We start from the raw sequence: 57671 nt of genomic DNA, 5'->3' as shown, positions 1-57671 counted from the left end.
ATCAAATAAACTATCTAAAGCTGAGGTTTCGCTATATTCGAACAATATTTTGTCCATTAGTGCGCGCTGATCACTGCGATTATCCAAAGACACAAACTGCTCTAGCAGTTCAGCTAAGCGACTATTTTGTGAAGCAGCTTCACGCAGCGACCTTACACCTCCAAAACCCTGCGCATCAGGTAACTTTGCCGCCCGCTCTGAAATAGGGAATTTTTCAACAAATACGGAATTAAAGGAGTTACTGGCAAAGAATAGCGCCGAAACATCACCCCGTTGACCATCAGACCAAGTAAAGGAGCTCTCATATTCGATTCTATTACCGGACTGAGAATTTGAGACCCTAACATAATCATATGAGATGGAGTCTATCCCCCACTCAGTCAGGTATTTGAGCTCCCCCTCTTGGCTAATACCATCTTGGTTAAGATCTTGCCAAATTTGTAAACTAAAGTAGACGTCATCTTGAGCATCAATTTTGCCGTCTCCATTGGTGTCATAACTTTTCAACGCACTAAAGCCATGCTCTGCAATTTGATCAGGTTGCCCAGCCAATCGAGTATTATCTCCAAACAACTCTAAGCCGTTATCTATCTGACCATTATTGTTCAGATCAAGGACTAAAAACCCATCCTCCTTTGATATCCAGCCAGTACCCTGCTTTAATCCACTCCCATCATGGTCAAACAGTACACCAGCGTCTACGTGAATGGTTTGAACACCGTCACCGTTTAAATCTAAAATCAACGGATCTCTCAGCCGCAAGTTGTCATTGATTTCTTCAAATTCAGTTTTTATTTCTGCAAGACATTGCTCAAGGTTTTCGCTAAAGAGCATTCTAAAATCCGGATCGAATGTCGCCGCCTCTAGCCCCAATGAATCACCGAGTCCACTTAATATATTATTTACGTAGTCAACACTTTGTAAATAACGCTCAAGTTGAGTTTTTTCAACTTTTACTATGCGATTACCGTCTTCGTCAGTCTCATACGTGAGATCATACAAGCTCTCATAAATAGCTTCAATATCCGAAAACTTATCTTTAAGTAAGTTAAATATGTTAAGTCGTTGAAAGAAATCGCCGTTTTTAGCACATCCTCGATAAACTCATGGGCCTCATCGGCTCTGCGCTTTTGCTCAGACCAAAGTCGCTCGGCTATAACCCCGTCGCCATTTAGGTCATTCGGTGCAAGGCTATTAAATGCAATCTCCCAAAATACGCCGGCTACATCGCCATCAACCAGCGCTGTAGAAATCCCCTTCCCAATCATGCCGTCCGCGCCACCATTGTATACCATGGAAAGAATTCCACCTTTTTGGCGCTCACTTAGTCCATTCCATACCTCTTGAATATCGTCAGTAGTCAGGTTGGTTTTATGCTTTGCGTTATATTCTCTTTGTATTTCATGAATCGTATTGGTTTCGTATTCGCGAATCAATCCCTCAAAAATAGGGGTCATTTCGGTTAAATTGTTAAATTCAAAGCTGTCTCTGAGGGAGTCTTTAATGGCCTGATCTTGTACTTGCCCTTTGTAAGTGGCGAGCTGACTTTCAATACTCTCTATTTTGGAGCTTAAATTCGCCTCCGTCCAGTTCTCTTCAGCAATGTCAACTATTTCATCTATAAGCTTTCTATGATTATCAATACCAATGCTATCTGGGGTATATCCCATTTGATTGATGATTTTTTTTACTATATCTTTTTCCTGAAGGTTAAAACCAACTCCCATAGTGGGGATACCTTTGTGATCTAAATATACTACATAGCTTTTGCCTTCCACATCCAACATAGATCTTAATAGTGCTTCATAATCTCGTTCCATCATTTATCACAATCCTTTTTTTAGTAGTTATACCAATAGTCGCAACGCTTTTTACTCTCAAAACGAGAGTTTGTTCCTGTTTTTCTATCAAATTCATACAAAAAAACTCGATTTTTTCCTGTCCAATCTTTATTTAAGTTTTTCCTGCGTAAACTAAACATATCAATTAAGTAAGATCCGTCATTAAATTGAACAAACTCACCTGAATCTAGTGAACGTGTGTTTAAGTTCATATCAGTAGAAACATGCCCTTTGAAAACGCCAGCAGACTTCGAAAAGTTCAGCTTTTTTTCATCGCTGAATGTTTTCCAGTCATCTTTAAATGCATTTGCAAGCGAAAAGTACTCGCCTTTGGGTGGTGTGTAACATCCTGAAGAGGGCTGCGTCACCTGAATCACAGGCTCTCTTTTGCCATCTATGGTCAACACCCCAGTATAGATGCGATAAAAACCTGACTGGTAGCGGCTTATTCGCTGCGCTTCGACTGTCTCGTAAGGCACTCTATAGTTAATAAGCTCATAATATTTTTTATCCATCTGTAGAGCTTTATCAGCGAGTACTTCGGTAAACTCCACTGGTTTAAACCCAGAACCTGTTAAATTAGGTAAGCCGCACGCTTTGAGCTCTTCTCTCGGAGTGCGGTTCAGTACTTTTAAAAATGCTTCGCATACGGTGTAACCTTGGCCTTTGGTGATCCTAAAGTTTGGTAACGGCGCTTTTTGGCCATTTATCTCCCAAATACGCGCTTGATAAACCTTTTTTAAACATGCCACTGCCTCACATTTATTCCGGACCTGTTTTAACCAGTTGCGCTGCTTTACCAAATACTGTTGCCTTTTCACACCATACAAGGACGCCCGCTTGTTGCGATATGCAATCCCCATATCTTCATCTAACTGAGACAGTGCACTGTCACTACAAATGAGCTTTTCAACCTTTGTGGCTGCTTTTTGGCAGTCAAACCCCGCAGCCATCCCGTGACTGCTAAGCAACAATAAGGTCACGCCATATATCACTTTATTCATTGTTTTCACTCCTTCATTGCATGTTTTATCTTTCTCTGGCACCTTCATCGACACTTTGAATAATTGGGGATAATAAAAACTCGATAATACGTCGATAACCTGTCTTCACTTCTGCGGTGGCAGCCATTCCAGATGACAACGCAACTGTGCGTCCATCAATCAACATTAATTGTTTTTCTATCGAAACTTTAATTGGAAAAACTAAGCCATGAACGTCATGCTCTATGGCATCCATTGACACATCAATAACTTTACCTTCTATAACGCCATATCGCGTAAATGGAAAACTCTCTATTTTAACTTCTACCACTTGCCCGTTGAAAACAAACCCGATGTCCTTATTTAACAATCCAGCATCAACTATAAGCGTGTCATTTTTAGGCACAATCCGCATCAGCTCTTGTGCAGGAGTCACAATTTGACCAATTGTAGTCACACTTAATGCCTCAACAGTGCCAGAAACAGGTGCCACCAATCGCGTTTTTTCCTCTAAAAATGTACTTTTTGCTAGCTGCTGCTTTAGCGTTGCTTGACGAGATAGAGCATCATTGAGTTCTATAAGAGATTGTTTTCTGAAGTCCGTTAACAATAGAGCATACTGCGCTTTTGCTTGGTTAACTTGAGATTTCAATTCACGAACTGTAGCTTGCTCAATCGGTAGCTGCCCAGCAAGATCAAGCGCTTCTTGTTTAAGAGCTAAATATTGCTCTCTAGCAACAAGTTTCTCATTTTCAAGTACTTTTAGTGATTGTGTTCGCTCTTCAATTAAAGGCAGCATAGTTTGAATTTTTTTGACACTTAACTGTGCTCCTATCAATTGAGCCTCCAGACCCCCTATCACAGACCAAGCTGCACGCCGGCTTTGCTGAAACTCCTTTATTTGGCTTAAAAGCAAGTTGTAATCTGTATCATTGTGTACACTTTTTTGAGTAACAGAACTTATTTGCCCCTCATCATTTTCAGAAACTTGTTGTGCAAATAGTAATAACTCTCTTAAGCGATCAACCTGAGCATTAACATGGTCAAGTTGAGCCGTTAAATCTTGCTTGTCCGCAAGTGTAATAGCGGGGTCTAACTCTAATAAAACTTGACCTGCTACCACTTGACTGCCCTCTTCAATATGAACTGCTAAAACAGCTCCAGTTTCGATAGGCTGGATCACTTGTACTTGTTGTTGTGGAACAAGCTTCCCTTGCGCTGACGCCACAATATCTATTCTGCCCCAGCATAACCAAACAATGGCTATAACAAGAAAAATGACCAGGGACCACATAATACTGCGTGCCCACCGAGGCGCTGGCGCGGCTTGAATTTCCAACGCAGCAGGCAAAAACTCAAAATTAACTTTATTCGATTTAGCCATTTTCACGTTCCTGACTTGATGTGGTACTTCGCCTTATCGGCACTTTTTGTGAAGGAGCACCTCCCTGCAAACGGCATAAATAAGCATAGTGTCCACCTTTTTTCAGTAAGGTCGAGTGATCTCCTTGCTCTATTAAACGGCCTTTGTCGAGTACCAAAATATTGCTAGCACCTCGCACTGCTGAAAGTCTGTGAGCAATAATGAATACAGTACGCCCTTTACATATCTTTGCCATATTACGTTGAATGATGTGCTCAGACTCGTAATCAAGTGCACTGGTCGCTTCGTCGAAAATTAAAACTGCGGGATTGCTCAACAGAGCTCTTGCAATAGCAATTCGCTGCCTTTGTCCCCCGGATAATAAACCACCTTGTTCACCTATCTGTGTGTCATAGGCATGAGGCATTTCCAATATAAATTCATGTGCACCTGCCAATTTTGCAACCTCAATGACGTGCTCAAGCGAGGCTGAAGGATCAGATAATGCGATGTTTTCTCGAATACTTGCGTTGAGTAAAAAGTTTTCTTGCAAAACCACGCCCACATTTTGTCTGAGCCAGTCTGGGTCAATAAGGCTGGTATCTACACCATCAACTAGTACTCTGCCCGATTGAGGTAAATACAAACGTTGGATGAGCTTAGTTAACGAGCTCTTACCAGAACCTGAACGTCCAACAATGCCAGTTACTTCACCAGAGTTTACCTTAAAACTAAGATTTTCTAGTACTTTTGGACGCTCTGGTGTATAGCCAAAGTTGACATGGTCAAAGCATATTTCGCCTTGAAGATCAGGCAAAGAGATCTTATTTCCGTTACTTTGCTCCGTTGGTGTATTGAGAATATCACCCAATCTTGCCACCGAAATTCTGGCTTGTTGAAAGTCTTGCCATAGATTTGCAAACCGCATGATTGGAGCTGATACTCGCTGAGCTAGAATATTAAACGCGATGAACTGCCCAATTGTCAGATCACCGTTGGTAACCGCGATTGCGCCAAAATAAAGTATTAGTAATCCAGTGACTTTAGTGATTAAACTGGCAAGCTGGCCATATATATTGTTTAGCTGTGTCGCTGAAAAAGAAACTGACACATAATTTGCCAATTTGTCATTCCACTGACTGCGCATTTGTGGCTCTACTGCCGAAGACTTAATCGTCTCAACGCCGTTGACCGATTCAACCAAAAAAGCATGATTTTCAGCACTACACTGAAACTTTTTCTCTAACGTAACTCGCAGCTTAGGACCAAGCAACATGGCAATAATGCAATAAAATGGCAAACTGCCCACTACAATCCATGCCAACAATGGCGCGTAATAAAACATGACGCTAAAAAATACAAGTGTAAAAAACAAATCCAAAACAACAGTTAAGGAGGAACCTGTCATAAATTCACGCACAGAATCTAGTTCTTTAAGCCTTGCAACAGTATCTCCTACCCGTCTTGACTTGAAATATGATATGGGTAATGCAAGCATGTGCTGATAGAGTTTACTTCCCAACTCTACATCAATACGATTTGTAGTATGGCTAAATAGATATGTTCGCAAACCACTTAGAATAACTTCGAATATAATGACTGCAAGAAACCCTACGGCAAGTACATCTAACGTAGTCATCCCCTTGTGTACCATTACTTTATCAATGGCCACTTGAAAAAAAATAGGTGAGGCGAGAGCAAGTAGTTGAATAAAAAACGAAGCAGATACCACATCACAAAAATATGTTTTATAACGTATTAGCGCAGGTACAAACCATTTAAATCCAAATGCTTCATTTTGAGCTAAAATGCCTTTTCTTGGAGTGAGCAAGATATATTCACATTCTGATATTTTATCAACGTCAGCAATACTCATAGTGCGTTGCTGCTCACTGCTGTAGCTATCGTGAACAAGAGCCTGTCCATTTTTAATACTTACAATAATAAAATAGTGTCCGCTCGTATGCTTAGCGAGTATTGGAAAAACTCCTTTTTCAAGTGTTTTGAGAGATACACGGTATTCTTTGGCTTTAAACCCACACGCCTTCGCAGCTCTTAACAATTGGATTGTTGCTAGTTCAGGGTGCGACTGCACCTCTGCAGTATATTCATGAATCAAATGTGCTGAATCAATGGGCTTTTGATGTAACCGGCCTATTATAGATAGTGCTTTTATCCCTGATTCAAATAGTCTATTTTTATTGCTATCTGTCATTAACTTTCTTAGAAAAGGAGTGTGACAATCTACAACTCACTTTCCATGTGTCTTTTGTCGATTCGCAGAAGATATACATAAAGCAGTTAAAATTCAAATAAATTCTAAACAATAAGCTAGATATAAAAGAATAATTTAACTTAAATAATATAAAAATATTTATAGACCAACTTAACCTACATGCAGGTCCCCACAACGAAAGTGTCCCTTCTAATTTCAAACCATAGAATACGCTTGTTATCGAGCGAATATATTAAGTAACAAAGAGGTCTTGTGGCGTCACTGACATACAAAAAAATTAAATTATTTATTATGTATCAAGCGAGCATATTTAGTCACTTTTAACTCCAGCATCATTACTCTCTTAAACCTGCTTTAGCTATGGTAAGCGTGATAACTCTAAGATATGGGTAACAGACTGCCTTGTTACTCAATTAACTGGAATTCTGACTCTTAATATGACAAGTATTAAAAATATCGCAGCCCTAGCTCCACGACTAAAAAATTAACAACTGATCTGCTGCCCAAACAAACATTGATATAACTCGGTAATGTGGCTCTGTGGGCACGCTATGAAAAATGGTAAATGCAGAACAATATGATGGATAAGGCCGTTGAGATAAACACGCCACCTTACTAATTAAAACTAACCTGACACTTCTTTCGGTATTTAATTTGCAACTTGGAGCACCAGAAGACTTTGCTAACTCACTCCTTAATTTAGTCACCTTACTAAATCTGCTTATGTTAGCGAGCTAAAGTATTGAATGTTCTATACCGAACCAACAATACGGTAGTTTATCAATACTGTTTTCGACAATATCGGCCTAAAAGCTAAGGTCAGGTACAAAGCAAACCCAAACTTAACGTAAGCTGCATTTAGCCATAGCAGCCGATTGTCACAATATTATTAGCACCAATAGATGCGTGAATGTATCTTATGTCACGAAATACTGGATAATTTGCTTCGCACATTAAGACGAAACGTTAGCCGAATGGTAGAAGGTTGTGCTTATGAATAGACTTGATTGCAATGATGAAATTGTTGCCAAAGACTCCTAGCGCTCTCCTCCAAGGGAAGTAACCAATGTGGGAGAAGAGAACTCGAAATTAAATAGCACTAAAAGTGCTATTTAATTTGAAAAGTTAAACAATAAATCTATGTGTTTAACTTAATTAAAATTGCTCTGAACTTGCGTTTAATTGCTCTTCAGTTACATCATGTGTGAACGGCGTGATCACAGGACCGCTGCCATACCAGAACATGCCGTATGCACAAGAGTTTAAGTTTTCCCATGTACCATCTTTGTAAAGAACACGTGTTGCACATGCTTCTGCACTGCCACTTGGCTCTCTTGTGCTATTGCTAAATACACAGTATTGTCCTTTTCTGCAATCCCAACGGCCAGAAGTACCACTATAATTCCACGTTACTTCTGCGATTGGCTTACTCGACGTGAGCCTAAATATGACCTCGGTCGCAGGTGAGCTAGCTTGGCTAGAGCAAAACTGAGGCGTAAACTCTTGAGGTGTAGGTGTACCACTTATCAAACATTCAACCACAGCGGCTTGTGCTGATACACTGGCCATACCCAAACCCAATGCTGCAAGTAAAGTAAGTTTTTTCATTTTACAAATCATCCTTTAATATTTTTTTAATTCATTGCTTTTTATTTAGCCACCAAGCCAATATCACAAAATGCAAATATAAATTTTAAAAAGTGAAATCTAATTAACTCCAAAAGTTAAAATCACGAACTTAAAAAACTGCAATTGCGCTATAAGGCTCAATTTTTATAGCCCCTCATTACTACTCACCATATTTTTTCCAGTGTGCAGAAACAGAGACCGAAATAAAATGACACCACCACTGCGAAAAAGTCAACCAAAGCAACAGTAAATTGAAAAATATAAGGTTTTAAAATATAAGATAATATGATATGCAATTGATTTATCAGAACATAAATCTCAAAACAAAAACCTACAGTAATTTAACAAGGTTCTCAATGAATAATCCCAATTTATGCAAAACAATATCTTCGAGTGAAACAGCATCACTATAAGATTACTCGTTATAAAAAAGTGACTTACGGGCGACTGTTTAGTGCCGCGAAATAACTGTGAATTACATGGCGAAAGGTGGCCTTCTAGGCGGCACTTAATGAGGTTGCAAATTGCTCGACTAAGATAGGCTCAATTTTGGCGAGAAGAGCAAAAGACAATTCAAGCCTATTACGAATAGCTTAATGACTTTTAATCGATAAGCTATTCAGTAGTTTAGGACAATGATTTAAAGCGTTTTTTGACTGACAAGTGTCGACAAAAGTAGCGACGATAATAAAACATTCTTCAAAATTTAAATCCCTATTTTAATTGAATACTGTTAGTTCTATCCACTACGGATATTAAATTAATCATTTTCAATAAGTTATGTAGAAAGCAACGATATAACCGCACAACCAGCCAAGCTCGACACCTGTAATGAGAACAGTTATCATTACCATGATATTCAATTGAATATCGGTTTCTGGAATTTATTAGAACATCGGAATTTTCATGATAAAAACAATGCACTTAAAAGCAGCTCTATTGCTAACTACTTCAACGTTGTTGATGCAAGGTTGCGTTACCACACACCAAGATAAAACGCACTCACACAGCATTGTTACGCTGCACGATTACACTTTATACGATGCAAATAACAAGCAGCAAATCGATATTAAAAAACTCGGATCACACCTAAACAACGCCGACGTGATCTTTGTGGGTGAATATCACACCCACAGTGCTTCTCACCGCCTTCAAGCCGATTTACTACCCTTGATATATCAACAAAATCCAAACTTAATACTGAGCTTTGAGCAATTTACACGTGATAAACAAGATGTGCTGGAGCAGTACATAAATAATGAAATTGGAGAGCAAACTCTAATAAAACAAGCCAATGCGTGGGATAACTACCAAAGTGACTATCGCCCCTTGGTTGAATTTGCCAAACAATACAAACTGACAACTGTCGCTGCCAATACGCCATTGAGCATTGTGCGTTGCGTCGCGCGCAAAGGGCCTGAATATATAAACACCTTTGATAAACAGCACCAAAACTGGGTTGCAAAAGATATCACCACCAGCTCACAGGCATATCAAGACAAGTTTATTGAAGCGATGAGTCACCATGGTCCAAAAGCTGATAAAAAGTCGGGTCCAGTGAAGTTAAGCAATAGTTTTTACGCCCAACTAGCTCGCGATAATACAATGGCAGAGTCTATTTACAATGCGCTCAAATCAAACCCAGCAAGCCGTGTTATTCACTTCAATGGTGCATTTCATAGCAACTATCATCTTGGTACTGTTGATGCGTTGAAGCGACTGGACCCGAAACTCAATATTGCTGTGGTCAGCCCGCAATTTCTCGATGATGCAATTGATTGGAGCACGGGTGATTTTATATACACCATAAAAGCACTTCCAGAACGTTATATAAAAAAAGAAAACTTAAATAAAGCTATCAAAGAAATGATGAAAAAGCGCAAAGAAACGCAATGTGAGCTGTGATCACAGGTATATGAGACTCAAGTGAATAGGCTTGAGTTTTTTTATTATTTTTAAATAGTCAGCATTTTGCCAATGGTTAGCTTTCTATCAAAAAGCGGATATTTGGATTGTCAGATATCTCACCCACACGAAACAAACCACAGTAACACCTCATAAAAACGGCTCAATTCTTCCTGCCCGTGCGCCTTGTTTATTGTATTCGATGCTGAACTGCAAGATTACTTTGTTAAGCACAGATTAATCTGTCATTAAGATAGCAACCGACATACTGTGAGAGGATAATAAATTAAACTCTAGGAAAACAATGAAATATATAGCTGTTGTTCTGGGCGTACTACTTGCGTCAGGCTGCTCAACATCTTCTACACACAGGCCATCAGACTATCAGATGGAAACCAATGCGCCGCAATCAGCCGTGAGCTTATTTTCGAATGACGGTCCTAGTATGAGCGATGCTCAAATCAAACAAGCGCTAGCTCATCGAATTTCACTGCCTCATGTAAATCGTATCGCCATTATCAATTTATCGACCCCAAAAAATTCACGAATGCGCTCACAAGAATTCGTGCAAATAGACAATGAGATGATTACGCACTTTATTGATAAGCTGAAAAGCTCACATAGGATATACGACGCTTCTTTCCTACCAACATTATTGTTACCAGAGCAAAAAACCGTTCCCTTTTTACGAGAAGCTGCGGCCCGTTATCAAGCGGACCTTATTTTAGTTTACAAAAATGGATGTGATAACTTTAAACAGCTTCGATTTTTTGAACAAGACCGAGTGCGTTCATATTGCTCTACTGAAGCTGTGTTGATAGACACAAGAACAGGAATTGTGCCATTTACACTCACCTCAACCAAACAATATACTGTAAATAGAAATGCTGAAGAGTTAAATTTTTACGAGACCTTGAGAAAAGCAGAACTAAAAGCAATTAACGCCGGTTTAAGTGAAGTTGCCACAAAACTAACATCACATATTGAAGCCACCCCAAAACTATAAGCAACAACCAATAGAGCCAATGGCACACTTACATTGTGCCATTAAAACATCTATTAAAAATCAGGCAAGTTGAGTAAACGGTTCACTATGACTCCCATACTTTTAGCACCCCACTGACGAAGCGAAACACATTTAGTTCTAGAGAGTTTAGGGCCGCAGTGATAACTGTAGATGCTCTGCTAGTTTTGTTACTTGAAATATAGTTACTTTTTAAACTTCAATGACCGAAAAGATATTTCCACTGTTGTCATACATATGAGTCATAATACCGCCCCAGCTTTGTTTTTCTGGTTTGTTCGAGAACAATACACCTCGCGCACAAGCCTCGCTATAGAAGGTATTTATGTCTTCGACGGCGAGACTAAAGCCAAGGTATCGTCCACATTCAAACTCGCCTTGCTCTTGTGGCTCCAAAATCAATTGAACGTTTTGCAGTTGCATGCCAACAAAACCTTCAGAAGGCGATCCGAATGCGGGATTTAATCCCAATTTATCTACATAAAAGGCTTGTGCATCTTTGAGGTTTTGACAGGGTATTCGAATTGCTGCAAGTTTCATTTGTGCTCCGACTGGCCAAGTTATATCAGTATCTAGTTCTGGCTAAATATAAGGTGCTATATACTATTAAGACGAAATAGTGTCAGATTCTTTAACCTGATTTGGTAACTCGATACGTGCAACAGCTCCGTCAGCATCGGTTCTGCTATTTAGAGTTAATTCTCCCCCTTGTGCACGAATAATTTCTCTGCTCAGTACCAAGCCAATTCCATTACCTTGCTCTTTTGTTGAATAAAAAGGCGTAAATAAATTGTCAGTATTGCTGACCCCTTCACCATTGTCTAAAACGTCAATTTGACAACCTTCGTTTTGTAAGCTCAGTGTCAACTCCACCCTTTGAGAGCCTATTACCTCATTGGCTTGTTGTGCATTTTTGACCAGATTCAACAGTGCTTGTTCCAATTGTTCAACGTCACAAAATAGAGATAAATTTTGCCCAGTAAGCAGCTTAACGGAAACTGTGGGAAATAAGGCCTGCAAACGCAGCAACAAACCAGAAGCAGTGATGTAGCTCTTTTGTGGAACGGGTAATTGAGACAACTTCGAATAGTTAGCAACAAAGCTTAGTAAATGTTCTGAGCGCTTTTCAATCACATTCAACATAGTATCTTTGAGCGCTTCGTTCGATTGATTTGGCAGCTCTTTTAATGACTGAGCCATTGAGTAAATAGGCGTCAATGAGTTTCTAACTTCATGGTTGAGGACTCGCACGAGTTTTTGCCAAGCTTGCTGCTCATTGCGTCGCAATGATTGCTCTATGGATACGTACACCATCAATTGGTACTTTCTTTGACCTCGATACAAACTGTGTTCAACAACTTTAAACCTTTGATTTTGCTTTAAAGTTTGCCATCTACCTTGCACTTGTTCCAGTTCCAACTGAGCGGTACTAAATCCTGTGATATTTTTACCATTGTAAAACGCCTCAGCCGCCCTATTGTGATGATAAACATGATAGTGGTGATCGAGCACCACTATCGGCAAGTCTAGTTCATTGATAAAATCAAAGATAAAAGTCTCATTCTGCAAATACTCTTGCCGTTTGTTTTTCATGCGCTCTGCTATCGTCTTGAGGTCGACTTTAATCTGTGCAACGCGTCCTTTTTTATACTTAGCTAGATGCCATACCGTAAACTCTTCATTTGCCAATCCGTCCAGTTGCACCGCGACGCCCTCTAAGCACCTAAATATTCGCTGGTAAGCTTTATACAGTGCAAACAAACTCGGTAACAAGACAGCCAATATCAAAGTGAAAGACGTTAGTGTATCCAACGCTAAGTTAATAGAAGTCCAAACGGCAAACAGAGTGATGGTGCAAAGAGGTACGAAAAACAACCAAATTAGGCTGCTCTCCAAAGAGGCTGGCTGGATTTTCATTTTTAGTCTTTTACCTGAATGTTAAACTTATCCACGCGACGATAAATTGCAGATTTACTCAAACCTAAAAACTCTCCCGCTCTAACAACATTACCATCAAAGTGATCTATCGCGTTGAGGATCAGTTTTTTTTCTGCTTGTTCTAATGTCATCAAAGGCAATGGCAATAATGTTTCGTCACTGGGTTGAATTTGCACATCTTGAGCTTGAATAACGTTAGTATCTGCCATGATCACTGCCCGCTCTAATACATGAGATAATTCCCTCATATTCCCTGGCCAATGATAAGATTTTAGCTTTTTGTGGGCTTGTTCACTCAACGCCACATCCGTACGACCATATTTATTCATGTGTTTTGCAATGAAATACTCAGCAAAAGCTGCTATTTCATCCAAACGCTCTCGCAACGGCGGCAGCTCTATCACCAAAGTATTGAGACGGAATAACAAGTCACGCCTAAACTCGCCCTGCGCGATGAGCTTATTTAAATCAGCATTGGTTGCTGAAATTACTCGAGCATTGCTGCGCTTTGATGTCGAACACCCGACTTCTTCATATTCTCCACTTTCCAGTACTCGTAACAGTTTTGCTTGCAAAGCTATGGGCAAACAACCAACTTCATCTAGAAACAAACTTGAGTCATTGGCGAGTGTAAATCGGCCAGTACGATTTTCTTTCGCATCTGTAAAAGCCCCTTTCTTATGACCAAACAACTCACTTTCGAATAAGTTTTCAGGTATCGCAGCCATGTTCACACTGATCATCTCGTGACTTGCTCGCAAACTTTCATCATGAATATATTCAGCTAGCAGGCTTTTTCCAGTACCGTTTTCACCGGTGATCAATATATTCGCTTGTGTTTTTGCAATGCGCTGCGCTTTTTCTAGAAGTTGCTTACTCTGCGTACTAAAAGCCAAAAATCGTGACTGTGTAGATGTGGTTTGCTGCGAATCTATTTGTATCGTTGCTCCTTGCACCGCTTCTAATAAACGCGCATTTTTCCAAGGTTTTTCGATAAAGTCACAAGCCCCCTTTTGCATAGCTTGCACTGCTAAGTCTATTTTGGCCCATGCCGTGATTACGATAACTGGGATGGTATAGTTGAGCGATTGAAGTTTAGATAAAAAAGCCAATCCTTCCTGTCCTGAAGTAGTATCTTGGCTAAAATTCATATCCAGCAATATCAAATCTATCTGATTTTGCTCCAAGCTAGTCATTGCAGCACTCGGGTGCTGAGCTTCTAAACAATGAAAACCATGACTTTCAAGCACGATCCGTGCACTGAGGCGAACATCAATTAAATCATCCACAATTAAAACTGTTTTCATATTTCCTTACTAATCATCAATTATTGTTTGGAAAGCGGACTTAGGATCTACGCCTAAGTCCACTACGTATTACTCTTGACGTAATGACGCCATCGGTTTCGCACCCAATATTTTGCTCATCGGGTATAAAGTTGCGAATAACGCAAATACCGCAATTCCTGTACTTACCGCCGTCAACCACAGAGGGTTAACCAACATATAGTCGCTAATTTGTTCTACAAAAAACGTGTAACCTACTACACAGAGCAGGACCGCTAAGACGAAAGCAAGTGCCAATGGGACAATAGTGTCCTGAAATAGCTCTCGATACAATCTTTTGCTTTTTGCGCCTAATGCCATACGTATGCCTAATTCATAGCGACGTAGCCCTAGGTTATAACTCAGCACACCATAGATACCAACACCCGCTAACACTAACGTAAACAATGCGAGCAAAATACATAAGTTTCGTGTGATCCGCTCCATATGTGTCATAAGCCCGTACTCTTTTTCCAAATTGGTTAAGCGCCATATGCCTGTACGTTGATCTACGCTTCGAGCCGCCGTAAACAATGTCTCTCGGCTTAAGCTTTTCCCTTCTTCCATCTTGACGATATATGGAAAAGCATAAGGCTGAGATGCCCACCAAAAATGACGTCCTTGGTGTCTGCCAAATGATCTAGGGTGATTAAAGTTTTCTGTTATGCCAACCACCTCAACTGGATTGTCTGGGTCAAAGCTCATAAAAGTTTCGCCAATCAAACTTCCACCAGGCTTGAGTAAATCGTTGACCGCTTTTGTCACTAAAAACTCATGTTTTTCTCCACGCATGGCCGCTTCACTAAAGGTGCGCCCTTCAATGATTTTTAATCCAGTAACATCAAAATAGTCCATACCAACCCAAGCTTGGGGGATAAACACACTTTCGTTTCCTGCCATATCAGTAACTGTACTGGCTCGAGTATTGTACTGCACTGGACTACTGCCATGGGCCACTTTTGCGACGCCATCTATTTTGTATAGCGCCTCTCTATACGCTTCAATAAATCGATAACGCTCAGCAATGCTTTCTTCCATATCTTGAATAAATAGGTGCACCGCATAGAAGTTTTCTGTTTTACTTCCTAGTGGACGATTTAGTGTCTCTAGCGTTTTGCTAAGCACCATCGTTGCGCCAATGACCAAAGTTGAAGCTAAAAACAGCTGCACTGCAACCATCATCTTCACTGTCGTTGCGCTTACTTGGCTGACAGCCCCTTTGCCAGATGACTGAATCTGAGCACGCAATTTGGTAAAGTTAATAAGGCGACTTGTGATAAATGCAAATAGCCAAGCTAATAGAACGCATACAAGTAAAGCACTGAGCAATACCGTGCTGTCCAATGATAGATCAGAGATTAAAGGTAAAAAGCCAGTGCTTAAAGAAACAAAGAGCTTTATCCCCCATGCAGCTAAAAACAATGCCACCAGCACAGACGCAGTCATTAAAACCGAAGTTTCCAATAAAATACTTTGAAACAATACACGACGCTTTGCGCCTAAAACCGCTTGAAGAGCGAGTTGCTTGTGTTTCACAACAGCCCTTGAGACAAATAAATTACTGACATTTAAAAGTGCAATTAATAGCAAACCCGTAACACCCGCTAGCAACAAAATCGCGAGTTTGTTGTTGTCACCTAATTCAGCTTTGCGAAAACTCGTTACAATGGGCACTAAGTCAACGATGTTTGGGAAACCCTCTACCCATTGCGCTTTTATCTCTTGCAGTGATTGATGCAAATGCGTTTTTGCAGTGGCGTTGGTTTCGCCCGGTTTTAAAACACCAATTAATTTAAGTGTGCCAAATAAATTGTACCAAGGGCTTGGATCTTCCTCTCGGAAATAACGTCTATCCGCGCTAAACTTAAACCAGATTTGTGCTTTGCCATCATTGAACATAAACGGATCGGTATAATTTTGTCCAACCACACCAACAACGGTAAACTGCATACCCTCCATCGTTAGACTTTGCCCTATAGCTTGTTCACTTCCGTCAAAGTAGCGCTGCCAAATTTGGTAGGAGATCATCACCTCCTGCACTTTTTCGTCTAAAACCTGCACGTTTGCAATATGCCGGCCTAGCATCACTGGCACTCTAAATAATTCGTAGTACTCATCAGTTGCATAAGTTACATCTAATTTTGGCTGACCAGGTAAGTTAGTCACAATCTCCTGACCAGTGCTCACCGCGGCCGCTTTTTCAAATACTTGCTGTGTTTTGTACCATTGCTCTATAGACTGGAAGCTTTGATATCCTGGGCTGTTTTTGTCTGCAAATACATTGTCTTGCTCGACAATAACCAAACGCTCTTCATGCTCTACATTTAAAGGTTTGATAAAATAATTGCTGAATAAACTCATTACTACAAAGAAACATGCCAGTGTAAGTGACAGAGTCAGTATGATTGCGACAGAAAACCCTTTTGCTTGTCTAAGGGACTGAATTGCCAGTTTGAGTTGGTTGGAAAACCGAATGATATTCATGCTATTTCCCTCTTTGCTGGCGCATTATCACTGTGGTTTATTTCAGACTTAGTGTGCAACACCGATCCATCTAACAACTTAACCTGCTGTTTCGCGTAACCCGCGTAACGCGGATCGTGCGTTACCATGCAAATAGTAGTGCCTTGCTCATTCAGCGTATCGAGTATTGCCATCACCGCATCACCATTTTTAGAGTCCAAGTTTCCCGTGGGTTCATCAACTAAGAGGATACTAGGTTCTCCGGCCAATGCCCTTGCTATTGCAACACGTTGCTGCTGACCACCTGAGAGTTGATTGGGCTTATGATTGGCCCGGTGATCTATTTCGACTTGAGACAAAGCGTGATTGACGCGCTGTGTTATTTCTGATTGGCTCAAGGGCTGTTCTCGATAAATAAGAGGCAATGCCACATTGTCAAAGACAGACAGCTCATCAATTAAATTAAACGATTGAAAAATAAAGCCTATATGTAAGTTTCTCAGCTCTGCAAGGGTGTCGGCATCCAAACTCTGAGTATCCACCCCTTCAATTTTATAAGAGCCCGAACTGATATCGTCCAACAGGCCCATTAAACTTAACAGGGTAGATTTTCCACAACCTGAGGGCCCACTTATTGCAACATAGTCCCCTTTGTAAATACTTAAATTGATGTTAGTAAGTGCGTGTGTTTCAACGTTTTCACTGACGTAAACTTTTGAAACGTCTGTTAGCTCGATAACTGGTGTATTAGCCATAATTGCGTCCTTTTGAATTTATTGAGTTATTTTTATTTCTTCGAGATGTTTAAAATCGGACATGTCCGAGATCACAACTTGCTCGCCGGCCTTTACACCAGTTCGAATTTCGATGGCGTTACCGGCGAGTGTACCAAACTCTATTGGGGTTTTAACTAGTTGATTTGTTTCTTCATTGAGAACGTACAAAGCTGCAGTACTTTGTTCCGCTATGTAGCTAGGCCTTTGCAGAGATAACGCGCTAGCCTTTGTTTCTGTAATGATTCGTCCTTCAATTGACAGTTCAGGTCGAGCGTTGTCAGGCAAAGTACCTGTTAGCTCAAGCTCAATTGCAATTCGCCCATCTCTAACAACTGGGTCTATGCGATTAACACGTGCTTGAACTTCTCCACTGAAGGTGTTGATAATGCCAAGCTGACCGACCTGTACCCTACTAGCTTGTTTTTCTGGCACTTGTAGGTCAGCCAATAACGACATCTCACTGCCGACTAAAGCCAAAGGCGCACCAACTTGTACCGATTGGCCCTGTTCAATATTCACCTCTTGGAGCATACCTTCTATTCCGGCTTTAACTTGTAAATTGCGAACGTCGGCATCCGCAGCTTGGTAACTTAACTCCACTTCTCTCATTAACTCTTGTTCAATCTGCAAGCGCTGAGTGTGAAGGGCTTTGGTTTGTTGCAGCTGTAATTGTGCAAGCTTGACGCGCTCAGTAAGCTGATTTACTTCTAGTTGTGAGCGCTTATGATCAAGGGCCGATACTATTCCCTTGGCAATCAATTTTGCTTCAGCTTCTTCTCTGATCTGTGCATTGGCCAGCTCACTTTTTAGCAAAGTCAGCTGTCCTCTTTGGGTCAGCAGCGCACTATGTTGACTGAGCTTGAGCGCTTCAAAACTGGCTTTTTGTCTCGCTAGTGCAAGGCGGCTACGATTGAGGGTTTGCAACAAATCTGGATTAGAAAGGCGCATAATAACGGTATCATGACTGACACGACTGCCGGGTAAATGGAAAATTTCTTCTACTTGAGAGCGATGACTTGCTGTTATAAAGCGACTTTGCTTAGAGCGCAATTGACCGTACCCTGAAACCGCTAAGCTCAGCTGCCCGCTTTGAACTTGCGCAAAAACCAGACTCGGAGCATCTACCTCTTCGTTCTTCACATCCATAAATGCGACACCGAACAGGAATGCGCAGCTGGTGACACCGAAAACTAGCGATTTAACCGGAAATTTTCGCTGTTTATTTTTAGCAAGGGATGCTTTTATATCCATATTTGACCTTAGTGTTTGTTTTAAAACACTAAGGCGAATTACATGCCAATATTAAACTACTGATTTAATTTAATATTTTTAATTTCATAGCTAAGATCTCTTCCCATTTTTGGGAAGATAGTTTCAATTTTGGGATGGCTGGCTTGTTACCGCTCCCTATTGAAAGGTCAGCACTTCAAAAGCGTAATTCAATTACTCATGGCTTATTGCACATGCGTAGCGAGAAAACAAACTCTTAGTAGGCTTACCAAAAAGTTTCTTTATTTATACTGCAAGCTAGTCTAGCATTGCGCCCTGTTTTTTTATGGGTGGTCCAATAATGCAGTTTTCACTGCCATACGACCTACCAAGATTTGATGCTAACCTAGTAGGAAACCGATGCCTAAAATTTTTACCTCGCTCATTTGTCTGTTTAGCTCCTTACTGTGCGTATACACCGTTGAAGCGCACGAGACACCGAAGAGTACCCAGTACAAAGAAGGGGATTTTTATGTAAAACAAAAAGATAAATGGGAAACATTGAAAATAATCAATGTTGATAGTGACAACCCTGATGACACAACATTGCATGTAACTTTTTTTCAACATTCTGAAAAAAAGCCTACCGAATCAAGTGTCGAACAACTCGGGGTTTTAGTGGGCCACACGCCTTTATCAACTGAAGCGCTAGCCGAAGACTGGGAATTAATAGGAAATAAACCAGTGAAAAAAAGCGAGCTCGGCTACTTCCATGAATACTTAAAACACAGTAACTTCCAAAAATATGCACATGTTACCGGGCAAACTGTTGAAGAGCTGATCGCTTTAGCAAATACAAAATATAAAGAAGCATATTCGCTTAGTGAGCAAAAAAAGTTTAATGACGCAATATCTTTATACCTTGAAGCGCTAAATATATTTCCAATGTTTTATGAAGCCATTGATAACATTGCCTTCATTTATATGGATACTGGCGACTGTCAAGAAGCTCTCAAATACTTTGATCACTCTCTATCGATTAATCCTAGTAATGTTACTGCTCGCTACTATATGGGCCAATGTTATATTCAACTTCGAGAATATCAAGCTGCGGCGAGTCTATACAAAGACACAATGGAGCAATTCCCGAATGAGAAAGAAGCGTTTGAGAAGACTTATTTACTCTTACTTGACGTACTAAAAGAGACTGAACAATAAGGGCGCTTCAAGCCAAACACTAAAACCCCCTTTATTAATTTTATCTTTTAGTTGTGTGTTTTCTCTGAAAAGTGCAGAGCAAGCTTATTGGAGTTAACACACATAAATTCGAACTCTCCCCACTCAATACATTTTCAAATCAAAAAACATACATTATAAAAAATCACAGTTTCGAAGTTAAAAAATGAGTACTCACCTTTGAGCAGGAAAGTAAAAAAGCAAAGCTGAGATAGCTTTGCTTAGAAAATATGTTAGTTTGCCACAAGTATCCAAGCAGGTGAACGCCAGTAGTCAATATCAATATGAGTTCTGTCTCCTTCCCTTTCACCAGTTGTCAAATAACAACGATCCTGATTAGGGATATATTTACCAACTACTTTGATTTTACCATAACCGTTAATAAACTTTTCTGCCATACAGTGATAAGAATACTCACCAGAGTCGCGCGCTCCACCAGTGATTTCTTTACCTGTTAAGTTGTAACCTCGGCCTATTCTTTTCCATGTATAGCCACCGCTAGGCGCCATTAGAATTGAATAATCACTGTTACGCCAATTTTTTTGTATTCTACATAGCAGTTGCCATCTGCACTTACTACACCCGGAACACGTCTGCCATCAATACAAACCATAGGGTCAAATTGATTACCATTTAATGGCGCTTTTACACCAGGGCCGTTGTAACCATTATTAATATAATCTTGCTGGCTAAAAGGTACGTAATTGCCCATTGTTGCTGCTTGCACGCTAACAGTGAATAAAATAGAGGCAACACCTGCCAAGTACTTAGTTGTCATAATTTTCCTTAAATACACAATAAGTAGCATGTTTAACTATGCTAATAAATTCATCCCAAAATCGGGAAAACAAAAATAACAAAACACTCAAACCAAGTAAATATATTTTATACAATATTCAAATGTTTTTTAAATTAGTTTCATTGCAAAAAAAACAATATAACTCAAATTGCAATAACTGAGGTTTACCCAATAAAATTTTGGTATTGCCTGAAAATTATAGGTGTGAAGTGACTCGTGATTATGATGTTAACTGGCAGAATAAAAATATATTGCTGGCGATAAACGCGAGTTTATTATTAGATACCCCATACATATGCAAGGAGTATCTATTTAATATTTATCAAATTTCATGATATGTTTGAGTACGAAATATATGGCAGTTAGCTGGGATTATTTACCTTCTCCATAAATTCAATTGCATTCACCGGCTGGTAGCATTCGCTTTCTGAAATGCGCCGATATACACTGTCGTGCAGTGACTCATTGGTACGCTGTCCTACACCCAATTTGCGTATTTTTTCTGTAATTTTATACACCCAGCTCATCGAATCTCTATATTCATCTAAATGATAGGGTCGATAGTAAGATAAAAATCGTTCATTAAAGACTAAGCCATGCTCAGTCGCTCTCTCTTTAATCCAATGCAGTGAGATGTTTGCAAGCCCATCTTGAGAGTACCCACCGCCTACATTACTGTGACTACCTGCAAACCATTTTTGCTCAAGAGTTTGAGTTGAACCTTCTGGTAATGTCCAAATTGCCGGCTTAAAAGGCCCACGCTTTTCATCAATTGCCAAAGCGTGATAAGCATGTTCAATGTTGTCTGTTAGACTGACATCATGAAATTGATAGCGACGATTAATTAAATCAAAGTCAAATGGCAAACCTAGCGCGCCAACTGTATCCCAAACACCTACGAACTTAATCGATACGTCTGTACACTTGTGCTCTGTTTTGAATGCATCAACTTCTGTGTCGGATGCCCTATTACGGTAGAGCCTGTAAGCCTCTGGCATATAAAAAGCGTGATCTTTGGGCAACAGCCCTATTTTATTGATAAGCCCAATCACACTTCGAATAGTATAAGCCCCTCGGCTAAAACCAAAGCCATAAATCTCATCTCCTGGCTGATAATTTAAAACCAAAAATTGATAGGCACGCAGTACATTTTGCGATAGACCGAGGCCAAAACCGCCTCCGAGAATTTTATCCATTCCCCAATGTGTACCAACGCCTTCACTATAGTACACAACTTGATGAACGCCATTTGGGCAAACTTGCTCAACACCCCTGGCCAACTTAACAACATTGGTTGGTTTTCTTTTACCACGATCATATTGCGCAGGCTTATTCCACGTCCCATCCATACACAACACTAATCTTTTCATCACTTTTCCTTTTTAAATCAGCACGATTAAGAATTGACGCTAAGATACAATTAAACTCATTGATAAAAAAGGGCAATTTTCACCTTTACCTTAAATTAAACAAACTCGCTAAGCATTCACTGCTACGCGTCTGATTCAACTACTTCGTACTCGCGAATAATGGTGATATCTCTGACAGATGGCGCAAAATATTTAGCCTTTACGACTTGATACTCTGGCGCATCAAAAAATGATGTCATGACGTTTTTATTTGGGAACCGAATAGTAAATACTCGGTTGATGTTTTGCGAGACTTCGCTTTTTAGTACTTCTTCAATACGGAAGTCATATCCGAACTCTCCACCCATTGACCTTAAAATGGGTTTCATCGCTTCACGATATTCACTATATAAGATATCGTCCTTCACATCTAAACCTACTAACATTTCATAGACTGTCATGTTTTTTCCTATTGTGTACAAATCCGGCATTACTGTTTAAACAAACTCACTGGCCTGGTAGTTTTTATTACTATTGTTGTGCTATTGCGTACCTAGCTCGCTCGTCGTATTCATCACTTTGACTCTAACCAATTCTTTCATTGCGTTAGGCCTAATTGACATTAATGTTATGACACTATTTCTCGGGGGGAGATTGGAGGTGGGACCACCTCCGAAGTGTTTATTTAATAACATCTGTATCACAGAAAATCAAAATGGAAGTGATACCTTTTAACTCAGCCCCTCCTGCAATCTTTTTTGTGTCCTGTGGGGTTAAATGTGTATCTGCTACTACAAGTTTTTTTAAGTTTGCTTTTTTTAATACAGGTTTCATTTTTCTATTCCTTGTTTATTGTTAAAGTGTTGATTTATTGTGCTTTTGTTTAATTTTAAGTCAATACTATTTTGATGCTCTTTATTTTTCAACATTTATATTTGAGTTTTTCCCTATTGCTTAAGTCTATTATCATTTATCGGCTTATGTGATCTGAAGACGCAAAAGGTCAGGAGTTCAATTATTTAGGAAACAAGGCCTATCTTGAAAGAAACACACCATTACCACAATCGCTAATTTGTACTAAGTATTATTGTCACAGCCTTCACAATTGCTCCTCAATGATCTTTTATATAGTACTGTAATTGTATTTTTTTGGATAAACTCATGATAGCGCCACTCTTTACACACGATACCCAAATTAATGATACTTCGCTCAACATCATTGCTCATATGCCAACAGCGAGTTTATCAACATTATTGTCTAACGAGTTTACTGCAAGGCTTAGTGATTCTGATTATATGCGGGTCGCAGTGTTGCTTGCGAAAAAAAGCTATGACGAAGGCGGCTGCCCTATTGGCGCAGTAATTGTCAATAATCAAACTAAAGAAATTGTGGGCAAAGGACACAATACTCTCGTGCAAGAGTCCCATCCATATAACCATGGTGAAACTTCTGCGATTAGAGATGCTGGCAGAATAGACTTTTCTCAGACGACCCTATACACCAGTTTAAGTCCCTGTGATGTATGTGCCACTTTGTTATATATGCGTGGATTTAACCGTGTGGTGGTTGGCGACGTGAGTAACGCCTGTGGCAATGAAGGGTTATTGAAAGAAAAAGGAATTATTGTCGACATCCTTGAAGACCAGATGGGTATAGCCCAATACGCTCAGTTTAGAAAAGAAAAACCAAACCAAGATCTAGAAGACTGGCAAGGTTTAGCGGCAATACCTAGATCGTAAGGAATACTAAACGCACCTATTTCAAATTTGATTTGTAAGGGTTCTAGCTAATTTCGCTGCGATTAAACTTCAATATTCAACAATAAAAGAACAATATTCTTTCGTTCAAGCGTTATAAACTTAAAGGTATTTATATACCTTTAAGCTACCCTCATTCACACTGCGAATAGACCTCAGTTAAACCATTTATTGGGTATTCCAATTATATCGCATTGAGCTGTGATATCTTGCGACTTAAGATGCATTAATCGTTAATTGAGTAATAGCACATGACACTTGACTCCCACATTCTATATTTTCTAATTATCAGTTGTGAAATTGCTTTTTGGGTTGCGCTTTTAAGCGGTTTTGCAGTGAGGTACATGTTTGGAAAACGAAAAGTAAGCTCTGTAATTTTGGCTTGTGTACCACTGATTGATTTGCTGCTATTGATGTTTGTTATCTATGATCTACTCAATGGTAGCTACGCAACATTTGCCCATGGCCTCGCTACTGCTTATATAGGATTTACCATTGCATTTGGGCCTCTGTTAGTTGGCTGTGTAGATAAATGGTTTTCATACAAGTTTTCTCAAGGTCCGTCTCCGGTACCGACAGCTTTAACTGGCTGGCAAGCGGTCTTAGACGAACTTAAACTCTGGTTTAGATGCATTTTGGCAGTGTTGATTATTTATGTTTTGCTTATCTTAATTGTCGTTTTAGTCGACGATCCCGCTAAAACACACGCAATAACCATATGGTTTAAGATACCTGTATTTACTGTTTTGTTTTGGTTTATCTTTGGACCTGTGTGGTCCATGGTCTTTTTTAAACGGAGCTCAAACTAATTGTTGATAGTAAGTTGGTTTTACAGTTGGACGGGGGTTATCACAAAGGCGTGCTGTCAATCAGAGTTGACTAGTAATCATCTCTGATTGACAGTTCGGCATCAGCCTTTACAGGCGAATACCTTCAATATGTAGCTCTAAAGTCACATGCGTAGATGCAGGGCCAAGGTTATAATCAATCCCAAAATCTTTTAGCTTTAGCGATGTTTCACCAGAGAAGCCTACACGGTAGCCACCCCAAGGATCTTTACCTTCACCAATTTTTTCGACTGGGAAAGTAATGGTTCTTTTAACACCGTTTAACTCAAGTAAACCTGTCAGCTTTGCTTCTGTGTCACTGACTTGCTCATACTTTGTGCTTTCAAAAGTTGCTTTTGGAAACTGTTTAACGTTCAAAAAATCCTTGCCTCGAAGGTGTTTGTCACGCTCTGCATGGTTCGAATCTATACTTGCCGTATTGATCACAATGTTGATTTTTGAATCATTCGGCTTGTTTTTGTCATAGTTAAATTTGCCGTCAAAATCGTTAAACCTACCCGTCAACCAGCTATACCCTAAGTGCTTAATTTTAAAGTTGATGAAAGCATGTGCTCCCGCTTTATCTACTTTATATTCCGCGGCGTTTGCAACACCCGACATCACTAAACCAGTTGCTAAAATCGCACTAACGATACGCTTTTTCATATATAGCCCTCTAATAATTTTCTATAATTCTTAAAATAAACTTTTTATTTAGATACTTTTAATATGCGGCTTAAACCGCCATCTTTATTGATAAATTGATGTTTTAGCGCAGCCATTATATGAATAGCTACAAACCCAATTAAACCCCATGCAAGCCAAAAATGTATATCACCTACAATATCTTCTTGATTATCAAAAGACCAAGGCACTGCTGGCACTTCAAATAGCTCAAATACACTGATTGGTTTACCGTCAGCTGTTGAGATAAAGTAACCACTCAATAGCAACAGCAACATCAAAAGATATAATACTTGATGACCAATCCGTGCCGCGAGCTGTTCTAACTTAGGTCCAGGTAACTCCTGTGGCTTAGTGTTTATATATCGCCACACAAAACGGAACAACCACAGCCCCATTAATATAATCCCTAATGACTTATGCAAATCTAGTGAGCCTTTATACCACGGGTCGTAATATGTTAACTCAACCATATACAAGCCAAGGCCAAACATAAAAAAGATCGCCAGAGCCATTAACCAATGCATTGCGATACTTACCCAGCCATAACTCTGATTGCTGTTTTTCAGCATATGACACCTTACTTCTTTAAGTTACTGATCTTAGGTTACCGCGTAGCAGTCGAAAAGCATAGTGCATAAAGTAAAGAACTAATGTGCAAAAAACTATATACTCAGACACTAGACGAAGTTGAATAATTTATATTTATAATTATGCAAAAATTAAATTGGGATGATTTCAAAGTTGCTCACACCGTAGCAAAAGCGGGTTCCCTTGCCAAAGCTGCGGCACAATTAAGATGCAATCATACGACCGTATTACGCCATATTAACCGCTTAGAAGACGCCCTCAACGTCAAATTATTTATCCGCCATCAACGGGGTTATCAACTCACTGATGCAGGTCATATTATGACTGAAACACTGGCAGATCTTGATACCCAATTTATTGCCTTAGAAGATAAATTGCAAAGCATTCAACAAGAGTTTAGCGGGAAAATCAGGATCACAACAGTGACATCATATTCAGCAATGCTTGCTCCGGCAATGCATCAGTTTAGAAAAGCCTACCCCAAAGTTAGAATAGAACTACTGGCAACTGACGAAGTTATTCCTGCACAAAGTGGCAATATCCATGTAGCGCTCAGAGCCGGGCCAGAGCCCAAAGAGCCAGATCTTATTGCCCGTCATGTCCTATCACTCAAAATGGCATATTTTGCATCGAAAGATTATGTCGCAGAGCATGGTCAACCAAAACATGAAAGCGATTTTAATAACTTTCATTGGCTTATGCCTGACAAAACTAAACACCATATCCCTTTCATCAATCAGGTTATTCAACATCTGCAAAATGAAAATATTGTTTATACCAGTAACCAGTTTCTTGACATACAATCTGCCGTTGTCAGTGGCATGGGGATCGGGCCATTGTCTGATAACGACGCCAAAAGATATTCAAACTTAGTCAGACTTGATCAGTGCCCCATGCTAAGTTCAGAAAATGTTGGTGCGCTTTGGTATACTTATCATAAGGACCTTAAACAAAACGCTAAAATACGTGCGTTATATGACGTTTTGGTTCAGCACACCCGCCACCTTGCCACTGGATAGCACATAAGTTTCTGATATTAAACAGGGCTAAGAAACCCAATCTAATGCTTCTTCACCGTGATGGCTTTGCCCTGTTCACCTGCATAAAACACGATGATCCTGACATCCTCATCGCCTATCGCTTTGCCTTTGTGCCATTGGTGGACTAATTCAACAATCGGGTCACCGGCTTTTAATATTAACTGCTCTCCACTTTGTTTGGTGACATGCAGTTCTCCGGTAATTACGACGCCTGCATTGATCACTGGATGAAGGTGCAGTGGCAACTCTGTTCCAGCGGGTATGACAATATCCAGTACCGTAATTTCTGGTTTTCCAGATGGGTATGCTGGCAACTCTGTTCCGTCCCAACTTTGCGAAGTTTTGGTTAGCGTTTTTACGCTCACTTCCTTGCTAGATACAGCTGAAGTATTGCCTAATAAAAGAATCAAAGACAAGACCGTTAAAGATGATTTAATGCTCATAATACATGCTTAATTTATTTTAATTGACCTTACTTTAATCAACCTATTTTGATTTAGCCATGAGATTTTAAATAATTACGACTAATGCCTGAAAAACAAAAAGCCCGCTAAATGCGGGCTTTAAAATTAAGTAATGTAAAAATTACGCAAGTTTGTCTGAGGCAACCTTGTATTTTGGATCCTCAATCACGTTAATTTCTACCAAATCAGACGCTTTATCTAGCAACTGCTTACAGTCTTGGCTTAAGTGACGTAAATGTAACTTTTTGCCAGCTTTTGTGTATTTCTCTGCTAGAGCATCAATGGCTTCAATTGCACTGTGATCTGCAACACGGCTATATTTAAATTCAACAATAACGTCTTCAGGGTCATTCGCGATATCAAATAGCTCCGCAAAGTTCTTCACTGAACCAAAAAATAGTGGGCCATGTAACTCGTAAACTTTAGAACCGTCGTCATCAATATAGTTGTTGGTGTAGATATGTTTTGCGTGCTCCCATGCGAACACAAGTGCAGATACAATAACACCTACACAGACCGCTATTGCAAGGTCAGTGATAACGGTTACACCTGAGACTAATACAATAACAAATGCATCACTCTTAGGAATACGCTTCATCAAACGGAAACTAGACCATTCAAAAGTCCCTAGAACCACCATGAACATAACACCAACAAGTGCAGCAAGTGGGATCATCTCAATTAAGCTGGCAGCAAATAAAATGAAACCAAGTAATAGTAGTGCTGCTGTAATACCCGATAAACGGCTACGGCCACCAGAATTAATGTTTATCATAGATTGACCAATCATGGCACAGCCACCCATTGCACCAAACACACCACACGTTACATTTGCAGCGCCCTGACCAACACATTCACGGTTACTGTTGCCGCGAGTTTCTGTGATTTCATCAATAAGTGTTAATGTCAGTAATGATTCAATTAGGCCAATAGCAGCAAGAATTAGCGCATATGGGAAAATAATTTTTAGTGTTTCAAGGTTCCAAGGTACATCAGGGATATGGAACATTGGGAATCCACCAGCTATGGTTGCATCTGCATTGCCGCTCATATCTTTTAAGTAATCGAGTACGTTGCGTGCGTCTAAATCAAAGCCAATTACAATTCCTGTTACAACTAAAATCGCTGCTAAGCTTGATGGGATCGCTGTCGTCAATTTTGGTAAAAAATGAATGATAGCCATTGTTAATGCAACTAAACCAGCCATAATATATAGCTCAGCGCCTTGCATCCACTGTAAAGTGCCCGACTCATCCATTACTTTAAACTGACCTAGTTGAGCTAAAAAGATAACAATGGCCAAGCCATTCACAAAGCCTAACATGACTGGGTGCGGTACCATTCGGATAAATTTACCCAATTTAAATATGCCCGCTAAAATTTGTAGAATACCCATCAATAGCACTGTCGCGAACAGGTATTCGACACCATGTTCAATCACAAGACTAACCATTACTACTGCAAGTGCCCCGGTAGCACCTGAAATCATTCCTGGACGACCACCAAAAATTGATGTGATCAATCCGACGATAAATGCTGCATATAAGCCAACCAACGGGTCAACTTGTGCAACAAATGCGAATGCGACCGCTTCTGGTACCAGTGCTAATGCAACTGTTAAACCTGACAGCACGTCGTTCTTAGCAGAGCTTGGCGCCTTGCCTATAAGATTAAACATTTATATCCCCAAGTGTTTTTACTACGACAGAAAAGCGCTGGATCCTAACAAAATCCAGCGCTTTTAACAAACATGATACATTATAGTGTTAATTTGAGATGTCTGTATGACACTAAATGATTGGTAATGCGGTTGAGCGTTTGACGCACGTCATGGTTACGTTAGAATGAACTTCTTGCACGTATTCAAGATTAAGTAAATTATCACGGACGAAAAGCTCGTAGCCTTCAATGCCTTTAGAGACAATACGCAGCATAAAGTCCATTGTACCAGCCATGGTGTAGCACTCTGTCACTTCATCATAACTCATTATCAATTTTTCGAATTCAGCAAGGTTGCTACGCCCATGATTTGACAGTTTTACATGGGCATACACCAACATATCAAACCCAAGCTGTTTTTCATCTAACAGCGCAACTTTCCCTTTTATGAATCCATCTTGTTCCAATTTAGCGATGCGCCTCCAGCACGGAGATTGTGACAACCCTACTTTGTCTGCAATTTCAGCCGTGGACAAACTCGCATCTTGCTGTAACAACGCTAGTATCTGACGATCAACTTGATTTAATGACATATTTTTCTTTATATTTTAGTGTTAAATTTTACGCTATTCACGTTGCGTTACCCAAAACGACCGCTCATAAATGGGTTATTACGCTTCTCGTACCCTATTGTGGTATCTTCTCCGTGACCACTCATTACCCGAGTTTCATCACCTAAGGTAAAGAGCTTAGTTTCAATAGCGTGCTTAAGTTGTGCGGCATCTCCCTTAGGAAAATCAGTACGCCCCACAGAACCTTTAAACAGCACATCACCAACTAGCACTGTCGCACTTGCAGGTTCATAAAAAACTACGTGTCCTGGTGTATGCCCAGGACAGTGCCTAACTTGCAATTTTAGCTCACCTAATTTTACTACTTCTCCTTCGCTTAACCAGCGATTAGGTAAGAAAGCAGTATGAGGCGCAAACCCAAACATTTGAGCTTGCATAGGTAACTCGTCTAACCAAAACTTATCATCAATATGGGGACCAATAATTTCTACATCGAGCGATTGCGATATTACCTTACTCACTCCCACATGATCTAAATGCCCATGTGTTAAAAGCACAAACTCAACTTGTAAGTTGTTCTCTTTGACAACGGCAAGAATCTTTTCCGCGTCTCCACCTGGATCTACTATGGCAGCTTTTCCCGTTAAGTCGCAAGCGATAACTCGGCAGTTTTGCATAAATGGTGTAACTGGTATTGTGAAAACTTTCATGTTACTTCTTCGCATAAAACATCAGTACAGGGTATTTTAAATACGCTTGATCATAGTATGGTGTTTTTTCGTACAGCCATTCAAGCCTTTGTTTATCACTTTTAGCAAATGCTTTATCTTCACGGATCTTTTTATCGAATGCCAAAGCAAGCTTAGGGCTCTCTTTTAACATTTTCCTAGCATATGGCTCAAGTGCATAATTTTCAACATATTCTGTTCGTTGGAAAATACTATGAAAATCACCCCATGCAAAAAACGAATCAGGCGCTGCGGGATGAAGCAAGTGTGTAACTAACTCTGAGTATGCTTGCTTCGTTGACACTTTTGTCCAACCAGAAAGAGATACTTCACTCTCGATCAGGTGATGATTGAATGTCGCGTCAACCCTAAAACGCCCTTCAAAGGGCATTTTAGCGAAACTATAGTCATCTACTTTAAGCTGAGTTAATCCTGTCATTGCATTGCCTTCGGCGAGTTTTTCAACTTCAATTCCATGCAGTTGAAGTTTTTCAACCAATGCCGCATATTGTGGAGGAATAAAATAAGCCTCCGGCACAGATACTTTTAGGTTAACTTCTTTTTGCCAGAAAACAGGGAGTTTTTCGTAGTGGATCGGCTCGCCCAGATATTTAACTTCTTTGTGGCCTGACAGTGCACTTTGAAAGCGTTTAAATTTTATCCCTTTAAAACTTACGAAATCAGGCTCTTTACTATACTCTCTTGACACCACCAGCTCAGTTGGGTAGAAATGTTTTTCCGATTCGACCGCTTTTTCTAACGCCTTGTGTTGCTGTGACAATGCATCTATCACGCCGTCGATAAAAACATAAGTCCCTAACACTCTTTGCTTATAGGGCTTTAATGAATGGTTTTCTACCAAGATAGTTGGCAACCCTTTAATATCCCCCCAGCCATTTGAAAACCTCGGAGAAGCAACCCATCCAGCGAGCCCTTTTTCAAGGTTTCTCTTATCCATCACAAACACAAGTGGGCCTGGGATATGGCCAAACTTTGACAGTTTTTCGTCAATAATGGGGGTAAACTGATCTTCTAACACCTTCGCAATGGCTGGCGAGTCGCTGACAAAACTTGGGTTAAAGCCATAAGTGACATCGTACTGATAATCAGCGCCGTCGGTTACGTGTACATCAATATATAGCGCAGGATCGTAGTCATTAATGACCTTTAAGACCGCACGGACACCTGGTGTATCTAATTTAGTGTAATCACGATTAAGGTTTAAATTTTGGGCATTGGTTCTAAAACCCATAGTCAACGGGCCACGTTGATTTATGCGGTTAAACTCACTGCTTCGTTCATGACCATCCACGTTTAAAATAGGCACAAACAAGATATTGACTTTGCTCAAGATGTCGCGGCGCTTTCCAGTCGCAATATCTCTTAGCAGCATAAACATGGCATCTTTGCCATCTATTTCACCTGCGTGAATACCCGCTTGAATTAACACCGTCGGCTTATTATTATTTTTCATCATAGCTGGCGAAAACTGGCTACCTTCTACAGCCAACAGCATATTGATGTCTCTACCTTGGTCGCTTGTACCAATCTTTATTGATTGAAACTGAGTCGGGTTTGACGCCACTAATCGCTTGATAAATGCGTTTGTCTGTTCGTAATTCGGAGACTCCAATCCGCCACTTAACTCAAAGTCTGTTGTCAGAGGCCCATCTTGTTGCATTAAGCTTTGACTTTCCCCTTGCCAAGGCTGCAATGGAGGGAGATGACTATTCAAATTAAGTGTTGCAGAAAGCAGAACAATACCTAAACTCATAAACATTCTTTGTGTCTTTTTTGTATTAAGTTGATTATATCAATATTTTATTTAACGGCTTACAATGTGCGGTGATTCAACAAAAATTCACAGTTAAACGCACTAATGCGTCGCTAATTTAAGGAAAGTTTAACTAAACCAATGAGTAAAAGCATATTAATAACGGGGTGTTCTACCGGAATAGGATTATATTGTGCAAAAACCTTGCATAAATCTGGGTACAAAGTCATTGCCTCCGTGAGAAATCCAAAACACCTTGCTCAGTTTACAGAGCTCAATATCCCTTGTGTCTTACTTGATTTGTCAGATGAGGGATCAATACAAAAAGGATTCGAACAAGCGCTCCAATTATGTGATGGCCAATTGGATGTCTTATTTAACAATGGCGCCTACGGACAACTAGGTGCCGTCGAAGATTTACCTACGAATGTGTTAAGACAGCAATTTGAAGTTAACTTTTTTGGATGGCACACCTTAACGCGATTAGCGGTCTCCCATATGAGAACTATTGGACAAGGGCGTATCGTACAAAATTCATCTGTACTCGGTTTAGTGGCATTGCCCTACCGAGGTGCCTACAACGCGAGTAAATTTGCCCTGGAGGGATTAACCGACACACTCAGAATGGAGCTTGCCGACACTGACATTCAGATCAGCTTAATTGAGCCAGGTCCAATTTTGTCGGAATTTAGGAAAAATGCACGGCAGGCTTTCGAAGCACATATTGATATTACTGCTAGCCATCACAGTGCTGAATACCAAGCGCAGTTAACCAGGTTAAAGGCACAAACAGCACCGCAAAAATTTACGCTTGGCCCTGAGGCTGTGTATGATAAGTTGCTCCACGCCATTGAGGCGCCGAAAGCCAAACCCAGATACTATGTCACTTTTCCAACTTACTTAATGGGTTATTTAAAGCGGGTTTTAAGCTCAAGTTGGCTGGATAAGCTATTGCTTAAGAATCGTTGATAGATTTTTGGGAAGCGCAATTTGCTGACCAAATTGGAAAACAGTTAATTCAAAAAACTAAAAAAGGAGCCAAAGGCTCCTTTTTAACATCGCTTTACTTAATTAAAAAATTAAGCTGCAAGACCTTCTTTTGCTTTCTCTACTAGAGCAGTGAAAGCTACTTGGTCATATACTGCGATATCAGCTAGGATCTTACGATCGATTTCGATTGACGACTTTTTAAGGCCGTTAATGAAGCGGCTGTAAGATAGGCCGTTTTGACGTGCTGCAGCATTGATACGTGCAATCCATAGTTGACGGAAAGTACGTTTCTTAGCGCGACGGTCACGGTATGCATATTGACCAGCTTTAGTTACAGCTTGGAACGCTACGCGGTAAACACGTGAACGTGCTCCGTAGTAACCTTTAGCTTGCTTTAATACTTTTTTGTGACGTGCACGTGCGATAACACCGCGTTTAACTCTTGCCATTTCTGATATCCTCTATTAAGCGAATGGTAACATACGATCGATAAGACCTAGGTCATTCTTATGAACCATAGACTTAGCACGTAGGTGTAGTTTACGCTTTGAAGACTTCTTAGTCAGAATGTGACGAAGATGCGACTGTTTACGCTTGTAACCGCCTGAAGCAGTCTTTTTGAAGCGCTTTGCAGCACCTCTGTGTGTTTTTAGCTTATAAGCCATTGCAATAACTCCAAATGATATTGCGTTTAATATATGCAAGTAGGCGGATGCGAACATCTCTTTTAAGGCCCAGCTTACACCCTGTTCCGGTGAAGCAAAATGAAAACAAAATGCTTACTTATAACCGGTTAACACAGGTGACTTGAGATTAAAAATCTAAGTACTTTGTATACCTGTGCTAAATTCTTTCAAAAATCGGCGCGAATTATGCCTGACTTATGCTTTTTTTGCAATAGGTGCCATCATCATAACCATCTGGCGACCTTCAACACGATTCGGGAAAGACTCAACTTGAGCGATCTCTTCCAAATCTGCTTTTAAGCGATTAAGCATGTCGATTGCGATTTCTTGGTGAGCCATTTCACGACCACGGAAACGGATGGTGATTTTCGCCTTGTCGCCACCTTCTAAGAACTTGCGCAAGTTACGAAGTTTAACTTGGTAGTCACCTTCGTCAGTACCAGGACGGAATTTAATTTCTTTAACCTGGATCTGTTTTTGCTTTTTCTTCTGTTCTTTTTGTAATTTTGCTTTTTCAAAAACGAACTTACCATAGTCCATTACCTTAGCCACTGGTGGCTCAGCGTTTGGACTGATTTCAACAAGGTCTAAACCTGCGCTTTCTGCTTGCGCTAGCGCATCTCTCGTAGAGACAATGCCCGCTTGCTCACCTTCAGCATCGATTAAGCGAACTTCTTTCGCTGTGATTTCATCATTGATACGATTCTTTTGAGCAGTTGTTTGCCCTTTTTTGCCGCCTCTAATGGTACGTTCCTCCAAAAAATCCAAAATTAAACGTGCGGCACTGTTGTAAATATATTTGCCGCACGGGTTTCAAAAGTTAAGCTCTGTTTTTAATTTCTTCGCTAATTTTAGCGACAAAATCGTCTACAGAGAATTTGCCAAGGTCTTCGCCCTTGCGCGTTCTTACTGCTAGCTCTTGTTGCTCAACTTCTTTATCGCCAACAACAAGTAAATAAGGTATACGTTTTAAAGTATGCTCGCGGATTTTAAAGCCAATCTTCTCATTTCTCAAGTCAGCACAAGCTCTTATTCCAAGTTTATTTAGTTTTTGCACAACTTCTTGGACATAATCAGCCTGTTTATCCGTGATATTCATGATAACAACCTGTTTCGGTGCTAACCATGTTGGGAAGAAACCAGCATACTCTTCAGTTAAAATACCGATGAAACGTTCAATCGAACCTAAAATCGCTCTGTGGATCATAACAGGTGTTTTACGCTCGTTATTTTCAGCTACATATGTAGCACCCAAACGACCCGGTAACGCAAAGTCTAGCTGCACTGTGCCACATTGCCAAGCTCGCTCTAAGCAATCGTACAATGTGAACTCAATCTTAGGTCCGTAGAACGCACCTTCACCCGGTAGGTATTCAAACTCAATGTCATTAGACTTCAGCGCTTCAGCAAGTGCTGCTTCTGCTTTGTCCCACATTTCATCTTCACCGATACGCTTTTCAGGACGAGTAGAAAGTTTTACAACAATCTTTTCAAAACCAAACGTTTCATATGTATCGTAGACCATCTTGATACAAGATGATACTTCATCCATGATCTGCTCTTCTGTACAGAATACATGGGCATCATCTTGTGTAAAGCCACGAACACGCATAAGGCCGTGTAGTGCACCTGATGGCTCATTACGGTGACAACAACCAAACTCAGCCATACGAAGCGGTAAATCACGGTATGACTTCAGGCCTTGGTTAAAGATTTGTACGTGGCCTGGGCAGTTCATTGGTTTGATAGCATATTCACGCTTTTCAGACTCTGTGGTGAACATTGCATCTGAGTATTTATCCCAGTGACCAGACTTTTCCCAAAGCCCTCTGTCCATCATCAATGGGCCTTTTACTTCTTCGTAGTCGTACTCACGTAATTTTTCACGTACAAAGTCTTCTAGCTCACGGTATATGCTCCAACCGTCGTTGTGCCAAAATACCATGCCTGGCGCTTCTTCTTGCCAGTGCCATAGATCTAGCGCTTTACCAATTTTACGGTGGTCGCGTTTTTCAGCTTCTTCTAAACGTTTTAGGTAGGCTTTTAACTGCTTTTTATCTGCCCAAGCGGTTCCGTAGATACGCTGAAGCATTTTGTTATCTGCATTACCACGCCAATATGCGCCTGCCACCTTCATAATTTTGAAGTGTTGACAGAACTTCATGTTTGGTACGTGAGGACCACGACACATGTCAACGTATTCTTCGTGATGATATAAACCCGGACGGTCATCTTTAGCAACATTCTCGTCTAAGATTTCCATCTTGTAACTTTCACCGCGAGATTCAAATGTGTCTCGAGCCTCTTGCCAGCTTACTTTCTTTTTAACAACATCGTAGTTTGTTTTTGCAAGCTGTAACATGCGCTTTTCAATAGCATCAAGGTCCTCTTGAGTTAATGAATGCTCCATGTCGATGTCATAATAAAAGCCATTGTCGATAGTTGGACCTATCGCCATTTTAGCTTCAGGGAAAAGTTGCTTAACCGCGTGGCCAATTAAGTGCGCACAAGAGTGACGAATAATCTCTAAACCATCTTCGTCCTTTGCGGTAATAATTTCAAGATTGGCATCTTGTTCAATGATGTCACATGCATCTACACGCTCACCATTAACACGGCCGGCGATCGTTGCTTTTGCAAGACCTGGGCCGATGTCTTTTGCAACATCAAGAGTAGAAACAGGGTTTTCGAAAATACGCTGACTGCCGTCAGGAAGAGTAATTACTGGCATTTTTAATCCTATTTACAGTGGTGACACCTACGCCGCGTCACATGTATCTATTATCAATTTTAAGTGTTAGTGTTGCCCATCAACGCTTTTACGAATAAGCATTGGTTATTCAGTGATATGCTAAATTTGACTGGGGTCTTTCAATCCTGGCGCTATTGTGACCTGATGCGTGACGAGTTGCAAGGAAAAGACTAAGATAAAATAGTCGTTATTAATGGAAAATTGAGGGAATTATATGGAGCAGCGAACAACATTCAAATTTGCGTCATTCAATCTTTTGAATTTTGCAGAGCCTCCGTATGCATTTTACCAACCTGAAGAAATGTACTCTGACACTCAATGGACCACTAAAACACAGTTTATCACAGGGCTGATCCAACACATTGACCCCACTGTTATCGTATTTCAAGAAGTGTTCAATCCAGACACTCTCGCATCACTGTGTGAAGATTTAGGGCTCACTCACTTTGCCACGGTGGATTCACCTAAGCCAGATGCTGTCTACTCCAATGTACTTTTTAACCCAGTTGTAGCAATCGCATCTAAACTGCCATTTAAACAGTGTAAACCGTTAGAGCCCAGCCACGAGTTGTTAGAATATTTAAATAACCTCGCCCACTTCAAATTCAACCGGACTCCGATAAAGTGTACATTTGAATTAGATGATTTTGGCTTATTAACCCTCTACGCTGTTCACTTTAAGTCCCAAAGAGTTCATTCAATGGCCCAGTTGCTCGGCGACCCCGACCAAGAAGACCCTTTCTTAACCATGCTCAACCAAACAGTCGGCGCAATGCAGTCTCAAATATCGCGCTCTCTTGAAGCCTCCATTGTGTATTACGATGCATTAAAAACACAGCGAGAAAAAAACTCAGCGACTTTAGTGATGGGTGATTTTAACGCTCATATTACAAGCCCAGCGCTGTCGTTTATGACTGAGCAATTCCCCATTGCAAGTGAATCCAGTTTGATTGAAAGCGTCGGCCTGTATGAGAGCTTTGCAATTGCTGACAATCAACCTGAACTAGGCATCAAACCCCCGACTCACTACTTTCAGGGAGAAGGTAATGTATTGGACTACATTTTAACGTCCAAAGAGTTTTCTCCTCGTCACCCTAGTTCGCAGGTCAATTCACTAACTTATCACAATTACGCCAGCCACTTGGACCCAAAAAGAGATGAAGAGGACATTAGATATTCAGATCATGCAGCAATTGCGATAGAAATTACAATTTAACAAAAAAGCTATGCTATTATCCCTGCCATTAGGTATAGATTGGAAAATACAATGAGAACATTAGGTGTTGAAATTACCGGCAGCGAAGCGATGCTTTGTCTTTTAACGAAAGAAAGTGACGTTTTTGATATTAGGGATATTCGACAAACTCGTTTCACTTTGCCAAATATTGGCCAAGATCATGAAGCAATGCGCAAGTTTCACTTCGACTTGTCAAAACTTGTGGAAGACTACCAAATTGATACTATCGCGATTCGTCAAAGAGCGCATAAAGGCAAGTTTGCAGGTAGTGCTGCTGGTTTCAAAATGGAAGCGGCTTTACAATTAATTCCAAATACAGAAGTTCACCTTTTAAATGCAACTGAAGTAAAAGAACAACTTAAGCGTAACCCTGTGCCTGTTGACTATGAAGAGACAGGTTTGAGAAAGTACCAACAACAAGCGTTTACAAACGCCTATGTACTTATCATGCGCAAAACTTACGGCCACGATGTAGAAGACGAACAAGCTTAAGTATTACGCCTTAAACGATGGTGGGTGACCTTGCTCACCGTCGAAATCTTACTCCCCCATTTACACACTTCTCTTTTTTTAAAATACACTTAAAGACATTAATCTCTGTCAATGTCCGTAATCTTATATATGGTTAATAAGACACTTGGGCATTTATAAGGACATTTAATGTATAAGTTGTTTGAAAAAATTACCAACCCATTTCCAAATCGCAATGCGGATCAACCTCCCAATTCGCTCTATGCCTTCTGTCGTCATTACAGCCGAGGCATGGAATACCCACTTATTATTATGTCTATATGTGCTGCATCGCTAGCGACGTTAGAAGTCGTGTTATTCAGCTTTATGGGAACGCTGGTAGATTGGATGCAAACCATGAGTCCATCCCAACTTTTGAGCAACAAAAGTGAGGCCTTGATTGCGATGGCTGGAATAACCGTCATTGGTATCCCAATATTGGTATTTGTGCATAGCGCATTTTTGCATCAGAGCTTACTCGGTAACTACCCCATGTCTATTAGGTGGCTTGCTCATCGCTATTTATTGAAACAGAGTATGTCGTTTTATCAAGACGACTACGCAGGCAGAATCGCAACGAAGCTCATGCAGACCTCATTGGCCATAAGAGAAGCCGTAATGAAGTTGCTAGACGTATTGGTATACATCGTGGTGTATTTTGGTGCCACATTGGTACTGATAGGCAGTAGCGACCTCTATTTATTATTGCCGCTTTTTGTTTGGTTACTGCTTTACATCGGATTACAGTTTTATTTTTTACCACGTCTCAAGCAAGTCGCTGCGGAACAAGCCAATGCTCGCTCTGAAATGACCGGACGTATTGTTGATAGCTATACCAATATCTCAACTGTAAAACTTTTTTCTTACACTCGCCGTGAGGAACACTATGCTAAAAGCAGCATGGATGTGTTCATGCAACCGGTTTACCGCCAAATGCGCCTAGTAACCAGTCTCAATGTCTGTATTCAAGCTTTGAACTATTTATTAGTTTTCACCATTGCTGCACTCTCTTTATACCTTTGGTCGCAAAACGTCATTTCTGCTGGCGAGATTGCCATTGCAATTAGTCTATCCCTAAGACTTAATGGTATGTCTCAATGGATCATGTGGGAAATTAGCAGCTTATTTGAAAATATAGGCACAGTAGTCGACGGTATGAACACCTTGTCACGACCAGTTGAGGTAACTGATAGTCCAAATTCGAACGAGCTTATCGTGACCGCTGGCGCCATCAGCTTTGACAACGTAACTTTTGCTTACAAGCGCCATGATGAGAATTTACCTAACAATGTCTTCTCATCTCTTTCATTAAAGATTAAAAGCGGTGAGAAAATAGGCATTGTTGGGCGCTCTGGATCAGGTAAATCAACGCTCGTAAACCTGCTGTTGCGGTTTTACGATATTCAAAAAGGGGCTATTTCTATAGATGGGCAAAATATCAATGATATAACCCAAGAAAGTTTAAGAAAGCAAATTGCGATGGTGACACAAGATACTGCTCTGTTGCATCGCAGTATTAGAGATAACGTTTTGTACGGCAGACCAGACGCAACTGAGCAAGAGCTAATGCAAGCCATTTCTAAAGCCCAAGCCAATACTTTTATCAAAGATCTCGAAGATAGCCATGGGAATCAAGGCTTAGAAGCACAAGTTGGTGAACGCGGCGTGAAGCTCTCTGGTGGTCAACGGCAGCGCATAGCTATTGCCAGAGTGCTGCTAAAAGATGCCCCAATATTAATTCTCGACGAAGCTACCTCTGCCTTGGACTCCGAGTCAGAGCATGCCATTCAAACCAGCTTAGATGAGCTAATGCAACAAAAAACAGTTATTGCCATCGCGCATCGACTATCAACCATAGCGCAAATGGACCGACTAATTGTGCTAGAGCAAGGCGTCATCGTCGAACAAGGTTCTCATCGAGAGTTGCTGGCAAAAAATGGCATCTATGCAAAGCTCTGGGCTCACCAAACAGGCGGCTTTATTGGCGTGGATTAACACCACCACAAAACAGTTTACACGCCTGCTCTATAAAGGTTGCAAGTTGCTGCTCATCAACTGGTGGTTGCCATCGAATTGCCATCTCCCAAAAGGTAAGCCTTTTTAAGCCACCCCAGAAAAAAGCAGCTGCAAAGTGTGCGTCATGGTCTCCCAAACACCCAGCCAATGACGCTTCTTCAAACCACACCACCATAGAATGCTCACAGTGGCTAAATTTTTCGTTGAGGCGTTTAGCCTGCGCTTCACTGCGCATAGATTCAATCATCACAATTCGAGAAAGTCTTATATAATCGGGGTCACAGAGTAAGCCAACCACACTTGATGCAAGATGTTTTAGCTGAACTTCAAAGTCATAATTTGGAATAAATTGAATTGCTGTTAGAGGCTCTATTCTCTCAATAAGTAAAATAACCACTGCATCAAACAAAGCTTCTTTGTTGGGGTAATGTTTATATAAAGTCCGTTTTGATACTTCCGCTTTTTGGCAAATCGCCTCCATAGTTGTTGCTTGCAACCCCATAAGCGCAAACTGATCTATCGCAGCACTCAGTATTGCTTGCTGCTTGGCTGACAATTGCGTCATCAATCTTTCTCTCTTTTGATAATTAACATAAGTTTAACTAAAAATCGGGACAATAAAAAGTACACGATACCGTTTATATTTATTCCAAAAAGTACACGGAGCCGTTTACCTTCAAATTAAATAAGTATACACTAGCGTTTACTTGTATAATTGTCGAGTTTATAACCTTAGCTTTGGTGTGAGGAAGGTATGACATGACAAAGTAACCACTAATTTATCCAGTGGAATATTTTATACAAGGCAGTAAGCTAAACTGTTATTATTGATTTAATGCAGCGGTTTAGAAAGCACGATATTAAATAGGATTTGGAGTGTTCATGTATCCAGCATCATTCAAAAGCAAAGTTAAACACCTCTCTTTGGCATTACTTGCCGCAGGTACATTAAGTGCTTGCTCGGAAGCACCACAGCAACAGGCCGGTTTTGGTATGCAACCTGCTAATGTCAGTGTTACACACGTTTCGACGCAAAGTGTACCATTTAACATCGAATTACCAGCAACTCTTCTAGGTGACAAAGAAGTCGAAATCCGCGCCAGAGTACCCGGGCTAATTGAGTCAAGAAACTTTGACGAAGGCCAATATGTAAAGGCGGGTCACTCACTCTTTACCATTGAACTTAAACCTTTTGAGCTTGAATTAGAAAAAGCACAAGCAGATTTGCATGCGGCAGAAGCCAATGTTGCCCAGGCAAAGCGAGAGAAAGACAGATTAGAAAGACTGAAAGATGAGCGCTCAGTATCGAAGCGAGACTTCGACAATGCAGTGTCAGCTTACGATATTTCTTTAGCAAACTTAGAATCTGCAACAGTAGCGCTCAATGAAGCAAAACTTGACTTAGAATATGCGCAGGTTAAAGCTCCGGTATCTGGCATTATTGGTCGAGAAAGAGAATCTCAAGGCAGCTATGTTTCAGGTCCAACCGTATTACTCACAGAATTAACGGACACCAGCGTAATGCGCGCGCGCTTCGGTTTTTCAGAACGCGAACAGCTCGCTATGCGAAAAGATGTTGAGCTTGGCAAGCTGACTTTACCGAATAACAATGAGTTTGACGCGACCATCATTTTGCAAGACGGCTCAACTTACTCTCAGCAAGGCAAAGTAAATTTCTCTGATGTCAGGGTTAACCGCTTCACAGGTACCTCAGAGCTTCAAGCCAGAATAGCTAACCCTAATGGTGAGCTACGACCTGGCCAGTTTGTGCGAGTACAACTGAGTGGTGCAATTAGAAATGAAGCGATTGTAGTCCCTCAAAGAGCCGTATTGGACAATGGCACAGGTAAATTCGTTTATGTGGCAGCTGATAATGAACAAGGGATGAAAGTTGCACTTCCTGCCCCTGTAGAAGTTGGAGAATGGGTGAATTTGAATGGCCAAAACATGTGGGTTATTCGTTCAGGTCTACAACCAGAACAACCAGTCATTATCGAAGGTATGGCGCGTATTTTCTTTCCAGGCATGCCAGTAAATATAGCGGCTGAAGGAGAATAAGCCCTATGTTTTCAAAATACTTTATAGATAGGCCTATTTTTGCCTTTGTGATCTCAATCGTCATTGTGCTAGCCGGCCTCGCAGCTATGCGTACCCTGCCCGTTGCGCAATACCCTGAGATCTCTCCGCCACAAGTACAGGTCACCGCCGTATATCCAGGTGCATCTGCCGATGTCCTAGAACAAACGGTTGCCGCGCCAATTGAGAATGCCATCACTGGCGTTGAAGGCATGATGTATATGGAGTCGATCAGCAGCAGTTCTGGCGCTACGACTATTACGGTGACATTTGAAATTGGCACTGATGTAGATCAAGCCGCTGTTGATGTTAATAACCGAGTTAAACAAGTCGAAGCCCGTTTGCCTGAAGAAACTCGTCGTCAAGGTGTTGTCGTTGCTAAAGGCTCTTCAAGCTTTTTACAAGTTCACGCTTTCTACTCGCCTGACAATAGTCGTTCGAGCCTGTGGACTTCCAACTACGTCACAATGAACATCTTGGATAATATTAAGCGTATCCCTGGCACAACAAATGTGCAGATATTTGGTGCGCGTGATTATGCAATGCGAGTTTGGCTAAGACCTGACATCATGAGTCAGTTGAAAGTTACCGTAGAAGAAGTGACTAGTGCTATTCGTGAACAAAACTCACAATATGCGGCAGGCAGCATTGGCGCAACACCCACTTCAGCGAGCCCTCAAGAACTGGTCTACAGTGTCACAGCACAAGGACGACTCTCAACACCAGAAGAATTCGACAATATAATCATTCGAGCTAACACTGACGGTTCAACATTACGTTTAAAAGATATTGCACGTGTTGAACTTGGCTCAAAAGATTACAACTTTAACGGTACTATCAACGGTAAAGACGCTGTACTACTTGGTATATTTTTACAACCTGGCGCAAATGCTCTAGACGTCGCGAAGGAAGTTGAAGCTGAAATTGAATCCCTCAAAGCACAGTTTCCACAGGGTCTTTCGCACATTAACTCTTATGACACAACGCGTTTTGTTGAAGTTTCTATTCGCGAAGTATTGATCACACTGGGTGAAGCAATGGTGCTAGTTTTCCTAGTGGTTTATCTATTTTTGCAAAACTGGCGTGCAACTTTAATCCCAACACTGGCGGTGCCTGTATCACTACTTGGCACATTTGCTGGCCTCTATATGCTCGGTTACTCAATCAACACCTTAACCCTGTTCGGCATGGTATTGTCAATTGGTATCGTCGTCGATGATGCCATAGTGGTATTAGAAAACGTTGAACGGATCATGCATGAGCAGCACGTAAGCGCCAGAGAAGCAGCCTATAAAGCTATGGAAGAAGTCAGTGGCCCAGTTGTTGCCATCGTACTGGTATTGTGTTCCGTATTTATCCCGATTGCGTTTCTGGGTGGGTTAACGGGCGAGCTATTTAGACAGTTTGCGATCACGATTTCAATTTCGGTCAGTTTATCAGGTGTCGTTGCCTTGACAATGACTCCAGCACTTTGCGTACTTATCCTAAAACACGAGCATAAACAAACTGCCCGCTTCTTCTTGTGGTTTAATGACTGGTTTACGCGTATGACAGGCAAATATGTTGGGTCGGTCAGTTTCATGATCCGCCGCGGTGCATTAGGCTTTTTACTTATGTCTGCGATGGTCGGTGCGACTCTCTTTATGTGGCAAAAAACGCCAGGCTCTCTTGTTCCTGACGAAGATCAAGGGTTTTATATCAGTGCCGTATTTTTACCTGATGGCACCTCTTTAGAAAGAACCACTGAAGTCACAAAACAAGTTATCGAAGCAGCACAGTCTAACCCGGCTAATGAGAATGTTGTTGCGTTCACAGGCTTTGATTTCTTGGGCGGCGGTTACAAAAATAATGCCGCTACGCTCTTCATCACTCAAAAACATTGGGATGAACGTGAGGTAGACACTAAATCTTTGGTTGGTGAGTTATTTATGAAAACCGCACACATCAAAGAAGCACTCGTACTGGCATTTAACCCCCCTGCAATATTTGGTTTGGGTAGTACTGGTGGGTTTGAGTTCTACTTGCAAAATAAAACCGGAGCGGATCCTGAAAAGCTAAAACAAGGCATGCAATTAATGATGAATGCCGCTCAGCAAAGTCCAATTTTAGGGGGCTTGCAAACGCTTTGGCGAGCTGATGCGCCACAGCTCAAAGTTCATATGGACAGAGAGCAAGCACGTGCTATGGGTGTCAATATCAATTCGGCGTTTAACGCGCTTGCTGCAAACCTAGGTAACTACTACGTCAATGACTTCAATAAGTTTGGTCGTTCATGGCAGGTCATTATGTCCGCCGAAGCACAATTTAGAATGACACCGCAAGATGTTGGTCGCATTTATGTTAAAAATAACCAAGGTGATATGGTTCCAATTTCAGCCTTCACGGATATTGAGTTTTCTAGAGGCCCAGAAAGCCTGCACCGCTACAATAACTTATCTGCTGTAAAGCTGATGGGTAACGCAGCACCTGGGTACAGCTCGGGACAAGCCATCGCGGAAATTGAACGCATCGCAGCAGAAGTGCTACCACCTGACATGACCTTTGAGTGGACGGCATCTGCTTTCCAAGAAAAGCGTAGCTCAGGCACAACTGGACTTGCGTTAGGGCTTGCGGTTGTCATGGTCTTCTTAATATTGGCAGCACTTTATGAACGATGGTCTCTGCCTATTTCTGTGCTACTTGCACTTCCTTTTGGTACTTTTGGTGCACTGGTTTCGATTTGGATTGCAGGCTTAACGAATGATGTTTATTTCCAGATTGGTCTAGTTACCCTGCTAGGTCTTGCGAGTAAAAATGCCATTCTAATAGTTGAATACGCCTTGATGAAGCATCAACAAGGCTGGAGTGCTAGTGCAGCAGCTCTCGAAGCGGCAAGGCTAAGATTCCGACCTATCATTATGACATCAATGGCCTTCATCTTAGGTGTTGTACCTCTAGTATTAAGCTCAGGAGCGGGCGCGGGGGCACGACATAGTGTGGGCACAGGCGTCATGGGCGGCATGATGGCCGCAACCTTCCTAGCAGTGTTTTTTGTTCCTCTGTTTTTCTATTGGCTCACCACCAGAAAATTGACAGAAAAGCGGTCAAAACAAGAGCTTGCCAATGAGATAGCAACACACCACAAACGAGATCATACCGATACACAGGAAGACCTCGCTTAAGTTTCAAACATAAAAAATGCCAGTAAAACTGGCATTTTTTATTTCTGCAGCTTCTCGATTACAAATCATAACACCTTAATGGCTGTAAAAACGCCAAACTATTATGTTATTATTCGCAATTATTTACTCCCAAAGGCTATCTCTTTGCGTTTTTATGTTGCTCTAGTACTGTCTCTCATTTTAATTGGCGCTCCATCGGTTTACAGCTCTACCCAAAATACTTGGCAACAAACCTACGATATACTTCGCGCACAAAACACTCGTACTGCATTTGATTACTTAGTAAAGCAAGTCAAAATTACGCAGCCCAGCGCAAAACGTGTCTATATCGGAGCAACACTGACTCGAACGGCCTTAGCACTTAAGCAAGAAGCAACCTTAAACACCCTCATTGAGTATGATAACAGTGAGTACGATGTTATTTTACAACATCTTGTTATGGCCTTAATAAGTGCACATAATAATGAATACGAGCAGACTATGCTTGCTTTTAAGCAAGCTATAACACGCGCGTATACCATAGAGGATCCTGCACTCACTGCAACTGTCGAGCTCTTTTATATCAATGCAAAAATCACATTAGCGAACTACATTCAACTAGACCATCATATCCAAGAGGTGGAGCGCTATGCTAACGTACTGGAAAAACCATTCTGGGGCTTAAATGCATTACAAAATGCAAAGGCGTTGAACGCTAACTTTTTAGGGGATCATGCGTTAGCAATTGAGATGTATCAAAAAGTTATTGCCAACTCAAAATATGAAGGAAACAAGGCCCCCTATTACAATAACCTTGCCCTCACATATCTAGAAATTGGAAATTATAACGATGCCACAAAGTATTTGGAAAAGGCATTGATGCTCAGAAAAGCCCAAAAAAACCAATTTAAAGTCGCTTTGGCCATGCTCAATTTGGGGATTGTTGCCAATAAAGCGGGAAATTATGACCTCTCACTGCAATGGTTAGATAAGGCGTATCAATACTACGTACAGTTTGATAATCCCTATCGTCAAGCCTACGCTCTCGTCCAAAAAGCCAAAGTATATACCAACACGGCAAAAACTAAACTCGCCACACAAGCCTTGGAGCTCGCGCTGTCAAAAATTAGCATGTCGAATAACATTAATTTGATCACTGATATAAGACTACAGGCTGCAGAAAATATGCGTGCACTTGGCCAAATAGAGAAAGCTGTTCAGCAAGCAACACAAGCTAAAGACCTATCTCAAAACGTCAGCGACAAAACTCACCTGATCCAAAGTTTAGAACTTTTGTCAGATTTGTATGCTCAGCAATCAAACTTCGAACAAGCTTATACATTGCAAAAGCAACTCATTGCTGAAAAAGAACAATTTAATAGCCAAAGAGCGATGCAAGCAATGATTGCACTCGAGTCAGAACTTGAAGTGACTGCACAACAGTTAGAAAATATTCGCTTAGAAAAACACAATAATTTGCAATTGGACCAAATCTCTCAGTTAGAGGAGCGACAACAGTTCCAAGCAATTATAATTTTGTTTTCGCTGCTACTTCTGTTCATTAGTTTGCGCGGGTACTCAAAACACAAATACCGAGCGCAACACGACAACCTAACCGGCGCTTTGAATCGCAGTGCATTTTTATCTGTGGTCTCACGTACTAACTTGCCGGCAATTGGCAAACAGCACTGCCTTGTATTGTTCGACTTAGATCACTTTAAACAAGTCAATGATGTGTATGGACACCCAACAGGAGATCGTGCATTAAAACAAACAGCAATGCTGGCAAAAGAGTTTTTCGGTAGCAACGCACTTTTATCTCGTTTTGGCGGGGAGGAGTTCATGCTGTTTCTTCCAAACTTAGCGCGTTCAAGTTGTGTCGATATTATTGAGCAATTCAGAGTGCAACTTAGCAACACCCCAATAGAGACAGAATCTGGAGAAGAAATTAACATTACTGCAAGCTTTTCGAGTTACTACTATCAAAACTCTCCTCAAAGCCTAGACAAGATTTATAGCAAACTCGATGTAGCGCTTTATCAAGCTAAGAAGTCTGGCAGAAATCGCGTGGTGTGCGCACTCTAGCTTTTTTAACGACAAATAAGGCTTAGTGTTTATGACGCATGTCACAGAGATGATAAATCAGGCTGCGTGACATTGTTATTGTTTCCTTGTGAGAAAAGGAGCAATTATGAGAATTACGCAACAAACACCCTATCAAAAGTTATCTCTACGACATTAGCTTGGCACTTAAGAGCATTTAAAGTAGAAAGTAAATGTTCCAATTCGTTGGGCCTTGACTACCTATGACACATCATAAGGCGATGTACATAGTTCAAAACTATAATTGATCGTGTTGATATAAAAACGGGTTGAGCACTTAAATTTACTCAACCCGAAAAGGCCTATTTTAAAGGCCAAATACGACTTTTTCACTTTTCAACATTCTGCTACTCAACATAGTGAAGATAGCAAATAAGGCTAATGTGCCAAAAGATGACAATATCACTTGCATCAGAGGAAGTTCATTGCCCTTAATAACCTCAATCATGGCATACTGCTGCGCTGCAATCGGGATCCATTGTACATAGTCAGTCGCGATATCATAGGTTGTCATCATACTCAAACCTATAGGTACAAATAACACAAAAGCAACGTAAGATTGGGCCTCTTTGAACGACTTTGCCATAAAAGAGACAAACACAAGTAAACTCGCCGACATTAAAGCAATAGGTATTCCTATAAGGGTGCAAAATAGTATAAACATAACGTCTAAATTGATGCTAAAACCAAGTTGCTCCCATGGCACCATGCCATATGCGAACTTGGAAACAATCAAGACTAGCACCAGCCCTATCATCGAATAACTGGCGATAGCAGCTACTTTTGCTAACACTATTTGCGTGCTGCTCAATGGGTGGCTCAATAAAAGCGCCAATGAATTTCGCTCTCGCTCACCTGCACTGGTATCAATTGCTAAGTTCATCGCAGAATAGAATAGCGCAATGATTATAGACAGAGTTGCAATACCTAAAAACATTCCCCCTTTTGAGTCTGGCGTTGCCTGATCATGGGTTTGCACATTGATTGCACGCATAATACTTGGGTCAATACCCCGACTAATAAGCCTAAGTCCTGCGACCTCAGAATTATATCGAGCAAGTGCTGCCTCTAATCGACGAACTGACTTGATCAGTTTGTTATCAGATTTGTCGGCAACTATGGTTACTCGAGCACTGCGACCTTGTGACATATCCTGCTCATAATCTTCATCTATGATGAGTGTAATCGCTTTTGCACTACCCTCTTTACCATGGCTAATATCAAAACCTTCAAGATAACTTACAAGACTAGGCGCTGCATCTGAATTCTCTACTGTAATTTCGAGCGCTTCTGGAGAACTCAATTGTTTCAACAATATAGTAAATAGCAAACACATCACAATTGGTGCACCAATTGCGTAATAGAGACCCGCCATAACCGAGCGTTTATCTCGACTAGCATCGAGCATTTCTTTTTTGTACAGAACTTGAACGAGTTTAATCATGCAGCAAGCCCTTCATCTGATCCAATTAATGCTATAAAAGCCTCTTCCAGTGTTTCCTTTTGAGTCTGTTCACATAATGCTTGAGGAGACCCTTCAGCAACCACTTTACCGCTTGCCATAACAACAACATGGTCGCACAATGCTGCAACTTCTTGCATCACATGACTAGAAAACAAGACACAATGTCCCTGCTCTTTGAGCATAAGCAACAAGTCACGCAAAATGCGTGTACTCATAACATCTAGCCCACGGGTAGGCTCATCAAGAATAATATTTGTCGGCTGATGAACAATCGCTTGGGCTAATGCAGTTTTCATACGCTGCCCTTGTGAAAATCCCTGGCTCTTGCGATCAGCAATATCACCCATTTGAAGTTTTTCAAGTACATTACTTGTTGCTGAGATCGCCTGTTGCTTTTCCATCCCACTAAGCTCTGCAAAAAATTGTATATATTCTCTGGGCGTTAAACGCTCATACAGGCCACATGGGTCGGGGAATAAGCCTAGCTGCTGCTTGGCACGCATAGGCTCAACTGCCACATCAATATTGTCTATCTTGGCAAACCCGCTATCGGCTTGAAGCAGACCAAATACAGTCCGCAAGCAAGTGGTTTTACCTGCACCATTGGGGCCCAAAAGGCCAGTTATCTTGCCATCATCTGCACGAAAACTGAGTTTATCGAGTGCCTGCACTGAGCCAATCTTTTTCTCTAAGTCGGTTACTTCAATCATTATTTTCCTCCTTTACTCTGGTTGGCTACTGGACCATTAATATTCATGAAGTACTGTTTTCGATTGTCTTTGTCCAAACAATCGGTGGTCAGCTCAGAAAACGTCAAAGTATTAATGAATTGCCCTATCACTTTGTTGGCACATGTTTGTGCTGCAACGCCGTGAGTTGCAGATGGCGCTACGAGGTGCTTTGCATTAGACAAATTAACCATAGCAAGCTCCGCCCAGCTGGGCGGCGTTGCGGGGTCTAAACCACCAGAGAGAAGTAAAATAGGTAAGTCTGTTTTTACCGGTTTATAGAATGACTCATCAACTGGCTCTACTTGCCAAATTGGACAAATGGCATCTAACGACTCAATCATCATTTTACCAAAATAGGATTGGCTATATTGAATTCGGTCGGGTTCGGTCAGGTTTGGCCAGTCTTCACCACAGGTGATAGCGCTGTGCATACCCATTGCAATGCCACCTAATGTTGTTTCATTGCCAAGTAATCCAGCCAGTGGGCTATAGTTTCCACGCTTAGCCGAGTCTATTACCAGCGGGATCAATGAACGTGTAGTATGGCTATATAGAGCCATTCTTACCGCGCCTCGCAGTTTACTTTCGGTGATTACAAGTTTGATCTCTTCAAAGGTGCGAGGATGTCTGACTTTTACAGTAATCGGTTTATCTTTAAGCGATGCAATAAGCTCTGCATAGTCATTGGCCAGCGTTGGATATTGCTCTAAACACGCATTGTCAGCCATGCAATCCAAAAACACTTCATTTAGCGCCCCATCTATAGCGTCACCGATCGCAACTAAACTTTGCTGCATCGGTACGACACCGTCAAGTGTTGCACTGGCGACCGACTCTGGGTATTGACGCAAATACTCTTGTGCTATGCGAGTACCATAAGATGCACCATACAGGTGTAATTTGTCATACCCAAGCGCGATTCTCACCGCTTCAAAATCGCTGGCGGCAGCTACGGTTGTAAAGTTTGATAAATCAACCTGCAGTTGCGCTTTGCACTTATTGGTCTCTTCTTGTGTAAAAGTAATAAACGAAAGGGCTTGATCGTCGAACGCAAATTGCTCTTTTATGCTGCCACTATCACATTGCAAAAGTTGAGATTTTCCTGTACCACGCTGGTCCACAAGAATAATATCTCTGTTCTCTCTTGCATACTTTAAGTTACGTGCAAATATTGCCGCCACTTCAATCGCTGATTGCCCAGGACCACCAGCGAATGCTAGAACAGCCTCTTTTGGGTGTAATTGTTTTATTGCCGGTATTACGGCGAAATGAATTTCTATTTTTTCCGAAGATGATTTTTTTGACAGTGGCTGGCTAACCGAACCACACATTAATCGGTCTTGAAGTCCTTCTACATAACACGCTTCAAGAGGCGTATTTTGTTGCGCAGTGGCTATCCCAGAACAGGCAATGGCAAGAGTCGCTAAGCCAGAACTAAACAGCTTAACAAAGTGGCTGCCGTACTTATTCATTACTGTTTTCCTTATGTAAATCAACACCTATTTTTAGATCCGTTGTTGATATTTTTTGTATTAGTGGATTAATACAGAGGGCGTTAGAATAGAGGGCCAACAGAGGCAAGTCAACTGTTCACGTTTCTAATTTAGATGCATAGAATACGCAATCATTAAAACAGATATAGCTGTGATTTTGGCTCCTCGGTAGGTTAATTTGATTGGCGTTGCTTTGAAAAGGTCTGTTCAATAAAAGGCCAGCAAATGCTGGCCTTTTTAGTTATTTTTTACGCTTTTTCTCTTCTTCAACCCACTTACCATCAACAAAGGTTGCTTTCCAGCCTGTGGCTTTTCCTTCAACTTCTGTCATGACATATTGAGTCTTCGTTTTTCGAGAGTACCTAACTACAGCCAAGTTTCCATCGTTATCCTGCTCAGGTGCATCCGCAAGATAATAAAACTTAGGAGAAATACGATCTCTAAATCTCTTCAGCTCTGCCACTTTTGGCGCGCGAGTCTCCCGTGATTTAGGAAATGTATGCGCCGCCAAGAAAATGCCTGATGCACCGTCTCTCAGGACGAAGTGTGCTTCCGACTTTTCACATTCCAATTCAGGTAGCGGAACTGGATCTTCTTTTGGTGGAGCAGGCTCACCGCTTTTCAGCAGTTTGCGCGTATTTTTACAATCTTCTTTTGTACAACCAAAGTACTTGCCAAAACGACCTGACTTGAGCTGCATATCAGCGCCACATTTGTCACACTCAATAACAGGTCCATCATAACCTTTTATCTTGAATGTTCCCTGTTCAACAACATAACCACCACATGCGGGGTTATTACCGCACACATGGATCTTGCGTGTCTCATCTATCAGATATGAGTCCATTGCCGTTTCACAGATTGGGCAGCGTTTTTTCTGTCTTAAACTTTCTGTTTCAGCATCTTCAACATCATCAGCATCAATGGCTTCATCACCAGAGATCAGATTCATTGTTGTTGTGCAACGTTCTTTAGGTGGCAAGCTATACCCGGTACAGCCTAAGAACACACCAGTCGATGCAGTACGAATACCCATTTTTCTGCCACAAGTTGTACAGTCAATGTCTGTCTCGACCATCACATTTTGACGCATGCCGCCTTCGGCTTCGTCTTGACCTGCCAATTCAAGCTGCTGTGAAAAATCCGCATAAAACTTATCAAGAACATGAGTCCATTCCCTTTCACCTTCAGCAATGTCATCCAAACGGCCTTCCATTTTTGCTGTAAAGTCAAAGTTCATTAGATCGTTAAAGTTCTCAACTAAGCGGTCTGTGACTATCTCTCCCATTTTTTCAGCGAAGAAACGTCTATTTTCTACACGTACATAACCACGCTCTTGGATTGTCGAGATAATCGCTGCGTAAGTAGACGGACGACCAATCCCTCTTTTTTCCAATTCTTTAACTAAGCTTGCTTCACTGTATCTAGCCGGTGGCTTAGTGAAGTGCTGTTTAGGATCAAGGCTCACTAAGTCAACGTTGTCACCTACGGCCACAGCAGGCAATGCTTGCTCTTCTTCGTTCTTTTTGCGCACTGCTGGTTGTACTTTAGTCCAACCGTCAAATCTCAGTACACGCCCACGCGCTTTCAACGTATAGTCGTTTGCACCAAGAGTGATATTGGTCAGGTCATACTCAGCAGGCGTCATTTGGCAAGCAACAAACTGTCGCCAAATAAGCTCATATAACTTCTTAGCGTCCGCATCTACGCCTTCAACATGCCCTGACAATACATTTACGTCAGACGGTCTAATTGCTTCGTGCGCTTCCTGAGCATTACCTTTGGCGCTATATTTTATAGGTGCTTTTGGCAAGTACTTATCGCCAAAGTTACCTTGAATATAGTCGCGACACATTTCAACAGCATCATTTGACAGGTTTGTTGAGTCGGTACGCATATACGTTATGTAACCTGCTTCATACAAACGTTGCGCCAACATCATGGTTTTCTTTACGCCGTAACCCAATCTGGTGCTCGCAGCCTGCTGCATAGTTGAAGTAATAAAAGGTGCACTCGGCTTACTCTTACTTGGCTTCTCTTCAACTTTAACAACAGAAAGACTTGCGCTTTCAATATCCGCTACTGCTTTTAATGCTTCTTGCTCGTTAACGGGCTTAAACGCTTGACCTTGATACTTTGTCACAGCAAAGCGAACATCGCTTGCTGCCAGCTTAGTATCGGCATGAATATCCCAGAACTCTTCAGGGATAAACGCTTTAATTTCTCTTTCTCGCTCAACCAACAAACGCACAGCAACTGACTGAACTCGGCCTGCTGATAACCCACGTGCGACTTTTTGCCACAGTAGAGGTGAAACCATAAAACCTACAACTCGGTCTAGAAAACGGCGAGCTTGTTGTGCATACACCATATCAGTATTGAGCTGGCCAGGCGCCTCAAACGCTTGCGTAATCGCGTTTTTGGTTATCTCGTTAAATACCACCCGCTTATACTTTGACGCATCGCCACCGATGATCTCTTCAAGGTGCCAAGCGATTGCTTCTCCTTCTCTATCCAAATCGGTTGCGAGATAGATGTGGTCTGCATCTTGAGCAAGCTTTGTAAGCTCTTGGACAACTTTTTCCTTGCCAGGCAACACTTCATAGTGAGGCTCCCAGCCCTTCTCAGGGTCTATGCCCATTCTTGCAACTAAATTAGCGTAGTCCTTCTGTTTGCGATATGCCGCCTTCTCTTCTGGTGACATTTTACGTACTTCAGCCGGAGACTTGGTAGCAACCCCTTTGGTTTTACCCGCTCCTGACGTTGGTAGATCACGAACATGACCTACACTGGATTTCACAATGTAGTCTTTTCCCAAATACTTATTAATAGTTTTGGCCTTTGCGGGAGACTCTACGATTACTAGCGATTTGCCCATATTTGCCTATTTTGACTAATTTTGTCTGTTGTGCCCTCTTGGGCGTTATTATTTATAGGTATATCCACAAACACCTATTGTTACAAGCTTTTCATTCTAACTTTTATCTGAACAGTGATTAATTAAGCAATTGTTGCTTCATTTTTACTCAATCACATCTTTGGACTTGTTAAAGAGGCGAATATAGCGGATATGTGAGGAAATTCAAGCGTTAATAAAAAAGGGCCTTAAAAAAGGCCCTTTGACTACGAAATTTTAACCATTATCTTGGATCGTCAGTGTTTTGGTTCTTTCTATGCTTTCACCAGGATTATTAGGATCTGGAATCGTGAATGTCACTATTAAGTTTCCAGAACTAATATTATTAGCGGCATTTTCTGGTGTCACCAACACAACAGCTCTGCCACGCTCAAAACCGCCACTCGCAAATATTGTACCGGTCAATTCTTGTACAGTTATAGAGCCGTTCTGAGTAGAAATACTCACCGTTGTGCCTTCCGGCAGTGAATTACCATATAGGTCAGAGTAGTAAATCTCGACTGTAACTTCTTCAGTTTGATTAGCTTCTGTGCCTAACACTATACGATTCACGTCGCAATAAGCATCATTTTCTGTCGCTTCTAGTCCGAACAAGCCGCTGACTGGGACATCTGGGTCTGTATTTTCACAATCGGCACCACCAATGTGGGATTTAGCAACGACAAATCGAGCATAGACAACATCACTTGATGCAACAATTTCAAACTGCTTTCTAATATCAACGAGATCTTTGCTACACTGACCTGCTTCCTCAGCTGTTTGACCACATAAAAGGCCATTGTAGATGCCTGTTGTCGGATCAGCAGGTAAGCCATCGTAGCGACCATTATTGTTGGCATCTAAATAAAACTCATTGTGACCACCATTACTCAGAGTAGGTTCACATGGGTCGTTTGCTTCACCATTACTTGGATCACAATCTACAGCATCAAATTGATTATTGCTGTTAAAATCAATAAAAGCTTCAGGTAAATCGTCGTTTAATGGCTGAAATTCACCGATATCAAATAAACCATTTTTGCGAGGAATGGTATCTGTCGAAGGCTTATCATGGAAGTTTTCTTGACCTTTTGCCGTCGCAAGAACCGTGACGCGAGCACCACGTACTACGGTTCTAGTCACATCAACACCATCAATGTTTTCAGTGAACGTAGCCGGGAATGCACCGATACAAGGTACCGGTTGTCCTTGATAGGTATCACAGACGTCACTAATTTTATTGCGCCATTTATCTGCTGTAAAAGGTAACTCCCCTTGAGATCGCCACTGAACCTGACAGCGTCCTTTATCAGCAAAACACTGGTATGACTCATCTCCACCCGTGCCATCTATGTTACCAACTACTCCAGCTTCCGCTTGAACATTTGCAACAAGGTCATCTTTAGAAAGTTGATTAAACTGATCACCAAAGAACACGTTAATAGTTGTGGTTATACCGACATAGTTTTGCGTATTCAGAATATACGTCTCTGGTGCCGCATCAAAACTATCTTGGTCAGGCACACCTGAAGATAAAACCACACCAGAAGAAACAGCATTGATCTGGTCATTCGCTGGGATCAGCGTATATCCCGTAATACCAGCAGGAAGTTCGCAAAACTCTAAACTTGGGTCCGCAGTACATTGATCAATTTTAGACTGCCAGCACGTTGGGAACAGGTTAGTTAGAGCTGCCTGCGCGATTGTCTCGTCAGGAAGGTAACAAGCTTCCACGACCAAGCCTCCAGGTACAACACCACCTTCGATCAAAGTTTTTGCTTCACCATCATTGTCTGTATTACCTTTATAAGTATTTAGGCTTGCCTCACCCGTTAAATCCGCAAACCTGAACTCAATCTGCTTTTGTCTTAGCGGGTTATCATCCGTATCAATGAGCTGGAATGTAATAGTTGAAGTAACAGCCACACTGCCAGTTGCAGGAGGTAATCCAATAAAGCGGTTGCTTGCACTAATAAACTTCAATGATTGCACAGGAGCAGTGTTTACATAGAAAGCATAGTTAACCGGATCTGCGGCAGAAATACTGGCTGTTATTGTATCATTGCCATTACAACCACTAGCGCGATACGTAGAAGTGGCTACCCCAGCTTGAGTTCGTACTGGGCTATCAATTGTCGCCAATGTACCAGCAGGCTGCTGACTTGCACAGATAGTCGAAAAGCCAATGTCTACGGGCTGTTGATATAAGTTAGTCAAGGCTTCATCTGTGTACACGCTAGCAGTCACGATAAAGCTATCACCGGCGTCTAATTCAGGCAGAGGCTGATCTGGGTTAGTCGACGCGGGTAAATCTGCAGACAGCTGCAAGTAAAGCTGCTGTATACCAACAGAGAAGTTTTCGCTTGCATCTTCACCGTCAAAGCTAACACTGATCGTGCCTGCACCGTCACTGTCTCCAGGCTGCAGCTTTAAGATTGCAATGCCATTTACATCCGTCAATACCTTGCCTGAGCTAGGCAGTACCTGCCCTTTATCCGTCGAAACGTCGATAATTTGGTTCTCTACACTCTCACCGGCGCTGGTCACCTTACCTAATTGAATAAATAGTTCAGGAATAACACTGGAGTCGACACTGGTTACTTCAGTACAATCACTTGGGTCAACTGGGTTGGAAGTGTCATTGCGTATCGCGTCCCAATCAGGTGCACAGTTGACTAATAGGCGAATGTCAAAACTATAATTGCCATCAATAACAACCGCATCACCTTTAGAGTTAAACACAGCCGGGTTTGTTGTGATGCCCTCATATTGCGCCGTAACTTCTCCAACGCCTGACACCGTTGTAACAAATAAATCTATTGAAGCTTTACCTTGGCTATCTGTCACCGCTCTGCCATTTTCCGGAGACATTGTTGCAACTTCATCTACCGAAAAAGTCACCAAGGCACCTTGAACCGGACTACCGTCTTCTGTAAGCACGGCGGTGACTTCTGCCCTATTATCTTTTGTCAACAAGTTGCCTTCATTAATGACTGCACCGTTGCCGTCCTTGATAGATTCAATAATCAGTAATAAGCCACCATCGCCTTGACTATTAAAATTGAAGTTGCGCGATACTTCTTCGCCGTTACTTGCAGTAAATGTCGCTGTAACTCTACCAGCTCCTTTAACGGAGTTATCTTTAAGTTGAATAGTCGCAATTCCCGAGGCATTGGTTAAAACCGAACCAGATTGCGGGTCTAATGTTCCAAACGCATTGACCGTAAATTGAATTTGTTGATTTTCAAATGCAGAACCATTTTGTAACAACGTCGCGCTCAAAGTCAGTTCTGAATTACCAGATAGTTCATTAGTTTCAGTACCTGACGCATTTCTTGCAACAATTGATAACTCAAATGCCGAGTCACCAAAATCAGGATCTCCCTCTGTATAGTAAATATAT

General features: G+C 41.3%; 47 protein-coding genes (2 of these 47 cut by a window edge). 13 read left to right on the top strand and 34 right to left on the bottom strand.

Annotated features, from left to right (window positions below; translation table 11 throughout):
- From N483_RS20735 to N483_RS20710, 6 genes are all read right to left on the bottom strand, one after another.
- Positions 1–1002 carry part of the coding region annotated (locus N483_RS20735; protein WP_269201454.1) for a calcium-binding protein on the bottom strand (this coding region is incomplete at its 3' end). The annotated region extends 2319 nt beyond the left edge of the window, so 1002 of the 3321 annotated nt are shown.
- Positions 957–1823 carry a hypothetical protein gene (locus N483_RS20730; RefSeq protein ID WP_023398320.1) on the bottom strand — a complete coding sequence of 289 codons (867 nt, stop codon included), beginning with the start codon at positions 1821–1823 and terminating at the stop codon, positions 957–959. The genes N483_RS20735 and N483_RS20730, both read right to left, overlap by 46 nt.
- Before the next feature lie 17 nt (positions 1824–1840).
- Positions 1841–2845, bottom strand: a complete 1005-nt coding sequence (locus N483_RS20725; RefSeq protein WP_023398321.1) for a lysozyme inhibitor LprI family protein — start codon at positions 2843–2845, stop codon at positions 1841–1843.
- 25 nt (positions 2846–2870) lie between these two features.
- On the bottom strand, positions 2871–4208 hold the full coding sequence (locus tag N483_RS20720) for an HlyD family type I secretion periplasmic adaptor subunit (RefSeq protein WP_023398322.1): 1338 nt from the start codon (positions 4206–4208) through the stop codon (positions 2871–2873).
- Complete coding sequence (locus N483_RS20715) at positions 4201–6402, bottom strand: type I secretion system permease/ATPase (RefSeq protein ID WP_023398323.1); 2202 nt, start codon at positions 6400–6402, stop codon at positions 4201–4203. The genes N483_RS20720 and N483_RS20715 overlap by 8 nt, the downstream gene beginning before the upstream one ends.
- Positions 6403–7578: 1176 nt before the next feature.
- A complete protein-coding gene (locus tag N483_RS20710) occupies positions 7579–8031 on the bottom strand; it encodes a hypothetical protein (protein ID WP_023398324.1) in 453 nt (150 codons plus the stop codon).
- 927 nt (positions 8032–8958) lie between these two features.
- Here N483_RS20710 and N483_RS20705 point away from each other — a divergent pair.
- Complete coding sequence (locus tag N483_RS20705) at positions 8959–9957, top strand: ChaN family lipoprotein (RefSeq protein ID WP_023398325.1); 999 nt, start codon at positions 8959–8961, stop codon at positions 9955–9957.
- A 304-nt stretch (positions 9958–10261) separates the two neighbouring features.
- Positions 10262–10963 carry a hypothetical protein gene (locus N483_RS20700; RefSeq protein WP_023398326.1) on the top strand — a complete coding sequence of 234 codons (702 nt, stop codon included), beginning with the start codon at positions 10262–10264 and terminating at the stop codon, positions 10961–10963.
- 210 nt (positions 10964–11173) lie between these two features.
- Here the strand turns inward: N483_RS20700 and N483_RS20695 are convergent, their stop codons facing one another.
- The 6 genes from N483_RS20695 to N483_RS20670 all read right to left on the bottom strand — a co-directional run bounded on the left by N483_RS20695 (position 11174) and on the right by N483_RS20670 (position 18734).
- A complete protein-coding gene (locus N483_RS20695) occupies positions 11174–11521 on the bottom strand; it encodes a VOC family protein (protein ID WP_023398327.1) in 348 nt (115 codons plus the stop codon).
- A gap of 66 nt (positions 11522–11587) precedes the next feature.
- On the bottom strand, positions 11588–12898 hold the full coding sequence (locus N483_RS20690) for a sensor histidine kinase (protein ID WP_023398328.1): 1311 nt from the start codon (positions 12896–12898) through the stop codon (positions 11588–11590).
- Between the two features lie 2 nt (positions 12899–12900).
- Positions 12901–14226, bottom strand: a complete 1326-nt coding sequence (locus N483_RS20685; protein ID WP_023398329.1) for a sigma-54-dependent transcriptional regulator — start codon at positions 14224–14226, stop codon at positions 12901–12903.
- A 69-nt stretch (positions 14227–14295) separates the two neighbouring features.
- The gene (locus tag N483_RS20680; protein ID WP_023398330.1) at positions 14296–16728 is read right to left on the bottom strand and encodes an ABC transporter permease; all 2433 of its coding nucleotides are present in this window, start codon (positions 16726–16728) and stop codon (positions 14296–14298) included.
- On the bottom strand, positions 16725–17462 hold the full coding sequence (locus N483_RS20675; protein WP_023398331.1) for an ABC transporter ATP-binding protein: 738 nt from the start codon (positions 17460–17462) through the stop codon (positions 16725–16727). The genes N483_RS20680 and N483_RS20675 overlap by 4 nt, the downstream gene beginning before the upstream one ends.
- Before the next feature lie 18 nt (positions 17463–17480).
- Complete coding sequence (locus N483_RS20670; protein WP_023398332.1) at positions 17481–18734, bottom strand: efflux RND transporter periplasmic adaptor subunit; 1254 nt, start codon at positions 18732–18734, stop codon at positions 17481–17483.
- Between the two features lie 378 nt (positions 18735–19112).
- Here N483_RS20670 and N483_RS20665 point away from each other — a divergent pair, with 378 nt between their 5' ends.
- Entirely contained in the window at positions 19113–19910 is a 798-nt protein-coding gene (locus tag N483_RS20665) for a tetratricopeptide repeat protein (RefSeq protein WP_023398333.1), read from the top strand.
- A gap of 251 nt (positions 19911–20161) precedes the next feature.
- On the opposite strand, the gene N483_RS20660 is transcribed toward N483_RS20665, so the two are convergent.
- The 5 genes from N483_RS20660 to N483_RS27095 all read right to left on the bottom strand — a co-directional run bounded on the left by N483_RS20660 (position 20162) and on the right by N483_RS27095 (position 22910).
- Positions 20162–20437: a hypothetical protein gene (locus N483_RS20660; RefSeq protein WP_063383383.1), complete on the bottom strand. Its 276-nt coding sequence runs from the start codon at positions 20435–20437 to the stop codon at positions 20162–20164.
- Positions 20437–20706, bottom strand: coding sequence for a hypothetical protein (locus N483_RS20655; protein ID WP_063383382.1), 270 nt, complete (start codon positions 20704–20706; stop codon positions 20437–20439). Before N483_RS20655 ends, N483_RS20660 begins: the two co-directional genes overlap by 1 nt.
- Positions 20707–21089: 383 nt before the next feature.
- Positions 21090–22097 carry a DUF2235 domain-containing protein gene (locus N483_RS20650; RefSeq protein WP_023398335.1) on the bottom strand — a complete coding sequence of 336 codons (1008 nt, stop codon included), beginning with the start codon at positions 22095–22097 and terminating at the stop codon, positions 21090–21092.
- 122 nt (positions 22098–22219) lie between these two features.
- The gene (locus N483_RS20645) at positions 22220–22537 is read right to left on the bottom strand and encodes a DUF1330 domain-containing protein (RefSeq protein ID WP_023398336.1); all 318 of its coding nucleotides are present in this window, start codon (positions 22535–22537) and stop codon (positions 22220–22222) included.
- Between the two features lie 220 nt (positions 22538–22757).
- Positions 22758–22910 (bottom strand): hypothetical protein, encoded by a 153-nt coding sequence (locus N483_RS27095; RefSeq protein WP_023398337.1) that lies wholly within the window; start codon positions 22908–22910, stop codon positions 22758–22760.
- Positions 22911–23240: 330 nt separating this feature from the next.
- Here N483_RS27095 and N483_RS20640 point away from each other — a divergent pair, with 330 nt between their 5' ends.
- Entirely contained in the window at positions 23241–23816 is a 576-nt protein-coding gene (locus N483_RS20640) for a nucleoside deaminase (protein ID WP_419555117.1), read from the top strand.
- 362 nt (positions 23817–24178) lie between these two features.
- Positions 24179–24643, top strand: coding sequence for a hypothetical protein (locus N483_RS20635; protein WP_155250734.1), 465 nt, complete (start codon positions 24179–24181; stop codon positions 24641–24643).
- 108 nt (positions 24644–24751) lie between these two features.
- Here N483_RS20635 and N483_RS20630 read toward each other — a convergent pair whose 3' ends face one another.
- Both N483_RS20630 and N483_RS20625 read right to left on the bottom strand, forming a co-directional pair.
- Positions 24752–25327: a YceI family protein gene (locus N483_RS20630; RefSeq protein WP_023398340.1), complete on the bottom strand. Its 576-nt coding sequence runs from the start codon at positions 25325–25327 to the stop codon at positions 24752–24754.
- 44 nt (positions 25328–25371) lie between these two features.
- Entirely contained in the window at positions 25372–25917 is a 546-nt protein-coding gene (locus tag N483_RS20625) for a cytochrome b (RefSeq protein ID WP_023398341.1), read from the bottom strand.
- 141 nt (positions 25918–26058) lie between these two features.
- Between N483_RS20625 and N483_RS20620 the strand changes: the two genes are divergently transcribed.
- Complete coding sequence (locus tag N483_RS20620; RefSeq protein WP_023398342.1) at positions 26059–26955, top strand: LysR family transcriptional regulator; 897 nt, start codon at positions 26059–26061, stop codon at positions 26953–26955.
- Between the two features lie 41 nt (positions 26956–26996).
- Here the strand turns inward: N483_RS20620 and N483_RS20615 are convergent, their stop codons facing one another.
- From N483_RS20615 to N483_RS20595, 5 genes are all read right to left on the bottom strand, one after another.
- Positions 26997–27419: a cupin domain-containing protein gene (locus N483_RS20615; RefSeq protein ID WP_023398343.1), complete on the bottom strand. Its 423-nt coding sequence runs from the start codon at positions 27417–27419 to the stop codon at positions 26997–26999.
- A 142-nt stretch (positions 27420–27561) separates the two neighbouring features.
- Complete coding sequence (locus N483_RS20610) at positions 27562–29118, bottom strand: SulP family inorganic anion transporter (protein WP_023398344.1); 1557 nt, start codon at positions 29116–29118, stop codon at positions 27562–27564.
- A 112-nt stretch (positions 29119–29230) separates the two neighbouring features.
- The gene (locus tag N483_RS20605) at positions 29231–29692 is read right to left on the bottom strand and encodes an Lrp/AsnC family transcriptional regulator (RefSeq protein WP_023398345.1); all 462 of its coding nucleotides are present in this window, start codon (positions 29690–29692) and stop codon (positions 29231–29233) included.
- A gap of 47 nt (positions 29693–29739) precedes the next feature.
- Positions 29740–30381, bottom strand: coding sequence for an MBL fold metallo-hydrolase (locus N483_RS20600; protein WP_023398346.1), 642 nt, complete (start codon positions 30379–30381; stop codon positions 29740–29742).
- A 1-nt stretch (position 30382) separates the two neighbouring features.
- Complete coding sequence (locus N483_RS20595; protein ID WP_023398347.1) at positions 30383–32173, bottom strand: M14 family metallopeptidase; 1791 nt, start codon at positions 32171–32173, stop codon at positions 30383–30385.
- Positions 32174–32314: 141 nt separating this feature from the next.
- Here N483_RS20595 and N483_RS20590 point away from each other — a divergent pair, with 141 nt between their 5' ends.
- Complete coding sequence (locus N483_RS20590; RefSeq protein ID WP_023398348.1) at positions 32315–33142, top strand: SDR family oxidoreductase; 828 nt, start codon at positions 32315–32317, stop codon at positions 33140–33142.
- 110 nt (positions 33143–33252) lie between these two features.
- Here the strand turns inward: N483_RS20590 and rplT are convergent, their stop codons facing one another.
- The 4 genes from rplT to thrS all read right to left on the bottom strand — a co-directional run bounded on the left by rplT (position 33253) and on the right by thrS (position 36580).
- Complete coding sequence (gene rplT / locus N483_RS20585) at positions 33253–33612, bottom strand: 50S ribosomal protein L20 (protein WP_023398349.1); 360 nt, start codon at positions 33610–33612, stop codon at positions 33253–33255.
- 15 nt (positions 33613–33627) lie between these two features.
- Positions 33628–33828: a 50S ribosomal protein L35 gene (gene rpmI / locus N483_RS20580; RefSeq protein ID WP_023398350.1), complete on the bottom strand. Its 201-nt coding sequence runs from the start codon at positions 33826–33828 to the stop codon at positions 33628–33630.
- Between the two features lie 216 nt (positions 33829–34044).
- On the bottom strand, positions 34045–34608 hold the full coding sequence (gene infC, locus N483_RS20575) for a translation initiation factor IF-3 (protein ID WP_080672567.1): 564 nt from the start codon (positions 34606–34608) through the stop codon (positions 34045–34047).
- A gap of 61 nt (positions 34609–34669) precedes the next feature.
- Positions 34670–36580 carry a threonine--tRNA ligase gene (thrS, locus tag N483_RS20570; RefSeq protein ID WP_023398351.1) on the bottom strand — a complete coding sequence of 637 codons (1911 nt, stop codon included), beginning with the start codon at positions 36578–36580 and terminating at the stop codon, positions 34670–34672.
- Between the two features lie 235 nt (positions 36581–36815).
- Here thrS and N483_RS20565 point away from each other — a divergent pair, with 235 nt between their 5' ends.
- The 3 genes from N483_RS20565 (at position 36816) to N483_RS20555 (ending at position 40343) form a co-directional block, all read left to right on the top strand.
- Entirely contained in the window at positions 36816–37817 is a 1002-nt protein-coding gene (locus tag N483_RS20565) for an endonuclease/exonuclease/phosphatase family protein (protein WP_023398352.1), read from the top strand.
- Positions 37818–37868: 51 nt separating this feature from the next.
- Entirely contained in the window at positions 37869–38330 is a 462-nt protein-coding gene (locus N483_RS20560; RefSeq protein ID WP_023398353.1) for a DUF3010 family protein, read from the top strand.
- A gap of 168 nt (positions 38331–38498) precedes the next feature.
- Positions 38499–40343 (top strand): ABC transporter ATP-binding protein, encoded by a 1845-nt coding sequence (locus N483_RS20555; protein ID WP_023398354.1) that lies wholly within the window; start codon positions 38499–38501, stop codon positions 40341–40343.
- Here the strand turns inward: N483_RS20555 and N483_RS20550 are convergent.
- A complete protein-coding gene (locus N483_RS20550) occupies positions 40327–40929 on the bottom strand; it encodes a TetR/AcrR family transcriptional regulator (protein ID WP_023398355.1) in 603 nt (200 codons plus the stop codon). The two genes, N483_RS20555 and N483_RS20550, sit on opposite strands and share 17 nt — an antisense overlap.
- 317 nt (positions 40930–41246) lie before the next feature.
- Between N483_RS20550 and N483_RS20545 the strand changes: the two genes are divergently transcribed.
- From N483_RS20545 to N483_RS20535, 3 genes are all read left to right on the top strand, one after another.
- Positions 41247–42422, top strand: coding sequence for an efflux RND transporter periplasmic adaptor subunit (locus tag N483_RS20545; protein WP_023398356.1), 1176 nt, complete (start codon positions 41247–41249; stop codon positions 42420–42422).
- A gap of 5 nt (positions 42423–42427) precedes the next feature.
- A complete protein-coding gene (locus N483_RS20540) occupies positions 42428–45601 on the top strand; it encodes an efflux RND transporter permease subunit (protein WP_023398357.1) in 3174 nt (1057 codons plus the stop codon).
- Between the two features lie 144 nt (positions 45602–45745).
- Positions 45746–47665: a tetratricopeptide repeat-containing diguanylate cyclase gene (locus N483_RS20535; protein ID WP_172642402.1), complete on the top strand. Its 1920-nt coding sequence runs from the start codon at positions 45746–45748 to the stop codon at positions 47663–47665.
- Between the two features lie 325 nt (positions 47666–47990).
- Here the strand turns inward: N483_RS20535 and N483_RS20530 are convergent, their stop codons facing one another.
- The 5 genes from N483_RS20530 to N483_RS20510 form a co-directional block, all read right to left on the bottom strand.
- Positions 47991–49127: an ABC transporter permease gene (locus N483_RS20530; RefSeq protein WP_023398359.1), complete on the bottom strand. Its 1137-nt coding sequence runs from the start codon at positions 49125–49127 to the stop codon at positions 47991–47993.
- Positions 49124–49858 (bottom strand): ATP-binding cassette domain-containing protein, encoded by a 735-nt coding sequence (locus tag N483_RS20525; RefSeq protein ID WP_023398360.1) that lies wholly within the window; start codon positions 49856–49858, stop codon positions 49124–49126. Before N483_RS20525 ends, N483_RS20530 begins: the two co-directional genes overlap by 4 nt.
- Complete coding sequence (locus N483_RS20520; RefSeq protein WP_023398361.1) at positions 49858–51351, bottom strand: alpha/beta hydrolase; 1494 nt, start codon at positions 51349–51351, stop codon at positions 49858–49860. The genes N483_RS20525 and N483_RS20520 overlap by 1 nt, the downstream gene beginning before the upstream one ends.
- A 262-nt stretch (positions 51352–51613) precedes the next feature.
- Positions 51614–54250, bottom strand: coding sequence for a type I DNA topoisomerase (gene topA / locus N483_RS20515; protein ID WP_023398362.1), 2637 nt, complete (start codon positions 54248–54250; stop codon positions 51614–51616).
- A 255-nt stretch (positions 54251–54505) separates the two neighbouring features.
- Positions 54506–57671: the 3' portion of a beta strand repeat-containing protein gene (locus N483_RS20510; protein WP_155250735.1), read on the bottom strand. Its footprint extends 2030 nt past the window's final position; only the last 3166 of its 5196 coding nucleotides appear in the window; the start codon falls outside the window, past its right edge; it ends in the stop codon at positions 54506–54508.

Source organism: Pseudoalteromonas luteoviolacea NCIMB 1944 (assembly GCF_001625565.1).
Lineage (GTDB): Bacteria > Pseudomonadota > Gammaproteobacteria > Enterobacterales > Alteromonadaceae > Pseudoalteromonas > Pseudoalteromonas luteoviolacea_F.
The sequence above is the reverse complement of the archived record's forward strand: the minus strand, read 5'-3'. Positions and strand labels throughout refer to the sequence as shown.

Coding starts and splice junctions, on each gene's coding strand:
- N483_RS20730 (WP_023398320.1), bottom strand. CDS start 1,823: ATGATGGAACGAGATTATGAAGCACTATTAAGATCTATGTTGGATGTG.
- N483_RS20725 (WP_023398321.1), bottom strand. CDS start 2,845: ATGAATAAAGTGATATATGGCGTGACCTTATTGTTGCTTAGCAGTCAC.
- N483_RS20720 (WP_023398322.1), bottom strand. CDS start 4,208: ATGGCTAAATCGAATAAAGTTAATTTTGAGTTTTTGCCTGCTGCGTTG.
- N483_RS20715 (WP_023398323.1), bottom strand. CDS start 6,402: ATGACAGATAGCAATAAAAATAGACTATTTGAATCAGGGATAAAAGCA.
- N483_RS20710 (WP_023398324.1), bottom strand. CDS start 8,031: ATGAAAAAACTTACTTTACTTGCAGCATTGGGTTTGGGTATGGCCAGT.
- N483_RS20705 (WP_023398325.1), top strand. CDS start 8,959: ATGATAAAAACAATGCACTTAAAAGCAGCTCTATTGCTAACTACTTCA.
- N483_RS20700 (WP_023398326.1), top strand. CDS start 10,262: ATGAAATATATAGCTGTTGTTCTGGGCGTACTACTTGCGTCAGGCTGC.
- N483_RS20695 (WP_023398327.1), bottom strand. CDS start 11,521: ATGAAACTTGCAGCAATTCGAATACCCTGTCAAAACCTCAAAGATGCA.
- N483_RS20690 (WP_023398328.1), bottom strand. CDS start 12,898: ATGAAAATCCAGCCAGCCTCTTTGGAGAGCAGCCTAATTTGGTTGTTT.
- N483_RS20685 (WP_023398329.1), bottom strand. CDS start 14,226: ATGAAAACAGTTTTAATTGTGGATGATTTAATTGATGTTCGCCTCAGT.
- N483_RS20680 (WP_023398330.1), bottom strand. CDS start 16,728: ATGAATATCATTCGGTTTTCCAACCAACTCAAACTGGCAATTCAGTCC.
- N483_RS20675 (WP_023398331.1), bottom strand. CDS start 17,462: ATGGCTAATACACCAGTTATCGAGCTAACAGACGTTTCAAAAGTTTAC.
- N483_RS20670 (WP_023398332.1), bottom strand. CDS start 18,734: ATGGATATAAAAGCATCCCTTGCTAAAAATAAACAGCGAAAATTTCCG.
- N483_RS20665 (WP_023398333.1), top strand. CDS start 19,113: ATGCCTAAAATTTTTACCTCGCTCATTTGTCTGTTTAGCTCCTTACTG.
- N483_RS20660 (WP_063383383.1), bottom strand. CDS start 20,437: ATGGCGCCTAGCGGTGGCTATACATGGAAAAGAATAGGCCGAGGTTAC.
- N483_RS20655 (WP_063383382.1), bottom strand. CDS start 20,706: ATGACAACTAAGTACTTGGCAGGTGTTGCCTCTATTTTATTCACTGTT.
- N483_RS20650 (WP_023398335.1), bottom strand. CDS start 22,097: ATGAAAAGATTAGTGTTGTGTATGGATGGGACGTGGAATAAGCCTGCG.
- N483_RS20645 (WP_023398336.1), bottom strand. CDS start 22,537: ATGACAGTCTATGAAATGTTAGTAGGTTTAGATGTGAAGGACGATATC.
- N483_RS27095 (WP_023398337.1), bottom strand. CDS start 22,910: ATGAAACCTGTATTAAAAAAAGCAAACTTAAAAAAACTTGTAGTAGCA.
- N483_RS20635 (WP_155250734.1), top strand. CDS start 24,179: ATGTTTGGAAAACGAAAAGTAAGCTCTGTAATTTTGGCTTGTGTACCA.
- N483_RS20630 (WP_023398340.1), bottom strand. CDS start 25,327: ATGAAAAAGCGTATCGTTAGTGCGATTTTAGCAACTGGTTTAGTGATG.
- N483_RS20625 (WP_023398341.1), bottom strand. CDS start 25,917: ATGCTGAAAAACAGCAATCAGAGTTATGGCTGGGTAAGTATCGCAATG.
- N483_RS20620 (WP_023398342.1), top strand. CDS start 26,059: ATGCAAAAATTAAATTGGGATGATTTCAAAGTTGCTCACACCGTAGCA.
- N483_RS20615 (WP_023398343.1), bottom strand. CDS start 27,419: ATGAGCATTAAATCATCTTTAACGGTCTTGTCTTTGATTCTTTTATTA.
- N483_RS20610 (WP_023398344.1), bottom strand. CDS start 29,118: ATGTTTAATCTTATAGGCAAGGCGCCAAGCTCTGCTAAGAACGACGTG.
- N483_RS20605 (WP_023398345.1), bottom strand. CDS start 29,692: ATGTCATTAAATCAAGTTGATCGTCAGATACTAGCGTTGTTACAGCAA.
- N483_RS20600 (WP_023398346.1), bottom strand. CDS start 30,381: ATGAAAGTTTTCACAATACCAGTTACACCATTTATGCAAAACTGCCGA.
- N483_RS20595 (WP_023398347.1), bottom strand. CDS start 32,173: ATGAGTTTAGGTATTGTTCTGCTTTCTGCAACACTTAATTTGAATAGT.
- N483_RS20590 (WP_023398348.1), top strand. CDS start 32,315: ATGAGTAAAAGCATATTAATAACGGGGTGTTCTACCGGAATAGGATTA.
- rplT (WP_023398349.1), bottom strand. CDS start 33,612: ATGGCAAGAGTTAAACGCGGTGTTATCGCACGTGCACGTCACAAAAAA.
- rpmI (WP_023398350.1), bottom strand. CDS start 33,828: ATGGCTTATAAGCTAAAAACACACAGAGGTGCTGCAAAGCGCTTCAAA.
- thrS (WP_023398351.1), bottom strand. CDS start 36,580: ATGCCAGTAATTACTCTTCCTGACGGCAGTCAGCGTATTTTCGAAAAC.
- N483_RS20565 (WP_023398352.1), top strand. CDS start 36,816: ATGGAGCAGCGAACAACATTCAAATTTGCGTCATTCAATCTTTTGAAT.
- N483_RS20560 (WP_023398353.1), top strand. CDS start 37,869: ATGAGAACATTAGGTGTTGAAATTACCGGCAGCGAAGCGATGCTTTGT.
- N483_RS20555 (WP_023398354.1), top strand. CDS start 38,499: ATGTATAAGTTGTTTGAAAAAATTACCAACCCATTTCCAAATCGCAAT.
- N483_RS20550 (WP_023398355.1), bottom strand. CDS start 40,929: ATGACGCAATTGTCAGCCAAGCAGCAAGCAATACTGAGTGCTGCGATA.
- N483_RS20545 (WP_023398356.1), top strand. CDS start 41,247: ATGTATCCAGCATCATTCAAAAGCAAAGTTAAACACCTCTCTTTGGCA.
- N483_RS20540 (WP_023398357.1), top strand. CDS start 42,428: ATGTTTTCAAAATACTTTATAGATAGGCCTATTTTTGCCTTTGTGATC.
- N483_RS20530 (WP_023398359.1), bottom strand. CDS start 49,127: ATGATTAAACTCGTTCAAGTTCTGTACAAAAAAGAAATGCTCGATGCT.
- N483_RS20525 (WP_023398360.1), bottom strand. CDS start 49,858: ATGATTGAAGTAACCGACTTAGAGAAAAAGATTGGCTCAGTGCAGGCA.
- N483_RS20520 (WP_023398361.1), bottom strand. CDS start 51,351: ATGAATAAGTACGGCAGCCACTTTGTTAAGCTGTTTAGTTCTGGCTTA.
- topA (WP_023398362.1), bottom strand. CDS start 54,250: ATGGGCAAATCGCTAGTAATCGTAGAGTCTCCCGCAAAGGCCAAAACT.